The sequence below is a fragment of the Streptomyces sp. NPDC056883 genome (genome assembly GCF_042788835.1).
In the GTDB taxonomy this organism is placed as follows: domain Bacteria; phylum Actinomycetota; class Actinomycetes; order Streptomycetales; family Streptomycetaceae; genus Streptomyces; species Streptomyces stoeckheimensis.
Genome location: NZ_JBHUBS010000033.1, coordinates 1 through 57,671 on the forward strand (window position 1 = coordinate 1; position 57,671 = coordinate 57,671).

43 protein-coding genes, 9 tRNA genes and 1 pseudogene (1 of these 53 running past the window's edge) are annotated in these 57,671 nt (G+C 72.2%); 30 read left to right on the forward strand and 23 right to left on the reverse strand.

The genetic code is table 11. From position 1 onward, the window contains the following. From ACFRU2_RS40430 to ACFRU2_RS40450, 5 genes and pseudogenes are all read left to right on the forward strand, one after another. Window positions 1–717: pseudogene (locus ACFRU2_RS40430) on the forward strand (DNA polymerase III subunit gamma and tau); the annotation flags it as partial. A 60-nt stretch (window positions 718–777) separates the two neighbouring features. Continuing rightward, window positions 778–2,031 (forward strand): phosphoribosylamine--glycine ligase, encoded by a 1,254-nt coding sequence (gene purD, locus ACFRU2_RS40435; protein WP_382981325.1) that lies wholly within the window; start codon window positions 778–780, stop codon window positions 2,029–2,031. A gap of 319 nt (window positions 2,032–2,350) precedes the next feature. Further along, the gene (locus tag ACFRU2_RS40440) at window positions 2,351–3,976 is read left to right on the forward strand and encodes a hypothetical protein (RefSeq protein WP_382981326.1); all 1,626 of its coding nucleotides are present in this window, start codon (window positions 2,351–2,353) and stop codon (window positions 3,974–3,976) included. Between the two features lie 165 nt (window positions 3,977–4,141). After that, window positions 4,142–5,629, forward strand: a complete 1,488-nt coding sequence (locus ACFRU2_RS40445) for a N,N-dimethylformamidase beta subunit family domain-containing protein (RefSeq protein ID WP_382981327.1) — start codon at window positions 4,142–4,144, stop codon at window positions 5,627–5,629. 77 nt (window positions 5,630–5,706) lie between these two features. Further along, window positions 5,707–6,609: a phosphoribosylaminoimidazolesuccinocarboxamide synthase gene (locus ACFRU2_RS40450; protein ID WP_382981328.1), complete on the forward strand. Its 903-nt coding sequence runs from the start codon at window positions 5,707–5,709 to the stop codon at window positions 6,607–6,609. Window positions 6,610–6,731: 122 nt separating this feature from the next. Here ACFRU2_RS40450 and ACFRU2_RS40455 read toward each other — a convergent pair. The 6 genes from ACFRU2_RS40455 to ACFRU2_RS40480 form a co-directional block, all read right to left on the reverse strand. After that, window positions 6,732–6,804, reverse strand: a tRNA-Gly gene (locus ACFRU2_RS40455). Between the two features lie 24 nt (window positions 6,805–6,828). Continuing rightward, window positions 6,829–7,440, reverse strand: coding sequence for a response regulator (locus ACFRU2_RS40460; RefSeq protein WP_382981329.1), 612 nt, complete (start codon window positions 7,438–7,440; stop codon window positions 6,829–6,831). Beyond that, on the reverse strand, window positions 7,437–8,681 hold the full coding sequence (locus ACFRU2_RS40465; protein WP_382981330.1) for a sensor histidine kinase: 1,245 nt from the start codon (window positions 8,679–8,681) through the stop codon (window positions 7,437–7,439). The genes ACFRU2_RS40460 and ACFRU2_RS40465 overlap by 4 nt, the downstream gene beginning before the upstream one ends. Window positions 8,682–8,821: 140 nt before the next feature. After that, window positions 8,822–8,894, reverse strand: a tRNA-Gly gene (locus ACFRU2_RS40470). Between the two features lie 78 nt (window positions 8,895–8,972). Beyond that, window positions 8,973–9,044: transfer RNA gene (locus ACFRU2_RS40475), tRNA-Gly, on the reverse strand. Window positions 9,045–9,130: 86 nt separating this feature from the next. Further along, window positions 9,131–9,448 carry an Lsr2 family protein gene (locus ACFRU2_RS40480; RefSeq protein ID WP_274548396.1) on the reverse strand — a complete coding sequence of 106 codons (318 nt, stop codon included), beginning with the start codon at window positions 9,446–9,448 and terminating at the stop codon, window positions 9,131–9,133. Between the two features lie 356 nt (window positions 9,449–9,804). Here ACFRU2_RS40480 and purS point away from each other — a divergent pair, with 356 nt between their 5' ends. The 6 genes from purS (at window position 9,805) to ACFRU2_RS40510 (ending at window position 15,333) form a co-directional block, all read left to right on the forward strand. Next, window positions 9,805–10,056, forward strand: coding sequence for a phosphoribosylformylglycinamidine synthase subunit PurS (gene purS / locus ACFRU2_RS40485; protein ID WP_008740952.1), 252 nt, complete (start codon window positions 9,805–9,807; stop codon window positions 10,054–10,056). 2 nt (window positions 10,057–10,058) lie between these two features. Beyond that, window positions 10,059–10,739, forward strand: a complete 681-nt coding sequence (gene purQ, locus ACFRU2_RS40490; protein WP_250751956.1) for a phosphoribosylformylglycinamidine synthase subunit PurQ — start codon at window positions 10,059–10,061, stop codon at window positions 10,737–10,739. After that, window positions 10,736–12,985: a phosphoribosylformylglycinamidine synthase subunit PurL gene (purL, locus tag ACFRU2_RS40495; protein WP_382981331.1), complete on the forward strand. Its 2,250-nt coding sequence runs from the start codon at window positions 10,736–10,738 to the stop codon at window positions 12,983–12,985. Before purQ ends, purL begins: the two co-directional genes overlap by 4 nt. Before the next feature lie 101 nt (window positions 12,986–13,086). After that, window positions 13,087–13,641, forward strand: a complete 555-nt coding sequence (locus tag ACFRU2_RS40500) for a hypothetical protein (RefSeq protein WP_382981332.1) — start codon at window positions 13,087–13,089, stop codon at window positions 13,639–13,641. Between the two features lie 34 nt (window positions 13,642–13,675). After that, complete coding sequence (locus ACFRU2_RS40505; protein WP_382981333.1) at window positions 13,676–14,467, forward strand: sterol carrier family protein; 792 nt, start codon at window positions 13,676–13,678, stop codon at window positions 14,465–14,467. 38 nt (window positions 14,468–14,505) lie between these two features. Next, window positions 14,506–15,333, forward strand: coding sequence for an META domain-containing protein (locus tag ACFRU2_RS40510; protein ID WP_382981334.1), 828 nt, complete (start codon window positions 14,506–14,508; stop codon window positions 15,331–15,333). Window positions 15,334–15,408: 75 nt separating this feature from the next. Here ACFRU2_RS40510 and ACFRU2_RS40515 read toward each other — a convergent pair whose 3' ends face one another. After that, on the reverse strand, window positions 15,409–16,842 hold the full coding sequence (locus ACFRU2_RS40515) for a sulfatase (RefSeq protein WP_382981335.1): 1,434 nt from the start codon (window positions 16,840–16,842) through the stop codon (window positions 15,409–15,411). A gap of 139 nt (window positions 16,843–16,981) precedes the next feature. Next, window positions 16,982–17,077 carry a putative leader peptide gene (locus tag ACFRU2_RS40520; RefSeq protein ID WP_323187867.1) on the reverse strand — a complete coding sequence of 32 codons (96 nt, stop codon included), beginning with the start codon at window positions 17,075–17,077 and terminating at the stop codon, window positions 16,982–16,984. A 159-nt stretch (window positions 17,078–17,236) separates the two neighbouring features. Here ACFRU2_RS40520 and purF point away from each other — a divergent pair, with 159 nt between their 5' ends. Together purF and purM are read left to right on the forward strand one after the other, a co-directional pair. Continuing rightward, complete coding sequence (purF, locus tag ACFRU2_RS40525) at window positions 17,237–18,754, forward strand: amidophosphoribosyltransferase (RefSeq protein ID WP_382981336.1); 1,518 nt, start codon at window positions 17,237–17,239, stop codon at window positions 18,752–18,754. A 160-nt stretch (window positions 18,755–18,914) separates the two neighbouring features. After that, window positions 18,915–19,985, forward strand: coding sequence for a phosphoribosylformylglycinamidine cyclo-ligase (purM, locus tag ACFRU2_RS40530; RefSeq protein WP_382981337.1), 1,071 nt, complete (start codon window positions 18,915–18,917; stop codon window positions 19,983–19,985). Between the two features lie 199 nt (window positions 19,986–20,184). On the opposite strand, the gene ACFRU2_RS40535 is transcribed toward purM, so the two are convergent. Both ACFRU2_RS40535 and ACFRU2_RS40540 read right to left on the reverse strand, forming a co-directional pair. Then, window positions 20,185–20,451, reverse strand: a complete 267-nt coding sequence (locus ACFRU2_RS40535; RefSeq protein ID WP_243341155.1) for a DUF3073 domain-containing protein — start codon at window positions 20,449–20,451, stop codon at window positions 20,185–20,187. Between the two features lie 317 nt (window positions 20,452–20,768). Continuing rightward, window positions 20,769–21,866, reverse strand: a complete 1,098-nt coding sequence (locus ACFRU2_RS40540) for a Leu/Phe/Val dehydrogenase (protein ID WP_382981338.1) — start codon at window positions 21,864–21,866, stop codon at window positions 20,769–20,771. A gap of 197 nt (window positions 21,867–22,063) precedes the next feature. Here ACFRU2_RS40540 and ACFRU2_RS40545 point away from each other — a divergent pair, with 197 nt between their 5' ends. Together ACFRU2_RS40545 and bldC are read left to right on the forward strand one after the other, a co-directional pair. Further along, window positions 22,064–22,918: a hypothetical protein gene (locus tag ACFRU2_RS40545; protein ID WP_382981339.1), complete on the forward strand. Its 855-nt coding sequence runs from the start codon at window positions 22,064–22,066 to the stop codon at window positions 22,916–22,918. Window positions 22,919–23,506: 588 nt separating this feature from the next. Then, a complete protein-coding gene (gene bldC / locus ACFRU2_RS40550) occupies window positions 23,507–23,713 on the forward strand; it encodes a developmental transcriptional regulator BldC (RefSeq protein WP_003949541.1) in 207 nt (68 codons plus the stop codon). 748 nt (window positions 23,714–24,461) lie between these two features. Here bldC and ACFRU2_RS40555 read toward each other — a convergent pair. Both ACFRU2_RS40555 and hrpA read right to left on the reverse strand, forming a co-directional pair. Continuing rightward, a tRNA-Asp gene (locus tag ACFRU2_RS40555) sits at window positions 24,462–24,535 on the reverse strand. Window positions 24,536–24,604: 69 nt separating this feature from the next. Then, window positions 24,605–28,540: an ATP-dependent RNA helicase HrpA gene (gene hrpA, locus ACFRU2_RS40560; RefSeq protein WP_382981340.1), complete on the reverse strand. Its 3,936-nt coding sequence runs from the start codon at window positions 28,538–28,540 to the stop codon at window positions 24,605–24,607. A gap of 147 nt (window positions 28,541–28,687) precedes the next feature. Here hrpA and ACFRU2_RS40565 point away from each other — a divergent pair, with 147 nt between their 5' ends. The 3 genes from ACFRU2_RS40565 to ACFRU2_RS40575 all read left to right on the forward strand — a co-directional run bounded on the left by ACFRU2_RS40565 (window position 28,688) and on the right by ACFRU2_RS40575 (window position 30,835). Next, complete coding sequence (locus ACFRU2_RS40565; protein WP_382981341.1) at window positions 28,688–29,152, forward strand: hypothetical protein; 465 nt, start codon at window positions 28,688–28,690, stop codon at window positions 29,150–29,152. A 64-nt stretch (window positions 29,153–29,216) separates the two neighbouring features. Next, window positions 29,217–29,981 carry a DsbA family protein gene (locus ACFRU2_RS40570; RefSeq protein ID WP_382981342.1) on the forward strand — a complete coding sequence of 255 codons (765 nt, stop codon included), beginning with the start codon at window positions 29,217–29,219 and terminating at the stop codon, window positions 29,979–29,981. Beyond that, on the forward strand, window positions 29,978–30,835 hold the full coding sequence (locus ACFRU2_RS40575; protein ID WP_382981343.1) for a cytochrome c biogenesis CcdA family protein: 858 nt from the start codon (window positions 29,978–29,980) through the stop codon (window positions 30,833–30,835). The genes ACFRU2_RS40570 and ACFRU2_RS40575 overlap by 4 nt, the downstream gene beginning before the upstream one ends. Window positions 30,836–30,877: 42 nt before the next feature. Here ACFRU2_RS40575 and ACFRU2_RS40580 read toward each other — a convergent pair. From ACFRU2_RS40580 to ACFRU2_RS40595, 4 genes are all read right to left on the reverse strand, one after another. Next, a tRNA-Phe gene (locus ACFRU2_RS40580) sits at window positions 30,878–30,954 on the reverse strand. Between the two features lie 22 nt (window positions 30,955–30,976). Next, a tRNA-Asp gene (locus ACFRU2_RS40585) sits at window positions 30,977–31,050 on the reverse strand. A gap of 39 nt (window positions 31,051–31,089) precedes the next feature. Beyond that, window positions 31,090–31,162, reverse strand: a tRNA-Glu gene (locus tag ACFRU2_RS40590). Window positions 31,163–31,328: 166 nt separating this feature from the next. After that, entirely contained in the window at window positions 31,329–31,679 is a 351-nt protein-coding gene (locus ACFRU2_RS40595) for a metallopeptidase family protein (protein ID WP_382981344.1), read from the reverse strand. Between the two features lie 124 nt (window positions 31,680–31,803). On the opposite strand from ACFRU2_RS40595, the gene crcB reads away from it, so the two are divergent. The 9 genes from crcB (at window position 31,804) to ACFRU2_RS40640 (ending at window position 41,441) form a co-directional block, all read left to right on the forward strand. After that, window positions 31,804–32,319: a fluoride efflux transporter CrcB gene (crcB, locus tag ACFRU2_RS40600; RefSeq protein WP_382981345.1), complete on the forward strand. Its 516-nt coding sequence runs from the start codon at window positions 31,804–31,806 to the stop codon at window positions 32,317–32,319. Then, a complete protein-coding gene (locus ACFRU2_RS40605; protein ID WP_250751918.1) occupies window positions 32,316–32,690 on the forward strand; it encodes a CrcB family protein in 375 nt (124 codons plus the stop codon). The genes crcB and ACFRU2_RS40605 overlap by 4 nt, the downstream gene beginning before the upstream one ends. Before the next feature lie 239 nt (window positions 32,691–32,929). Further along, window positions 32,930–33,412, forward strand: coding sequence for a hypothetical protein (locus ACFRU2_RS40610; RefSeq protein WP_382981346.1), 483 nt, complete (start codon window positions 32,930–32,932; stop codon window positions 33,410–33,412). A gap of 310 nt (window positions 33,413–33,722) precedes the next feature. Beyond that, window positions 33,723–35,885 (forward strand): DEAD/DEAH box helicase, encoded by a 2,163-nt coding sequence (locus tag ACFRU2_RS40615; protein ID WP_382981347.1) that lies wholly within the window; start codon window positions 33,723–33,725, stop codon window positions 35,883–35,885. A gap of 109 nt (window positions 35,886–35,994) precedes the next feature. Next, window positions 35,995–38,265 carry a hypothetical protein gene (locus ACFRU2_RS40620; protein ID WP_382981348.1) on the forward strand — a complete coding sequence of 757 codons (2,271 nt, stop codon included), beginning with the start codon at window positions 35,995–35,997 and terminating at the stop codon, window positions 38,263–38,265. Window positions 38,266–38,358: 93 nt separating this feature from the next. Further along, window positions 38,359–38,431 (forward strand) — tRNA-Lys (locus tag ACFRU2_RS40625). Window positions 38,432–38,667: 236 nt separating this feature from the next. Continuing rightward, a tRNA-Met gene (locus ACFRU2_RS40630) sits at window positions 38,668–38,741 on the forward strand. A 192-nt stretch (window positions 38,742–38,933) separates the two neighbouring features. Next, a complete protein-coding gene (locus tag ACFRU2_RS40635) occupies window positions 38,934–40,115 on the forward strand; it encodes a PP2C family protein-serine/threonine phosphatase (RefSeq protein ID WP_382981349.1) in 1,182 nt (393 codons plus the stop codon). A 282-nt stretch (window positions 40,116–40,397) separates the two neighbouring features. After that, entirely contained in the window at window positions 40,398–41,441 is a 1,044-nt protein-coding gene (locus tag ACFRU2_RS40640; protein ID WP_382981350.1) for a M23 family metallopeptidase, read from the forward strand. Here the strand turns inward: ACFRU2_RS40640 and ACFRU2_RS40645 are convergent. From ACFRU2_RS40645 to ACFRU2_RS40660, 4 genes are all read right to left on the reverse strand, one after another. Next, entirely contained in the window at window positions 41,392–42,738 is a 1,347-nt protein-coding gene (locus ACFRU2_RS40645; protein ID WP_382981351.1) for a PrsW family intramembrane metalloprotease, read from the reverse strand. The two genes, ACFRU2_RS40640 and ACFRU2_RS40645, sit on opposite strands and share 50 nt — an antisense overlap. A 43-nt stretch (window positions 42,739–42,781) precedes the next feature. Next, the gene (gene trmB, locus ACFRU2_RS40650; RefSeq protein ID WP_382981352.1) at window positions 42,782–43,603 is read right to left on the reverse strand and encodes a tRNA (guanosine(46)-N7)-methyltransferase TrmB; all 822 of its coding nucleotides are present in this window, start codon (window positions 43,601–43,603) and stop codon (window positions 42,782–42,784) included. 223 nt (window positions 43,604–43,826) lie between these two features. After that, the gene (gene lhgO / locus ACFRU2_RS40655) at window positions 43,827–45,026 is read right to left on the reverse strand and encodes an L-2-hydroxyglutarate oxidase (protein WP_382981360.1); all 1,200 of its coding nucleotides are present in this window, start codon (window positions 45,024–45,026) and stop codon (window positions 43,827–43,829) included. An 81-nt stretch (window positions 45,027–45,107) separates the two neighbouring features. Next, complete coding sequence (locus ACFRU2_RS40660; protein WP_382981353.1) at window positions 45,108–46,646, reverse strand: sporulation protein; 1,539 nt, start codon at window positions 46,644–46,646, stop codon at window positions 45,108–45,110. A gap of 705 nt (window positions 46,647–47,351) precedes the next feature. Here ACFRU2_RS40660 and ACFRU2_RS40665 point away from each other — a divergent pair. After that, a complete protein-coding gene (locus ACFRU2_RS40665; protein WP_382981354.1) occupies window positions 47,352–49,676 on the forward strand; it encodes an asparagine synthase-related protein in 2,325 nt (774 codons plus the stop codon). A gap of 36 nt (window positions 49,677–49,712) precedes the next feature. Here ACFRU2_RS40665 and ACFRU2_RS40670 read toward each other — a convergent pair whose 3' ends face one another. Both ACFRU2_RS40670 and ACFRU2_RS40675 read right to left on the reverse strand, forming a co-directional pair. Next, window positions 49,713–51,707: a sigma-70 family RNA polymerase sigma factor gene (locus ACFRU2_RS40670; RefSeq protein WP_382981355.1), complete on the reverse strand. Its 1,995-nt coding sequence runs from the start codon at window positions 51,705–51,707 to the stop codon at window positions 49,713–49,715. Window positions 51,708–51,975: 268 nt separating this feature from the next. Beyond that, window positions 51,976–52,776 (reverse strand): TetR/AcrR family transcriptional regulator, encoded by an 801-nt coding sequence (locus ACFRU2_RS40675; protein WP_375952955.1) that lies wholly within the window; start codon window positions 52,774–52,776, stop codon window positions 51,976–51,978. Window positions 52,777–53,121: 345 nt separating this feature from the next. Between ACFRU2_RS40675 and ACFRU2_RS40680 the strand changes: the two genes are divergently transcribed. Then, the gene (locus ACFRU2_RS40680; RefSeq protein WP_382981356.1) at window positions 53,122–54,513 is read left to right on the forward strand and encodes an NAD(P)/FAD-dependent oxidoreductase; all 1,392 of its coding nucleotides are present in this window, start codon (window positions 53,122–53,124) and stop codon (window positions 54,511–54,513) included. A 147-nt stretch (window positions 54,514–54,660) separates the two neighbouring features. Next, the gene (locus ACFRU2_RS40685) at window positions 54,661–56,529 is read left to right on the forward strand and encodes a SpoIIE family protein phosphatase (RefSeq protein WP_382981357.1); all 1,869 of its coding nucleotides are present in this window, start codon (window positions 54,661–54,663) and stop codon (window positions 56,527–56,529) included. A gap of 66 nt (window positions 56,530–56,595) precedes the next feature. On the opposite strand, the gene ACFRU2_RS40690 is transcribed toward ACFRU2_RS40685, so the two are convergent. Then, window positions 56,596–57,671, reverse strand: partial view of an MFS transporter gene (locus ACFRU2_RS40690; RefSeq protein ID WP_382981358.1) — the 3' portion only. The gene runs 211 nt beyond the window's last position; 1,076 of the gene's 1,287 nt are visible here — the last part of the coding sequence; its start codon lies off the right edge, out of view; it ends in the stop codon at window positions 56,596–56,598.

The following is a 57,671-nucleotide window of genomic DNA, read 5'->3' on the forward strand; positions in this document are numbered from 1 at the left end:
CCCGCAGCCGCCCCGGCGGCAGCTGCCCAGGCCCCCGCGGCCCCGCCCGCCGCCGCGCCCGCCGCCCCGGCCCCCGGCATGGCCGCCGGCGCCGGGCAGATCCAGGCCATGTGGCCGGCCGTGCTGGACGCCGTGAAGAACCGCCGCCGCTTCACCTGGATCCTGCTCAGCCAGAACGCCCAGGTGGCCGGCTTCGACGGCACCACCCTCCAACTCGGCTTCCCCAACGCCGGAGCCCGCGACAACTTCGCGAGCAGCGGCAGCGAGGACGTGCTCAAGGCGGTGCTCGCCGAGCAGTTCCAGGTCACCTGGAAGATCGAGGCCGTGGTCGGCGGGGGAGCCCAGCCCTTGGCCCCCGTGTCCGGGTCCTCGTACGGCGCTCCGGCCGCGCCCGCCTACAACCAGCCGCCGGCCCAGCAGGCCCCGCAGCAGAACCAGCAGGCGTACCAGCAGCCCCAACAGGCGCAGCAGCCCCCGCAGAACCAGCAGGCGTACCAGCAGCAGCCGCAACAGTCCCAGCAGCCTCAGCAGCAGTCGTACCAGCAGCAGCAGTCCCAGCAGCACCAGCCGACCCACCAGGCGCCCCCGCCGGTCGCCCCCGAGGACGACATCGCGGAGGCCGACGACCCGGACCTCGTCGACACCGCACTGAGCGGACACGACCTGATCGTGCGCGAGCTCGGAGCCACCGTTGTAGAGGAATATACGAACGAATAGGGGGTCCGGCTTGGGTGCCCGCACGAAGGGCACCCGGGAACGCGGGCTAGTCTTCATGGCGTGAAGGTCCTCGTCATCGGCGGCGGCGCCCGCGAACATGCCCTGTGCCGCTCTCTGTCCCTCGATTCCGACGTCAACGCGCTGTACTGCGCTCCCGGCAACGCCGGCATCGCCGAGGTGGCCGAGCTCCGCCCCGTCGACCCGCTCGACGGCGAAGCCGTCGCCCGCCTCGCCACCGAGCTCCGCGCCGACCTGGTCGTCGTCGGCCCGGAGGCCCCGCTCGTCGCCGGAGTCGCCGACGCCGTGCGCGCGGTGGGCATCCCCGTCTTCGGCCCGTCCGGCGAAGCCGCGCAGCTGGAGGGTTCCAAGGCCTTCGCCAAGGACGTGATGGCGGCCGCCGGAGTCCCGACGGCCCGCAGCTACGTGTGCACCACCCCCGAAGAGGTGGACGAGGCCCTCGACGCCTTCGGCGCCCCGTACGTGGTCAAGGACGACGGCCTCGCCGCCGGCAAGGGCGTCGTGGTCACCGACGACCGGGCCGCCGCCCGCGCCCACGCGCTGGGCTGCGACCGCGTGGTCATCGAGGAGTTCCTCGACGGTCCCGAGGTCTCCCTCTTCGCCATCACCGACGGCGTCACCGTGCTGCCGCTCCAGCCCGCGCAGGACTTCAAGCGCGCGCTCGACGGCGACGCGGGCCCCAACACCGGCGGCATGGGCGCGTACTCGCCCCTCCCCTGGGCCGACCCGAAGCTCGTCGACGAGGTCATGGCCTCCGTCCTGCAGCCGACCGTGGACGAGCTGCGCCACCGCGGCACCCCCTTCTCCGGGCTGCTCTACGCGGGCCTCGCGATCACCTCGCGCGGCGTGCGGGTCATCGAGTTCAACGCCCGCTTCGGCGACCCCGAGACCCAGGTGGTCCTGGCCCGGCTGCGCACCCCGCTCGCGAGCGTGCTGCTGGGCTCCGCCAACGGCACCCTGGACACCCTGCCCCCGCTCAGCTGGCGCGAGGACGCGGCCGTCACCGTGGTCATCGCCTCGCACAACTACCCGGAGACCCCGCGCACCGGGGACCCCATCACGGGCCTGGCCGAGGTGGCCGAGCTGGACGCCCCGTACGCGTACGTCCTGCACGCCGGGACCCGTACCGAGGGCGACGCCGTCGTCAGCGCGGGTGGACGCGTGCTGTCGGTGACGGCGACCGGTTCCGATCTGGCGGAGGCCCGCGACAGGGCGTATAAGGCGGTCGCGCGGATCGGGCTCGACGGTTCGCAGTACCGCACGGACATCGCGGCGAAGGCCGCAGAACAGCGCTGAACAGCCCTGAAGGTCGCTGATCAGCGGGATTTCACGGAAGCGGGCCCGGTGCGCACTCGGTGCGGCCGGGCCCGCGTGCATGCTCGCGTGCGAGTGCATCCGGCCGCGTTCGAACGCACCCAGCTTTACCCAAAGCCATTCCATCGGGTGATCGTCACCCGGTCTGCCTGACGGCCGCCCGTGTCCCAACTATGGTGCGGCGCAAGCATTCCGGCTCTCATTCCGGCACATGGCCCACCGGCATTGCGATGTCAGTGGGCGGTGTCACAGTGGGGGAGTGAGCAACGCCGCCGCATGGCAGAGGGGGTGAGGTCCGGCCGTGTCCGGAACCGGTTCGATCGCTGAAGTGGGTACGCCGTCCGCGCGTTCCCGTGCCTTGGCCGTGCTGCGTGTGCGCAGCAGGGCGCTGGCCGTCGGGCTGCTGCCCGCCGCCGTGGCCGTGGTGCTGGTGAGCGCCCGTACGACGGGCCGGCTCGCCGGTGACCCCTGGCCCGCCGTGACCCTCGCCGTGTGCGCCGTCGCCGCCTTCGTCCTGCTCGTCGGCGGGATCTTCGCCGCCGTCGTGCTGCGGGCGAGCCCCGCCATGACCCCGACCGTGCCGCTGTCGGAGTCCGCCGCCCCCGATCTCTACCGGCTCGTACGGGACCTGGCGGACCGGATGGACGTTCCGGCGCCCTCCGCGATAGCCCTGACCCCCGACTGCGACAGCTGGCTGGAGGACCGCACGCACGCGGCGCACCGCCGTGCCCGCGGCCGCACGGCCATATCCGGTGGGGCCGCCGGAGCCGGTGGCCCGGAGTCCGAGCCCGGCGCCGCCCCGGTGCTGGTGATCGGCTCGCCGTTCCTGTGGTGGATGAGGGTCGCCGAGCTCCGGGCCGTCCTCGCGCCCGTCGTCGCCGGTACCGGCCCCTCCGCGCACCCGGACATAGCCGACGCACGTGGATTCGTACGGGGCCTGGACGCCGCCGTGGACGTGGGCGGCCGGCGCTTCCTCGGCTGGATCGCCGCCCCCGCCCGGCTGCTGCTGCGGCTGTGCCGGGTGGACGCCGCCGAGATGGAGCGCGGGGTCGCCGCCGCCGCATCGGACCGTGCACAGGGTGTGGACTACGCACTGCGCATCGTCGCCCAGGAACAGGTCGGGCTGGCGTACGCCGGCTGGGACCGCCTGCTGACCCGCGTCGCCCTGCCCGCCTGGCGGATGGGCCGCTGGCCGGCGCACCTGGACGCGGGCGTCGTCTCCGCACTGACCGAGCTGTCCCGGCGCGACCGGCTGGCCGACGGGTTCACCTCGCGCCTGGGCGAGCGCCCGGCGTGCGATCTGCTGGACCAGCCGGGTGCGGTGGACGAGGCCGCCTCGCTGCTGGCCGCGCGGCTGTTCCACGGCGGACCGGCCGAAGCCGGTCCGGACTGGTCGCCGGTGGACTGGGCGGCCTATCCGGAGGAGGTCGTCGACCGCAAGTGGCGCACGGAGGCGGCCCGCCTGCTGGCCGCCCTGGACGCGCTGTCGGCCCCGTCGGTGCCCGCCGCCTCCACGGTGGAGCGGGTGCTGACCTATCTCGCTGCCGGCGCCGATGCCGACGCCGATGCCCTGGCGGGCCGGCTGAGCGGTGATCTGGCGCGAGAGGCCGTCCCCGCCGTGGCGGCCGCCGCCGCGGGCCGCGGGGCCGACGCGCTGCCGCTGTTCCCGCTGGAGGCTCCGCGCAGCGGGCGGGACCTGCTGGCGGACCACGTCGTGGCGCTGGTGTGCTGCGCCGCGGTCGACTCCGCGGGAGGCGAGCCCGGGCTGGACTGGCTGGACGGGCCGGTCCTGCTGGTGGCCGGGGTGCGGCGGGCCGATCTCGCCGGACCGGTGCTGTCGCTCGTGGAGGACCGGGACCCCGGCCCGCTCCGGGACTGGCTCGCGGAGGTCGGCGTACGTCCGGAGAAGCCGGTCCGCCTGGTCTAGCCCCGCGGGCCTCGCTGGGCCCCCTGGCCCCTCCGGCCCCGGGGCCGGGCTCCGTCGGGATCCCCGGTGAAGTTTTCGCGACGAACGGTGACGGAGTGCGTGCGTTATGTGATGTGCTGGGGACCGGTCGCGGCGTTCGGGGGAGCGAGGGAGGGGAGCAGCGGTATGGGTGCGGAGCAGATCAGGCGTTGGGAGTCGGGTGCGCTCGCGCACGCGGTGACCGATCCCTTCGGCCAGGGCCCCCTGCCGTGGTTCCGGGGGAGCGAGCTCTACTACGACGACAACGGGCAGGTCGTGCCCTGGTACGTGGACCCGGCCGTGGCCGCCGGTCCGGGGCAGCAGATCCCCCGCGCCCGTGGCGCGGGCGGCCCCCGCACCGCCGACGACGTGCACCGGCAGATCAAGGGGTTCGCCTCCACCGGAGCCGTCACGCCCGGTGAGGCCATCGATTTCCACATCACCGTGGACCCGCCCCAGCAGTTCTCCGTGGACGTCTACCGCATCGGGCACTACGGCGGCGACGGCGCCTCCAAGATCACCACCAGTCCCCGGCTCTCCGGCATCGTCCAGCCCGCACCCCTGACCGCCGACCGCACCGTCTCCTGCCACCACTGGTGGCTGTCCTGGCGGCTCCAGGTCCCCTCGTACTGGAGCATCGGCGCCTACGTGGCGGTCCTGACGACCGCCGACGGATACCGCTCGCACATCCCCTTCACGGTGCGCGACGACCACCCGGCCGATCTGCTGCTCCTGCTGCCCGACATCACCTGGCAGGCCTACAACCTCTACCCGGAGGACGGCAGAACGGGCGCGAGCCTCTACCACGCCTGGGACGAGGAGGGGCGGCTGCTCGGCGAGCGCGATGCCGCCATCACCGTCTCCTTCGACCGCCCCTACGCCGGCGCGGGCCTGCCCCTGCACGTGGGCCACGCCTACGACTTCATCCGCTGGGCCGAGCGCTACGGCTACGACCTGGCCTACGCCGACGCCCGCGACCTGCACGCCGGCCGCGTGGACCCCACCCGCTACCGGGGCCTGGTCTTCCCCGGTCACGACGAGTACTGGTCCGGTCCCATGCGCCGCACGGTCGAGCGCGCCCGCGACCACGGGACCTCGCTCGTCTTCCTCTCGGCCAACACCATGTACTGGCAGGTCGAGCTCTCCCCCTCGCCCTCCGGAGTCGACGACCGGCTCCTCACCTGTCGAAAACGCCGCGGTCCGGGCCGCCCCACCCTCTGGCGCGAGGTGGACCGCCCGGAGCAGCAACTGCTCGGCATCCAGTACGCGGGACGGGTCCCCGAGCCCGCTCCGCTCATCGTGCGCAATGCCACGCACTGGCTCTGGGACTCCACCGGAGCCGCCGAGAACGACGAACTGCCCGGCCTGGTCGCGGGCGAGGCCGACCGGTACTTCCCGCGCACGCAGCTCCCCGAGCACCAGAGCCGGATCCTGCTCGCGCACTCCCCGTACGAGGACGGCGACGGCCACCGCCGCCACCAGGAGACCTCCCTCTACCGGGCCCCCAGCGGCGCGCTGGTCTTCGCGTCCGGCACCTTCGCCTGGTCCCCGGCCCTCGACCGCCCCGGGCACGTGGACGAGCGGGTCCAGCGGGCGACCGCCAATCTCCTCGACCGGATCTGCAAGAGGGACTGACCGGACCCGTTGTCCGCGGTCGTGGTCAGGTGCGGGAGAATGGGCCGCGCGCTCGTACAGAACCACAGGGAGACTCCGTGCCCGGATTCGTCGAAAAGCCCGAGCCGGTCCAGGTGCCCGGCCTCGTCCACCTCCACACCGGCAAGGTCCGCGACCTCTACCGCGACGAGGACGGCCATCTCGTCATGGTCGCCAGCGACCGCATCTCCGCCGCCGACTGGGTGCTGCCCACCGAGATCCCGGACAAGGGCCGGATCCTGACCCAGCTCTCCCTGTGGTGGTTCGACCAGCTCGCGGACCTCGTCCCGAACCACGTCATCAGCACCGAGCTGCCCGCCGGCGCCCCCGCCGACTGGGCCGGCCGCGCCCTGGTCTGCCAGAACCTCGACATGGTCCCCGTCGAGTGCGTGGCCCGCGGCTACCTGACCGGCTCGGGCCTCGCCGAGTACGTGAAGACCTGTACGGTCTGCGGACTGGCCCTGCCCGAGGGCCTGGTCGACGGCTCCGAGCTGCCCGCCCCGATCTTCACCCCGGCCGCCAAGGCCGAGGTTGGCGAGCACGACGAGAACGTCTCCTACGAGGAGGTCGCGCGGACCCAGGGCGCCGAGACGGCCGCCCTGCTGCGCCAGACCACCCTCGCCGTGTACGGCCGGGCCCGGGACATCGCCCGTGACCGCGGGATCATCCTGGCGGACACCAAGTTCGAGTTCGGCTTCGACAAGGACGGCAACCTGGTCGCCGCCGACGAGGTGCTGACCCCGGACTCCTCGCGCTTCTGGCCGGCCGACCTGTGGGAGCCGGGCCACGCCCAGCCGTCCTTCGACAAGCAGTACGTCCGCGACTGGCTGTCCTCCCCGGCCTCCGGCTGGGACTCCAAGGGCGAACTCCCGCCGCCCGCCCTCCCGCAGGAGGTCGTGGAGCAGACCCGCTCCCGCTACGTCGAGGCCTACGAGCGCCTCACCGGCCAGACCTGGGCCTGAGGCGAGAACGGTGAAGGGGCCCCGGAAACGGGGCCCCTTCATCATGCGGCCAGGTCCGGAAACGAAACGGGTCCGGAAACGAAAGAAGCCCCGGTCCGAGGACCGGGGCTTCTTCACTACTGAGCGGACAACGCGACTCGAACGCGCGACATCCACCTTGGCAAGGTGGTGCTCTACCAACTGAGCTATGTCCGCAGGTGCGCCGTAGCGCGAGAACTACTATACCCAACCCCGGGCCCGTGCGAGACGCACTGCCGTGTGCCGGTTCTCGGCGCCCAGCTTGGTGGCCGCCGAGGACAGGTAGTTCCGTACCGTCCCCGGGGACAGCGAGGCCCGCTCCGCGATCTCCGCGATCGGCGCCCCGTCCCCCGCCAGTTCCAGTACCTCGGCCTCGCGGGCGGTCAGCGGGGAGTCGCCCGCGCTGATCGCGTCGGCCGCCAACTCCGGGTCCACGTAACGGCCTCCGGCGTGCACGGTACGGATCAGCTCGGCCAGCCGCTGCGCCGAAACGGTCTTCGGCGCGAAGGCCCGTACGCCCGCCTCGAGGGCCCGCTTCAGGTGTCCGGGCCGCCCGTGGCTGGTCACGATCATGGTCTTGCAGTCGGGGAGTTCGGCCCGCAGGGATGTGGCCACGCTCACACCGTCGGCCCCCGGCATCTGCAGGTCCAGCACCGCCACGTCGGGCCGGTGGGCCCGCGCCATTGCGAGGGCCTCCGGCCCCGAGGCGGCCTCGGCGACGACCAGCAGATCGTCCTCCAGCCCCAGCAGCGCGGCCAGCGCGCCCCGGATCAGATGCTCGTCGTCGGCCAGCAGTACGCGTACGGGGCTCATGCCCGCGCCTCCAGTTCTCGGATCGGACCGGCCGCCTGGCCGGGGATCTGCGCCCGCAGCCGGAACCGGCCGCCGTCCACCGGACCGGCCTCCAGCGTGCCGTCCAGCACCGCGAGCCGTTCCCGCAGGCCCGCGAGCCCCGAGCCCGGCGGCCCGGCCGGGGCCTTGGGGGCCCCGTCGTTCTCCACGACCAGCGTGAGCGCGCCCGAGGGGGCGGCCGTCAGCCGGATCACGCAGCTGCGGGCGTCGCCGTGCCGCAGTACGTTCGTCGTCGCCTCGCGCACCACCCAGCCGAGCGCCGACTGGGCCTCGGCGGGCAGCTCGCGGCCCTGTTCGTACTCGACGAGGCAGTCCATCCCGGCCGCGTGCAGGACCCCGCGCGCGCCTTCCAGCTCGACCGCGAGATTGGCCTCGCGGTAGCCGCGGACCACGTCGCGGACCTCCTTCTGGGACTCCCGGGCGATCCGTTGCACCTCGATCATCTGGTCGATGGCCTCGGGGCGTTCGCGCCGCGCGAGCTGCACGGCCAGCTCGCTCTTGAGGGCGATCACCGCCAGGTTGCGGCCCATCACGTCGTGCAGGTCCCGGCCGAACCGCAGCCGCTCCTCCGCCACCGCGAGCTGCGCCTGGACCTCGCGGGCCCGGTCCAGCTCGTACACGGCGTCGAGCAGCCAGCCGGAGAACCCGCAGGCCGCGCAGATCAGGGCGCTGGTCAGCAGCACCCCGACGGCCAGCCCCGCGGACTCGGCGGCCGGGACCCCGAAGGCGAGGTACGCCAGGCCGGCGAAGGCGGCCGCGGCCGGGGCCACGTAGCGCATCTGCCGGACCTTGCGCAGGCACAGGACGAGCGTGCCGGCGGCGAAGCAGGTCATGCCGGCGACGAGGGCCGGGGCCGCCGCCGGGTCGCCGGTGAGGCCGGCCGCGCGCAGGCCGAGCACCCCCAGGGCGGTGACGGCGGTCAGGGAGGTGACGACGACCGCGAGCCGTACCGGGCGCTCGCGCCGGCCCAGGATCCAGTCGAGCGACCGGGAGGAGAGGAAGCCGACGAGCACGGAGTGCGCGATCACCGTCAGGAAGAGGAGGACCGGCACCCACGCCGAGCCCTCTCCGGTCCCCGACCCGAGCGCGGCCAGTCCGATCGACAGGATCTCGAGGACCACGAAGAAGTGGAACGACCAGCGCGTGTACAGCTCGACCTTCCCCGCGCTGCTGCGGTTCTTCCACCAGCCGCTGAGTTTCATGGGCCCAGTCTCGCGGGCTCCGGGCCGGCGAGGCCATGACACCTGTCATGGATCCCGGAGCTGTGACATCGGAGCCGTCACATGAGATAACCGGGCATACGACAAAGGCCCCGGTCATTGACCGGGGCCTTCATACGCTGAGCGGACGACGCGACTCGAACGCGCGACATCCACCTTGGCAAGGTGGTGCTCTACCAACTGAGCTACGTCCGCATGCTTCTCACGACAAACTGCCGTGCGATGCGTGCATCACTCTACCTGATCCACAACCGTGGTCGGTAAAGCGAGCAGAGCGGGTGACAGGGATCGCACACTGCGCCTTCCTCCTGGAAGGAGGATGTTCTGCTACTGAACTACACCCGCACGACTTCGGGGTCCGGCCTGCGGCCGCGCCCCTTGGCGTGATCCACACACTAGCGGACCGCAGGGGGTGGATGGCAAATCGGCTCTCAGTGAGCGGCGTTGTACTCCTCGTAGACCTTCTTGGGGATCCGCCCGCGCGGCGGGACGTCGAGCTGGTTGGAGCGGGCCCAGGCCCGGACGACCGCCGGGTCGGGGGCGATGGAGGTGTGCTTGAAGGCCTTCCCGGAGCGGGCCTGCCGGCGGCCCGCGGCCACGAAGGGGGCGAGGCTCTTCCGCAGTTTCTTTGCGTTGGCCACATTGAGGTCGATCTCGTACGACTTACCGTCCAGCCCGAAGACGACCGTTTCCGATGCATCTCCGCCATCGATGTCGTCGGAGATCGTGACTACTACGCGCTGCGCCACGGATATCGGTCCCTTCGTGCGACGCCGCTCCCGCTTGACGTGCGCGGACGGAGCGGTGATGTCGCCTGTGTGGATGTTTCGGAGGAATGCATCTTTCTGGCATCGCCGTGCACCGAAAAATGCCGGGGCAACGGAGGAATCCTTTGTACCCCGATTCTCATTGCATTGCGAAGCCCAGTTAATTATCTCCGCGTGTCCCGCCGCAATGCCGGGCGCGTGGTTTTCCGGGGGATTTTGCGAAGCGTTGGTGAAGCCGAAACGGCGTGGAGGATCATACAAGAGAGATATCTACCCGCGTAGAAATTTCCTCCAGGTACGCTGAGGGAACCGCCTTCGCACCAACCACCTCATCGGGAGTGCCAGTGGCACGCGTCGTAGTCGACGTCATGCTCAAGCCGGAGATCCTCGACCCCCAGGGCCAGGCGGTGCAGCGTGCACTGCCGCGCCTGGGCTTCGAAGGGATCGCCGACGTCCGCCAGGGGAAGCGCTTCGAACTGGAGGTGGAGGGACCGGTCGACCAGGCCGCCCTCGACCGCATCCACAAGATGGCCGAAACCTTCCTCGCCAACACCGTCATCGAAGACTTCACCGTGAAGGTCGAGGCCTGACGGTGACCACTCGCATCGGAGTCGTCACGTTCCCCGGAACGCTCGACGACCGTGACTCGCTGCGCGCCGTGCGCCTCGCGGGAGCCGAGCCCGTATCGCTCTGGCACCGCGACAAGGACCTCCACCAGGTCGACGCGGTCGTCCTCGCGGGCGGCTTCTCCTACGGGGACTACCTGCGCGCCGGAGCCATCTCCCGCTTCTCGCCGGTGATGGAGAGCATCATCGAGCAGGCCAAGGGCGGCATGCCCGTCCTCGGCATCTGCAACGGCTTCCAGATCCTCACCGAGGCCCACCTGCTGCCGGGGGCGATGCTCCGCAACAACCACCTGCACTTCATCTGCCGCGACCAGAAGCTGCGGGTGGAGAACGCGGAGACCGCCTGGACCGGTGACTACACCGCCGGCGAGGAGATCTCCGTACCGCTCAAGAACATGGACGGCCGCTACGTGGCCGACGAGCGGGTGCTGGACGAACTGGAGGCCGAAGGCCGCGTGGCCTTCCGGTACGTGGACGTCAACCCGAACGGGTCGCTGCGCGACATCGCCGGCATCACCAACGCCGCGGGCAACGTCGTCGGCCTCATGCCGCACCCCGAGCACGCGGTCGAGCCGCTGATCGGGACGGGCCGCACCGACGGCCTCCCGTTCTTCACCTCGGTCCTGAAGAAGCTGGTCAGCGCATGAGCCTCGACACCGTCAAGAACGCCACCGAGACCCCGGACGCCTCCCAGCCCTGGAAGGAACTCGGCCTCAAGGAGGACGAGTACGCCCGGATCCGCGAGATCCTCGACCGCCGTCCCACCGGCGCCGAGCTCGCCATGTACTCCGTCATGTGGTCCGAGCACTGCTCGTACAAGAGCAGCAAGGTCCACCTGAAGCAGTTCGGCGAGAAGGTCCCGCAGAACGACGCCATGCTCGTCGGCATCGGCGAGAACGCCGGAGTCGTCGACGTCGGCCAGGGTTACGCGGTCACCTTCAAGGTCGAGTCGCACAACCACCCCTCGTACATCGAGCCCTACCAGGGCGCGGCCACCGGCATCGGCGGCATCGTCCGCGACATCCTGGCCATGGGCGCCCGCCCGATCGCGGTCGTCGACCCGCTCCGCTTCGGCGCGGCCGACCACCCCGACACCAAGCGCGTCCTGCCGGGCGTCGTCGCGGGCATCGGCGGCTACGGCAACTGCCTCGGCCTGCCGAACATCGGCGGCGAGGTCGTCTTCGACGCCTGCTACCAGGGCAACCCCCTCGTCAACGCCGGCTGCATCGGCGTCATGAAGCACGAGGACATCCACCTCGCCAAGGCCTCCGGCCCGGGCAACAAGGTCATCCTCTACGGCGCCCGCACGGGCGGCGACGGCATCGGCGGCGTGTCCGTCCTCGCCTCGGAGACCTTCGACGACACGAAGCCGACCAAGCGTCCGGCGGTCCAGGTCGGCGACCCCTTCCAGGAGAAGCTCCTCATCGAGTGCACCCTGGAGATCTTCAAGGAGAAGCTGGTCGCGGGCATCCAGGACCTCGGCGGCGCCGGGCTCTCCTGCGCCACGAGCGAGCTGGCCTCCGCCGGCACCGGCGGCATGCGCGTCGACCTCGACACCGTTCCGCTGCGCGACGCGACGCTCTCGCCCGAGGAAATCCTCATGAGCGAGTCGCAGGAGCGCATGTGCGCGATCGTCGAACCGCAGTACGTGGACCGCTTCATGGAGATCTGCGAGAAGTGGGACGTCATCGCCACCGTCATCGGTGAGGTGACCGAGGGCGACCACCTGGAGATCTTCTGGCACGGCGAGCTCATCGTGGACGTGCCCCCGGGCACCGTCGCCCACGAGGGCCCGACCTACCACCGCCCGTACGCGCGCCCCTCCTGGCAGGACGCGCTGCAGGCCGACGACGCGGGCAAGCTGCCCCGCCCGCAGACCGGCGAGGAACTGCGCGCGCAGGTCCTGGCCCTGGTCTCGTCGCCGAACCAGGCGTCGAAGTCCTGGATCACCGACCAGTACGACCGCTTCGTCCAGGGCAACACGGTGCTCTCGCAGCCCGAGGACGCCGGCATGGTCCGCATCGACGAGGAGACCAACCTCGGCGTGGCCATGTCCACGGACGGCAACGGCCGCTACGCGAAGCTCGACCCCTACACGGGTGCGCAGCTGGCGCTGGCCGAGTCCTACCGCAACGTGGCCGCGACCGGCGCCAAGCCCCTCGCGATCTCCGACTGCCTGAACTTCGGCTCCCCCGAGGACCCGGACGTCATGTGGCAGTTCGCCGAGGCCACCCGCGGTCTCGCGGACGGCTGCCTGGAGCTGGGCACCCCGGTGACCGGCGGCAACGTCTCCCTCTACAACCAGACGGGCGACATCGCGATCCACCCGACCCCGGTCGTGGCGGTCCTCGGTGTGATCGACGACGTCAACCGCCGTACGCCGATGGCGTTCTCGGAGGCCGGCCAGCTGCTGTACCTGCTCGGCGACACCGCCGAGGAGTTCGGCGGCTCGGCCTGGTCCGAGGTGGTCCACCAGCACCTCGGCGGCATGCCGCCCAAGGTGGACCTGGGCCGCGAGAAGCTCCTCGCGGAGATCCTGATCTCGGCCTCGCGCGACGGCATGATCGACGCCGCGCACGACCTGTCCGACGGCGGCGTGATCCAGGCGCTCACCGAGTCCTGCCTGCGCGGCGGCAACGGTGCGCGGATCGTGGTGCCCGAGGCACTGGACGCCTTCACCTTCCTGTTCTCCGAGTCCGCGGGCCGGGCCATCGTGGCCGTCCCGCGCAGCGAGGAGCTCCGCTTCACCGACATGTGCGGTGCGCGGGGCCTGCCGGCGACCCGGATCGGTGTCGTGGACGGCGAGGAGATCGAGGTCCAGGGCGAGTTCACCCTCCCCCTGGCCGAGCTCCGCACCGCCCACGAAGGCACGATCCCGGCGCTGCTCGCCTGAGCCGGCGTTTCCCGAGCCCCCGTCCGGAACCTTTCCCGGGCGGGGGCTCGTCCGTTCCGGCAGGACGTCCGCACGGGCGGCGGCCGCGGGAAGGGGGACGGATGTCCGGGAACAGGGGCTGGAGGCTCGGTACGGGCGGCCGGGTCGGGCTGGCCGTGTGCGTGGCGGCTCTGGCGGTGGGCGGCTGGTTCGTCCACGGCGCGTACGTGATCCGCCAGGACAGCCGGGCGGAGATCACCGAGGCCTGCGGGGGGCTGGTGGACGCGGACGCGGTGATGCGGTTCGGCGGCGGCGGGCGGAAGGTGGATGCCACGGGCACGGCGGGCCACGGGTGCACGCTGAGCCGGGAGGTGACCTTCGAGGGGCAGAAGGGGATGGCGGACTACTTCTCGCTGGTGGTGGTCTCCTCCAAGGAGGCCGAGCCGGGCGGGAGCCGGTTCGAACTCGGGGTCCGCAGCGTCGAGGTGACCGCGAAGTGCGCCGACCCGGCCGCGTCCGCCGGGGTGACCTTCCTGCGGGTGACCGCCGTGCGTGAGGGCGACCGCGCACACCGAGGGGAGCCCGGGGCCCTGGCGGCGCTGGCCCGCGAAGCGGCCCTGCGCGCGGCGTCGAAGGCGGGCTGCGAGACCACCCTGCCGGCGGCTCCGACGGTCTGACGGCACGCGGCCCGGTCCGCGTAGGGTCGGCCCCATGCCGCCTGCCAAGAAGAAGCCGCGCACCTACGACCACGCCAGGACCCGTACGGCCGTCCTCGCGCAGTTCGGGCATGTACGGGACGCCGTACGGGAGTTGGACGCCGAGCAGCTCGCCCGCCCCAGCGGGGTCGGGGACTGGTCCGTCGCGGAGCTCGCCGCGCACATCGCGTGGATCGCCGACTCGCTGGCCGGCGGCCTCGCCCGGCCGCCCGCGGCCGTCGCCGAACTGTCGGCCGCCGAGTGGCCGTTCGCGACGGCCTCGCTCGCCGGGAAGATCGCGGAAGCCGCCAAGGAGACCCTGGAGGGCGCCCCGCTCGCCGAGCTCTACGACCGGGCCGGAGCCCGCCTGGCCGAGGCGCTCGACGCGAACCGGGGCAGCCGCGTGCTGGACCTGTGGATCGGGGCGATGACCCTGGCCGACTTCCTGGTCACCCGCACCGTCGAGCTCGTCGTGCACACCGACGACCTGCGCCGCGCCACCGGACTGGACATCCCCGTGGACCGCCAGGCCCTGGCCGCGTGCACCCGGCTGCTCGCCGACGCCCTCGCGCTCAAGGCTCCGGGCGGGGCGGTGGAGTTCCGGGTCCCGCCGTTCGCGGTGGTGCAGTGCGTCGAGGGGCCCCGGCACACCAGGGGCACCCCGCCGAACGTGGTGGAGACCGATCCACTGACCTGGATCCGGCTCGCCACCGGCCGTACGAGCTGGGCCGAAGCGCTGGACGGGGCCCAGGTCCGGGCCAGCGGCGAGCGCGCCGACCTCTCGGCGCTGCTCCCCCTGATGGGCTGATCCGGGAACCGGTTCGCGGCCGGCCGCGTCCCATCGGCATGCGTACGCTGCCGCTCCTTCCCGCCGCCCTGGTCGCCGTACTCGCGCTGTCCGCCACCGCCACCGCCTGTGGTGACGGCGGCGGGACGCCGGGGACGTCTCCCGGCCGCGGGTTCTCCGGATCCTGGTCGGTCGAGAGCCTGACCGTCGACGGCAAGGTGCTGCCGGCCCCGGCGGCAGCCCGGCTGTCGGTGGAACCCGGCAAGGGCCACGAGGCCGAGGCCACCGGCAACTACGGCTGCAACGGCTTCACCGCCGCGGTGGTCTTCGACTCGGCAGCCACCATGACCGTCTCGCCCGGCGCCCACACCGACATGGCCTGCCCCGACCTGCCGTTCGAGACGGCCTTCGCCAAGCTGTTCCGGGGCCCGCTGACCGTGGAACGGAGCCTGGAGAAGATCACGTTGAAGGCCCCGGACGGGAACGTGATCGCCCTGAGCTCGAAGCCCCCGGCGCCCGCCGCCCCGCTCCTCGCCACGCAGTGGACCGTCGACTCCCTGATCAAGGGCGAGACCGCCTCCTCGGTCCCGGCCGACGCCGAGGGCCGGGCCCGCTTCACCCTGGCCGCGGACGGGACGGTGAGCGGCAGCCTCGGCTGCAACCGCTTCAACGCGCCGGCCGCCGTCGAGGGCAACCGGCTCACCGTCGGCCCCCTCACCACCACCCGGATGGCCTGCGAGGGCGGCCCCGGCGAGCTCGAACGCACCCTCACCGCCCTCTTCGCCTCCGGCCCCCTCGACTGGAAGATCCAGGGCGACACCCTCACCCTCACGGCGACCGCTTCGGGCACCGCAATCACCGCGAAGGCGGCCTCGGCCGTCGAGTGAGCCGCCCCCATGCCGTCCACAGGCTGTGGATCCCGCCGGGGGACGACCTCGCCGGGAGCGCGGTACGGGCGGTGATCAGCCCGGGTACGGCAGCAGGCCCGCGTCCGTCTTCTCCCAGGCCGCGCGGAGTTCGGCCAGGCGGGCCGGGTCCAGGGCCGCCTTGTCGGCCTGCTCGCGGATGTCGCCGGCCAGGTTGAAGAGCTGGTCGCGGCCCGTCTTGCCGCGGTAGTACTTCCAGTCGCCGCGGCGCAGCGCCCGCTCCCCGCGGACCCGCCAGAACAGGTTGCGCTCGGCGGGCTTCTCGCCGCGCAGCAGGTAGCCGGCCAGGCTGACCCCGTCCAGCGGGTACGCCGGGTTCGCGCGGGTGCCCGCCAGTTCCAGCAGGGTGGCCGTCCAGTCGGGGGTGAAGACCGGCACGTGGCTGACCTGGCCGCCGTCGAGCCGGGCGGGCCAGCGGACGATGTTCGGGACGCGGATGCCGCCCTCCTGGAGGGAGGCCTTGTTGCCCGAGAGCGGCCAGTTGTGGGAGAAGCGCTCGCCGCCGTTGTCGCTGGAGAAGAAGACCAGGGTGTCCTCCTCCTGCCCGGAACGCTTCAGCGCCTTGAGCACCTCGCCGACCGAGCGGTCGAGGTCCTCCACCATCTGCTTGTACTTCTCGATCGAGCCGCCGTCCTGGTGCCACAGGGCCCGCCCGTCACCGGCCTTGATCCGGCGCGTGACCTCGGCGCTCGCCTCGGTGTCCCCGTCGGCGATCCACGGCCAGTGCGGGGTGGTGAAGTTGAGGTTCAGCAGCCACGGCTTGTCTCCGTGGTCGCGGGAGACGTACGTAGCTGCGCGCTCGGTCAGGATCCGCGTGTAGTAGCGCAGGTCCTTGTACTCGGCGTCGCCCTCGTAGAGGTCGTACTCCCCGCCCAGGCCCAGCTTGGAGTAGTACTCCAGGGCTCCGCCGAAGTTGCCGAAGAACTCGCCCCAGCCGGACTTGGTCGGGCTGTAGTCGGGCAGGTAGCCGCAGTGCCACTTGCCTATCAGCGCCGTCGCATAGCCGGAGTCGCGCAGCAGCGAGGCGAGCGTCGGGTGGGTCGGCTCCAGGCCCACCGTCTTGTCCGCGATGGGTTCGGCGAGCCCGCCCTTGGCGCGGCCCGGGTAGCGGCCGGTGTACAGGCTGAAGCGGGTCGGGGAGCAGGTCGCGGAGCCCGAATAGGCGTCGGTGAAGCGGACGCCCTGGCGGGCGAGCCGGTCCAGGTTCGGGGTCTTGATGTTCGGGGAGCCGTAGGAGGACAGGTCGGCCCAGCCGAGGTCGTCCCCGAGGATGAACAGGATGTTCGGGCGGCGGGAGCGGCGTCCCCGGTCGGCGCGGAACTCCCGTTCCTGCGGGCCGGCGTGCTGCGCTTCGGCGGGTGCCGCGTGGGCCGGGGCGGCGGCGCCCAGCCCCACCGCGGCGGCGGCCGCGGTCGCGCCGACCGCGCCGCCGAAGGCGCGCCGGGACAGGTTGGGTTCGTACGAGGTCACGGGTACTCCAGAGCAGGGCCCGCCGGCCGTCGGCGCGGTCCGGCTCCGGGCGGCGCGGGACGGCGCAGGGCACGGCGGAGCGGATGCGGACGGAAAGCGGCGGGGAAAGGCGAAAAAGAAAAGGAAAAGCGGCGTGTGACTACGCAGAACAGCGACAGATGGCGCTGGCGACACGGACGAGGTCCACGTGTCGGCGCGCGACGAGGGTGACGGTGCGGTCACCGAGAGGCTGCATGGGCCGGAGCTTGTACGAAACGACAGGCGGCTGTCAACCAGGGCAATCCGGATATTGAGACGACCGGCTTCCGAACAGGTTTCGTCACCCTGCGTGCTGTGACATTTCCCGGGCATCCCCAATTCGGACCAGTGGTCGATCTCGCCTACACTCGGGGGCGTGCCTCGTGGTGATGGACGACTCAACCACGACCTGCTCCCCGGCGAAAAGGGCCCCCAGGACGCTTGTGGCGTCTTCGGTGTCTGGGCTCCGGGTGAAGAGGTCGCCAAGCTCACCTACTTCGGACTGTATGCATTGCAGCACCGCGGACAAGAGTCCGCGGGCATCGCTGTGAGCAACGGTTCCCAGATCCTCGTCTTCAAGGACATGGGCCTCGTTTCCCAAGTCTTCGACGAAACCTCTCTCGGCTCGCTCCAGGGTCATATCGCGGTCGGTCACGCCCGCTACTCGACCACTGGTGCCTCCGTCTGGGAGAACGCTCAGCCGACCTTCCGTGCGACCGCCCACGGCTCCATTGCCCTGGGTCACAACGGCAACCTGGTGAACACCGCCGAGTTGGCCGAGATGGTCGCCGACCTCCCCCGTCAGGACGGCCGTGCCACCCAGGTGGCGGCCACCAACGACACCGACCTGGTCACCGCCCTGCTGGCCGGCCAGACGGACGACGACGGCAAGCCCCTGACCATCGAGGAGTCGGCCACCAAGGTCCTCCCGAAGGTGAAGGGCGCCTTCTCGCTCGTCTTCATGGACGAGGGCACGCTCTACACCGCCCGTGACCCGCAGGGCATCCGCCCGCTGGTCCTCGGCCGCCTGGAGCGCGGCTGGGTGGTGGCGAGCGAGACCGCCGCCCTGGACATCTGCGGCGCCAGCTTCGTCCGTGAGGTCGAGCCGGGCGAGCTGATCGCGATCGACGAGAACGGTCTCCGGACCTCTCGCTTCGCGGAAGCAAAGCCCAAGGGCTGTGTCTTCGAGTACGTCTACCTGGCGCGCCCGGACACCGACATCGCCGGCCGGAACGTCTACCTCTCGCGTGTCGAGATGGGACGGCGCCTGGCCAAGGAAGCCCCGGCCGAGGCCGACCTGGTGATATCGACGCCGGAGTCCGGGACGCCCGCCGCCGTCGGATACGCCGAAGCCAGCGGGATCCCGTACGGCGTCGGCCTGGTCAAGAACGCCTACGTGGGCCGGACCTTCATCCAGCCCTCGCAGACGATCCGCCAGCTCGGCATCCGCCTCAAGCTCAACCCCCTCAAGGAAGTCATCCGGGGCAAGCGCCTGGTGGTCGTCGACGACTCGATCGTCCGCGGCAACACCCAGCGCGCCCTGGTCAAGATGCTCCGCGAGGCCGGCGCGGCGGAGGTCCACATCCGGATCTCCTCGCCGCCGGTGAAGTGGCCGTGCTTCTTCGGCATCGACTTCGCCACCCGGGCCGAGCTGATCGCCAACGGCATGACGGTCGACGAGATCGCCACGTCGCTGGGCGCGGACTCGCTCTCGTACATCTCGCTCGACTCGATGATCGAGGCGACGACCATCCAGAAGCCCAACCTCTGCCGTGCCTGCTTCGACGGCGAGTACCCCATGGAGCTGCCCGACCCGCAGCTCCTGGGCAAGCAGCTCCTGGAGACGGAGCTGGCCGGCGGCACCGACGCCGCCGACGCCCTCCGGCGCCCGTAGGGCCCGAGGCAACGCCGCGGTACGCGGGCTCGCACGAGCCCGCGCACCGCGGCCCCTCCCCTCCCCCCTCATCCTGCTCAACCTGCGCGGGGCCTTCTCTTTCAGGCTTTTCCAGGGCCTCGCACCACACGCAGCAACGACACGAAAGCTCTCTCCTGTCATGACAGAGAAGACCACCGGTGCCAGCTACGCAGCCGCGGGCGTGGACATCGACGCGGGAGACCGCGCCGTCGAGCTGATGAAGGAGTGGGTGAAGAAGACGCAGCGCCCCGAGGTCCTCGGCGGCCTCGGCGGCTTCGCCGGCCTCTTCGACGCCTCCGCCCTCAAGCGCTACGAGCGCCCCCTGCTCGCCTCCGCCACCGACGGCGTCGGCACCAAGGTGGACATCGCCCGCCGCATGGGCGTGTACGACACCATCGGCCACGACCTCGTCGCGATGGTCATGGACGACATCGTCGTGTGCGGCGCCGAGCCGCTCTTCATGACCGACTACATCTGCGTCGGCAAGGTCCACCCCGAGCGCGTCGCGGCCATCGTCAAGGGCATCGCCGAGGGCTGCGTCCTGGCCGGCTGCGCCCTGGTCGGCGGCGAGACCGCCGAGCACCCCGGCCTGCTGGGTCCGGACGACTTCGACGTGGCGGGCGCCGGCACCGGCGTCGTCGAGTACGACCGCCTGCTGGGCGCGGACCGTATCCGTACGGGCGACGCCGTCATCGCGATGGCGTCCTCCGGTCTTCACTCGAACGGGTACTCGCTGGTCCGCCACGTCCTCTTCGACCGGGCCGGAATGTCCCTGGAGGGCCACGTCGAGGAGCTCGGCCGGACCCTCGGCGAGGAGCTGCTGGAGCCCACCAAGATCTACTCGCTGGACTGCATGGCCCTCACCCGGACGGCCGAGGTGCACGCCTACTCCCACATCACGGGCGGCGGCCTCGCGGCCAACCTCGCCCGGGTGATCCCGGACCACCTGCACGCCACGGTCGACCGCTCGACCTGGACCCCGGGCGCGATCTTCGACCTGGTCGGCAAGGCCGGTCAGGTGGAGCGCCTGGAGCTGGAGAAGACCCTGAACATGGGCGTCGGCATGATGGCCGTGGTCCCGCAGGAGTCGGTGGACGTGGCCCTGACCGCCCTGGCCGACCGGGGCGTCGACGCCTGGGTCGCGGGCGAGATCCTGGACCGCGGCGACCACACCGAGGGCGCGACGATGACCGGCGACTACGCGAGCTGACCGGTTCGGGGGAGCCGGCCACCACCGGCTCCCACCTGCGCGAACAGCATGAGTGCGTACAGGTTCGTGCGAACAGGATGTGTGCGGACAGCACGGAAACCCGGCCCGGGGCGATGCCCTGGACCGGGTTTCCGTGCATGTGAAGCTGTGTGCCGCTGCTGAGGATCAGCGCACCGCGAGTTCGACGCCGATGGGCGCGTCAAGCACCGCGACGGTAGACGGACGGACCGGACTCTTCGTCCTCGTCCTCGTCATCGCTGTTGTAGCGCTCCGCGTACTTGGCGTACGGGTCGTCCTCGTCATCATCATCAAGCTCGTCATCGACGACCGGCTCGCTGACAGGCAGCGGTTCCGTGTGCGATGCGCCCAGCTCATTGGCCAGACGCGACAAGTCAGTCCCGCCGCTGCTGTACTTCAGCTGGCGGGCGACCTTCGTCTGCTTGGCCTTTGCCCGGCCGCGCCCCATGGCTCGACCCCCTCGGTGACGGGGCTCGACGGCCCCAGAGTCTGACACGCGTTCATGGTTCGGAGCGGGCTCTCCGTGGAGAGACCGTCCGTAGGGGTTTAACGGTACCTGCTTCCGCGGCCATACGGTACGCCGCCCGCATGACGCGCCCCGGTGCAGTACCAGCAAGGCGCCCCGTCCTCGCTGGTCAGCTGCGATTTTAGCCGTTTCCTGACGGGCGACCCGCCGAAGCGCAGTGAGTTCCGTCTCGCTGCGCCCCGGCGGGCCGCCCAGAAGCCCCGATCAGGGCCCCGTGAGGGTCGTGCGGGTCGTGCGGGTCAGACGGTGCGCGCCGCGCTGCGGGCGTCCGCCATCCGCTGCTCGGCGATGCGGTCGGCGGCCGCGGCCGGCGGAATGCCGTCCGACTTCGCACGCGCAAAGATCTCCAGGGTGGTGTCGAAGATCTTCGCGGCCTTGGCCTTGCACCGGTCGAAGTCGAAGCCGCGCAGCTCGTCGGCGACCTGGATGACCCCGCCCGCGTTGACCACGTAGTCCGGGGCGTAGAGGATCCCGCGGTCCGCGAGGTCCTTCTCGATGCCCGGGTGGGCGAGCTGGTTGTTCGCCGCGCCGCAGACGATCTTGGCGGTGAGCGCGGGCACGGAGTCGTCGTTCAGGGCCCCGCCGAGCGCGCAGGGGGCGTAGATGTCCAGGCCCTCCACGCGGATCAGCGCCTCGGTGTCGGCGACGGCGGTCACCTTGCCGGGGTGCTTGTCGAGGATCTTCTGCACGGACTCGGTGCGGACGTCCGTGATGACGACCTCGGCGCCGTCCTCCAGCAGGTGCTCGACCAGGTGGTGGCCGACCTTGCCGACGCCCGCGATGCCGACCTTGCGGCCGCGCAGGGTCGGGTCGCCCCACAGGTGCTGGGCGCTGGCGCGCATGCCCTGGAAGACGCCGAAGGCGGTGAGGACGGAGGAGTCGCCGGCGCCGCCGTTCTCGGGGGAGCGGCCGGTCGCCCAGCGGGTCTCGCGGGCCACGACGTCCATGTCGGCCACGTAGGTGCCGACGTCGCAGGCGGTCACGTAGCGGCCGCCGAGGGACTCCACGAACCGGCCGTAGGCCAGCAGCAGTTCCTCGGACTTCAGGACGTCCGGGTCGCCGATGATGACGGCCTTGCCGCCGCCCAGGTCGAGCCCGGCGAGCGCGTTCTTGTACGACATGCCGCGCGAGAGGTTCAGCGCGTCGAGGACGGCCTCCTCGTCCGAGGCGTACGCGTGGAATCGCGTACCGCCGAGGGCCGGGCCCAGGGCGGTGGAGTGGATCGCGATGACGGCCTTCAGGCCGGAGGCTCGGTCCTGGCACAGCACGACTTGCTCGTGGCCGCCCTGTTCGCTGCGGAACAGGGTGTGCAGGACGCCGTCGGTCATTTCGGTCACGGTGGTGACTCCCATGGAAGAGATGCGGCGGGTAAGACGCCCGCCCTGCGGGTGGGGGAGGGCGTGCTGGGAGCAGCGTAAGACCTCGGGGGCCCCGCGATCCCCCCTGTCCGGAGATCGGGACGCTGAGGGGTGAGAGGGGATGCGGGGGCGTGTCCGCCGGAGTAGCGCCGGGCGGGGCGGGGGAGTACGAGAGCGTGAGCGAATCCCCCGATCCCCGGCTGCCGTCCGCCCGCTCGGCCCCGACCGTCCCGTACGCCTCCTACCTGCGCGTCTACGAGCCGCTGGCGGCCTTCCCGGAGCCCGAGCGCACCCACTGGGCCGACTACGCCCGGCGCGGGGCCACCCCGACCGCCCAGGACGAACTGCGACGGTCGCTGGTGGACTTGGTGCGGGTGCCCGTGGTCGGTGTCCCGGCGCACGAGAGCGCGGACGCCTTCACCGCCGAACTCGACGGGGTCCTGCTGGTCTGCCCCTGGCGGACGCGGCTGCGGGGCTGGCTCGCCCTCCAGGAACTCCAGGCCGAGTTCCCGCTGCCGGTGCTCGACGCCGCCCTGCCCGCGGCCGCCCGCCGCCGCGCGACCGAGGACTACGAGCTCTGGCGCGGACGCAATCCCGATGCGCGCCCGTGGATCCGTACGGGGGTCTGGCAGGTGCCGCTGCGCTGGTTCGTGCTGGTGGCCGACGAGGAGCGGGAGTACGTGCCGGGCGAGGGGCTGCGCTACCGGACGCCGATGGTGCAGGCCCGGCGCCGGCTCGCGCGGGGGCTGCGGACCCTGCGGGAGGCCGAGGGGTACGGGATGCTCGCCGAGGGGCTGGTGGAGGTCGGGAGCTGGCTGGAGGAGTTCCACCCCCGGTCGATGGTGGAGCTGGACTACGGCGGGCTGCTGCACGCCCTGCCGGCGGACCGGCTCGACGCCGACCACTCGGCGGCGGACCTGGCGGCGGGGCTCGCCGCCCTGAGGACCGGGGACCGGGACGGGGCGGCGCGCACGTACGGGGCCCTGGCGGAGCGGTGGCGGGCGGTCCGGGAGAGACTCTTCGCTAATTGAGTGGTTCGGTTCCGGTTCCGGCCCGAGTGACCTGTGCGACCCGGGTAGCGACTCGGGAGGCGCTTGTCCATCCGCCGATCGGCCGAGCACGAAAGAGAACGGCCAGCTCAAGGCCGTGATGCCCTCTTTTGGGTCTTTGTTCCGGGACCTTCGTCCCGATACGGGCCATTGGCCCAAGCGTGACGGACCGCACTTTCTACACCCTTGCGCCCTTCCCCTACCCTCGTGCCAAAATAGGACAAGGAGTCCGGGGAGGGTTCCTTCCGTCCAACTAAGGGCGGAATGCTCGGTATTGCACTCTACGGGGGGTCTGACGACTCCTGATCGCTCTGTGACTGATCGTCACAGTGGGGTGACTGTCCGTTATGGGACGGTCCATCGGCTTCCGCCGCTGATGAACACCTCGGAGGGCAATTCCATCGGTTTGGCCGTCGAGGCTGGACGGATGGTGTAGTTGTAGTGCCGAGGACAAGCCGTTCGTCCTATAACCGACTCGGCCCGCGTATGTCCATTTCGGGCAACGTGGGCCAAGGTGCAGAATTTAGAGGAAAGAACCGAGATGGTTCGGTTCTCCCGAGGAGGCCGCTCATGACCGCTCGCACCCCTGATGCCGAGCCGCTGCTGACCCCGGCTGAGGTTGCCACGATGTTCCGCGTGGACCCGAAGACGGTCACCCGTTGGGCCAAGGCTGGCAAGCTCACGTCCATCCGCACCCTGGGTGGACACCGCCGCTACCGCGAGGCTGAGGTCCGCGCACTGCTTGCGGGAATTCCGCAGCAGCGCAGCGAGGCCTGAGGTTCCGCAGCACTACTTATTGCCGGGCGTTTATCGGGTCCCCCAATCCGATGAGCCCCACAGAGCTTCAAACGACCGGACCTGCCCCAACAGGTTCATCAGTCGTTCGATCGCGCTGGACTCCGCCGGGTCCAGCGCGATCTTTTTTATGCCCTGGTCAGGGCGTTATCGAGCTGATGTGCGGAGCCGGCGGGGGTGGGTGCAATGGCACATATAAAATCGAGCGGGCGTATGGGTCCCATAAAAGGGTGCGTCTCAAAAACACATGGGGTGACTCCCGTCACAGATGATCACTCTTGTGGATCAGGCAATGCACCCCGTAAAGGGACGTGTCACGCAGAGCGCATCATCCGGACGGGCGATGTCGCGGGCGCGATGGCGTGATGGGGCGACGGGGTCGGAGGTGGGGCGGTCCGAGGTGGCCCGTGCGCCCCGTCGGCTTCCCCGTCGGCTTTCCCCGTCGGCCCCGCGCGGGGCTCCAGGCGGCCCTCAGCGGGCCGTGGAGCGCCTGGTGGGGGTTCTGGGGCGGGCTGGGCCCAATCGGGCCCGTGAGGCGGCCTGGTGGGCCGTCCGGCCCAACGGGCCCGTGCGGCGGTCGGTACGCCGACCTGCGCCTCGGGCCGTACGCCGCCCCGCACTTCGGTGCCGTCGTACCCCTCGGGGAGCCGCCGCGGCCCTTTCGGGGGCCACCGCGCCCCGGAAACGCGTCAGGGCCCGCATCCAGAGGATGCGGGCCCTGACGATCTTGCGAACCTGACGGGACTTGAACCCGCGACCTCCACCTTGACAGGGTGGCGAGCTAACCAACTGCTCCACAGGTCCTTGATTTGCGGCCGCTGGGCGGCTGCGAATCAGACTGTACCGCAGCTCAGGGGGTGCAGTCGAACCCGATCACCGAGCAGGCCCCGGGGCCGCCGCGTCCACCGCCTTCACGATGCGCTTGTCGGAGATCGGATAGGCCGTTCCGAGGGCGTGCGCGAAGTAGCTGACCCGCAGTTCCTCGATCATCCAGCGGATCTCGGTGACCTCCGCCGGGACCGGCCTGCCCCGGGGCAACTGCTCCAGCAGCCACAGGTACTCGTCCCGCATCTCGTGGACCTTCTCCATGCGCGTGGTGTCGCGCTGGACGCCCGTGGGCATCTGCTGGAGCCGCCGGTCGACGGCCACCAGGTAGCGCATCAGGTCCGGCAGCCGGCGCAGCCCGGTCAGCGTGACGAACCCGGCCGGCACGAGGGCCGCGAGCTGCGTCTTGGCGTCCTGGACGTTGGCCACCAGGGCGAGGCTGGCCGTGGTCTTCAGGCGGCGTTCACAGGCCTGCCAGGCGGCCAGCACCTGCTGCACCTGCGTGATCGTCCGTACGGTCGTGTCCACCAGGTCGGTCCGCACGGCCTCGTAGAGCTTGCGGAAGCCCGCCTCGTCCCACGCCGGCCCGCCGTGCCGCGCGATCAGGTGGTCGGCCGCCGCGGTCGCGCAGTCGTCGAACAGCGCCTGGATGGAGCCGTGCGGATTGCGCGACAGCGCCAGCTTCTGCTGGTTGCTCAGGTGGTCCGAGGCGAACTTCGCCGGGTTCACCGTGATGTTGAGCAGGATCAGCCGCCGGGTGCCGAGCCGCATCGCCTGCTGCTGTTCGGCCTCGGTGTCGAAGAGGCGTACGGAGACGCTCGTACCGGCGTCCACGAGCGCCGGGTACGCCTTCACCGGCTGGCCGGCCCGGCGGGTCTCGAAGACCTGGGTCAGCGTCCCGATGGTCCAGTCCGTCAGCCCGGTCTTCTCCACCGACTCCCCGCCCTCCCGCTCGGCGCTGGCCGCGGCGGCCTGCGAGAGCGCCTGGCGGGCCTTGGGCTTGAGCCGCAGCCGCAGGGCCTCCAGGTCCTTGGCCTCGGCGAGGTTCTTGCGGCGCTCGTCGACGATCCGGAAGGTGATCTTCAGGTGGTCGGGGATGCGGGTCAGGTCGAAGTCCTCGGCGCTGACCGGCACCCCGACCATCCGCTGGAGCTCCCGGGCCAGCGTCACGTGCAGGGGCTCCTGCAGCGGGTGCGAGGTGGCCAGGAAGCGGGTCGCGTAGTTCGGCGCGGGCACGTAGTGCCGGCGGATCGGCTTCGGGAGGGACCGGATCAGCTCCGTGACCACCTCCTCGCGCAGACCAGGGATCTGCCAGTCGAAGCCCTCGTCCGTGACCTGGTTCAGCACCTGGAGCGGGATGTGGACGGTCACGCCGTCCGCGTCCGCGCCCGGCTCGAACTGGTAGGTCACCCGGAACTTCAGCCGGCCCTGCATCCAGGAGTCCGGATAGTCGGCCTTGGTGACCCCGGCCGCCTTCTCCGTCAGGAGCATCTCGCGCTCGAAGTCGAGCAGCTCGGGCTCGTCGCGCTTCTTGTGCTTCCACCAGGAGTCGAAGTGCGCCCCCGAGACCACGTGTTCGGGGATCCGCTGGTCGTAGAAGTCGAAGAGCGTCTCGTCGTCGACCACGATGTCGCGGCGCCGGGCCCGGTTCTCCAGCTCCTCCACCTCGGTGAGGAGCTTGCGGTTGTCGGCGTAGAACTTGTGGTGGGTCCGCCAGTCGCCCTCGACCAGGGCGTTGCGAATGAACAGATCGCGCGAGACCTCGGCGTCGATCCGGCCGTAGTTGATCTTGCGCTGCGCGACGATCGGCACGCCGTACAGCGTGACCTTCTCGAAGGCCATCACGGCCGCCTGGTCCTTCTCCCAGTGCGGCTCGCTGTACGTGCGCTTGATCAGGTGCTGGGCGAGCGGCTCCACCCACTCCGGCTCGACCTTGGCGTTCACCCGGGCCCACAGCCGCGAGGTCTCCACCAGCTCGGCCGACATCAGGAACTTGGGCTGCTTCTTGAACAGCGAGGAACCCGGGAAGATCGCGAACTTGGCGGACCGGGCCCCCAGGTACTCGTTCTTGTCCGTGTCCTTGAGCCCGATGTGCGACAGCAGGCCGGCCAGCAGCGAGATGTGCACGCTCGTCTCGGGGGCGTCGGCCTCGTTGACGTGGATGCCCATGGACTTGGCGACCGTACGCAGCTGCGAATAGATGTCCTGCCATTCGCGGATCCGCAGGAAGTTCAGGTACTCCTGCTTGCACATCCGGCGGAAGGAGGACGAGCCACGTTCCTTCTGCTGCTCGCGGATGTAGCGCCACATGTTCAGGAACGAGAGGAAGTCGCTCGTCTCGTCCTTGAACCGGGCGTGGTTCTGGTCCGCCTGCGTCTGCTTGTCCGAGGGCCGCTCGCGCGGGTCCTGGATGGACAGGGCCGCCGCGATGACCATGACCTCGCGGACGCAGTTGTTCTTGTCCGCCTCCACCACCATGCGGGCGAGGCGCGGGTCCACGGGGAGCTGGGAGAGCTGGCGGCCCATCGGGGTGAGCCGCTTCTTGTGGTCCTTCTCCGCCGGGTCCAGCGCGCCGAGCTCCTGGAGCAGCTGCACGCCGTCGCGGATGTTGCGGTGGTCCGGCGGGTCGATGAAGGGGAACTTCTCGATCTCGCCGAGGCCGGCCGCGGTCATCTGGAGGATGACGGAGGCGAGGTTGGTGCGCAGGATCTCGGCGTCCGTGAACTCCGGACGGGTCGTGAAGTCGTCCTCGGAATAGAGGCGGATGCAGATGCCGTCGCTGGTACGGCCGCAGCGGCCCTTGCGCTGGTTGGCGCTGGCCTGCGAGATCCGCTCGATGGGCAGCCGCTGGACCTTGGTTCGGTGGCTGTAGCGGGAGATGCGCGCGGTGCCCGGGTCGATCACGTACTTGATGCCCGGGACGGTGAGGGAGGTCTCGGCGACGTTCGTCGCGAGGACGATCCGGCGGCCGGTGTGCTGCTGGAAGACCCGGTGCTGCTCGGCGTGCGAGAGGCGTGCGTAGAGGGGGAGGACCTCCGTCAGGCGGAGCTTGCGCTTCTCCAGCGCGTCCGCGGTGTCGCGGATCTCGCGCTCGCCGGAGAGGAAGACCAGGATGTCGCCCGGCCCCTCCGCCTGGAGCTCCTCGACGGCCTCGCAGATCGCGGTGATCTGGTCGCGGTCGGAGTCCTCGGAATCGTCCTCGAGGAGCGGGCGGTAGCGGACCTCCACGGGATACGTCCGGCCGCTGACCTCGACGATCGGGGCCTCGCCGAAGTGCCGGGAGAAGCGCTCGGGGTCGATGGTCGCCGAGGTGATGATCACCTTGAGGTCGGGGCGCTTGGGCAGCAGCGTGGCGAGGTAGCCGAGCAGGAAGTCGATGTTCAGCGACCGCTCGTGGGCCTCGTCGATGATGATCGTGTCGTACGCGCGCAGCTCGCGGTCCGTCTGGATCTCGGCGAGCAGGATGCCGTCCGTCATCAGCTTCACGAAGGTCGCGTCCTGGTCCACCTGGTCGGTGAACCGGACCTTCCAGCCGACGGTCTGGCCGATCTCGGACTTCAGCTCCTCCGCGATGCGCTCCGCGACCGTGCGGGCCGCGATCCGGCGGGGCTGGGTGTGCCCGATCATGCCGCGGACCCCGCGCCCCAGCTCCATGCAGATCTTGGGGATCTGCGTGGTCTTGCCGGAGCCGGTCTCGCCCGCGACGATCACGACCTGGTGGTCGCGTATCGCCTCGGCGATCTCGTCCTTCTTCTGGCTGACGGGAAGGTTCTCGGGATACGTGACCTCGGGCTTCCGCGAGGCGCGGCCGGCCAGTCGCGCGGCGGCCTGCTCGGCCTCCGCGGCGATCTCGTCGAGCACGGCCTGCTTGGCCTCGGGCTTGCGGATACGGCGGGCGCCTTCGAGGCGGCGGCCGAGGCGGTGCGCGTCACGGAGGGAGATCTCACCGAGAAGCGTCTGCAGGGCGGCGAAGGAAGTAGACATACCTGGTCGAGGATCTCACCCGTAGGTGCCGGGTGGCGAACGCATTTGTGGGGCTGACCCGTACCATTTCGGGACGAGTCCCCCGAGCGTTACCCCGACGTGTCCCCAGCGACGCCCCGACGATGTCCCAGCGAGAGGCCGCCCACGATGTCCCGCAGCCACCGCCTCCGGTGCGTGTTCGCGGTACTGCTGGGCTGGGCCCTCCTGGCCGGAACCTTCCAGGCGGCGGCCCCGGCGGCCGCCCGGGGCGCGGGGGTCGCGGCGGTGCCGGTGGCCCCGGTGGCCCTGCCCGTCGCGGATGTCCCGACCGTCTCGGTGGCTCCGGCGGCCCCCGCGGCCCCGGCAGAGCCGGGCTCCTCTTCCGTCGCGGCCTTCGCCTCCGGCTCCGCCCGTCCGGCCGGGCCCGCCTGTGCCCCGGGGGCCCCCGGCCGGGACGGCGTACCCGCCCTGCCGGGGCGGGCCGGGGCCGACCAGGCGCAGGCTCAGGCCCCGCCCGCGGGGCCCGGGCCCGAGGTGGCGGTCCCGGTACGGGTGATACCCGTACGGGTCCTCGTACGCGGGCCCGGACCGTCGGCGCCGTCCCTGCTGGAGCTGTCCGTGATGCGGGTCTAGGAGGACCGGCCGCATCGGCCGCCCGGTCCGTCCCCTCCCGTCCGCACAGCTCTGGAGCACCCGCATGCCCGCGTCCCCTTCCTCCTCCTCTTCCTCCCGCAAGCCCCTGCTGATCTCCGCCGGGGTCGCCCTCGCCGCCGTCACCCTCGGGCTCGTCTCCTGGCAGGCCACCAAGCCGGATGACGGCACCGGCAGCAGCTCCCGGTCGTCCGCGGCCTCCTCCCCGGAGGCTCCGGCGACCGGATCCGCCACGGATCCCGCCGCGCAGCTCAAGGCCCTGGCCCGCCGGGAGTCCGGCGACAAGCTCGCCGCCGGCCGGGCCGACGCCCCCGTCGTGCTGATCGAGTACTCCGACTTCAAGTGCGGCTACTGCGGAAAGTTCGCCCGCGACACCGAGCCCGAGCTCGTGAAGAAGTACGTGGAGGACGGCACCCTGCGCATCGAGTGGCGCAACTTCCCGATCTTCGGCGCCGACTCCGAGGCCGCCGCCAAGGCCGCCTGGGCGGCGGGCCAGCAGGACCGCTTCGCGCAGTTCCACGCGGCCGCGTACGCCGAGGGCGCCAAGGAGAAGGGCTTCGGCGCGGAGCGGCTGACCGAACTGGCGCGGGAGGCCGGGGTCCCGGACCTGGAGCGCTTCGAGAAGGACAGGGCGGGGGAGCAGGCCGCCGCCGCTCTGGCGAAGGACCAGGAGGAGGGCTACCGCATCGGCGTGACCTCCACCCCGTCCTTCCTGATCAACGGGCAGCCCATCGCGGGAGCCCAGCCCCCGGCGGCCTTCGACGCCGCCATCGCGAAGGCCAAGGCACAGGCGCAGGCGGCCGCGAAGTGACCGACGCCGGATACCTGGCCGCCCTGCTCGGCGGCCTCCTCGCGTTGCTCAGCCCGTGCAGCGCGCTGCTCCTGCCCGCCTTCTTCGCGTATTCCATCGACTCCACGTCCCGGCTGCTGGCGCGCACCGGGATCTTCTACGCGGGCCTCGCGAGCACCCTCGTACCGCTGGGGGCGGCGGGTTCGTACGCCGGGCGGTTCTTCCACGGCAACCGCGAGGCCCTGGTGCTGGCCGGCGGCTGGCTGATCATCGGGCTCGGCCTCGCCCAGATCCTGGGTCTGGGCTTCGCCCCGAAGCGGATCTCGGAGCTGTCGGGGAAGATCCGGCCGACCACCGCCCTGTCGGTGTACGCGCTGGGCGCCGTCTACGGGCTGGCCGGCTTCTGCGCCGGGCCCATCCTCGGCAGCATCCTGACGGTGGCGGCGGTCAGCGGCAGTCCGGTCTACGGAGGCCTGCTGCTGGCGGTGTACGCCCTGGGCATGGCCGTGCCGCTGTTCGTACTGGCCCTGCTCTGGGAGCGCTTCGACCTGGGCCGCCGGCGCTGGCTGCGCGGCCGCGCCTTCTCGGTCGGCCGCTTCGAACTGCACACGACCTCGCTCGCCTCGGGCCTGTTCTTCGTGCTGCTCGGCACGCTGTTCCTGGTCTACGACGGGGCGAGCGCCCTGCCGGGGCTGCTGGACGTGGACGATTCCTTCGCGGTGGAGCAGCGCGTGCAGGCGGTGGCGGACGCGGTCCCGGACTGGGCGCTGCTCGGGCTGGTGGCCGTGGCGGCGGCGGGTGCGGGCCTGGTGCAGTGGCGCCGGCGGGCCCGGGCGGCGGAGGCGAGCGCGAGCGCCGGAGCGGAAAGGGAATGACGAAGAAGGCCCCGTCCGATGGACGGGGCCTTCTCGATTCTCTGGTGGCTGGGGCCGGGGTCGAACCGGCGACCTATCGCTTTTCAGGCGATCGCTCGTACCAACTGAGCTACCCAGCCACGAAACCGTTTCCGGCTTCAGCGAACCTGACGGGACTTGAACCCGCGACCTCCACCTTGACAGGGTGGCGAGCTAACCAACTGCTCCACAGGTCCTTGCAATGTGCGAGCACAAGTCTCGCACACGGTAATGCGTACCCCCAACGGGATTCGAACCCGTGCTACCGCCTTGAAAGGGCGGCGTCCTGGGCCACTAGACGATGAGGGCTAAAGGCCCGCCGGGCACTTTCCAGCGCGTCGGGGACGTGAGAAGCATATGGGATCCCGGCGGCGATCGCCAAAACGGTTTCCGCGGGCGGGTCAGCGGCGGGTCGGAGGCAGGTCGGCGGCGAGCCGGCAGCGGCCCGGAGGCGGCCCGGAGAAGACCCGGGAGGTCAGCCCCAGCCGAGCTCGTGGAGCCGCTCGTCGTCGATGCCGAAGTGGTGGGCGATCTCGTGCACCACCGTCACGGCGACCTCGTGGACCACCTCGTCCGTGCTCCCGCACATCCGCAGGGTCGGCCCCATGTAGATCGAGATCCGGTCGGGCAGGACCCCGGCGTACCACTCCCCGCGCTCCGTGAGCGGGGTCCCTTCGTAGAGGCCGAGGAGTTCAGGGTCGTCGGAGGCGGGCTCGTCCTCCACGAAGACGGCCACGTTGTCCATGACCCGGGTCAGCTCCTCGGGGATCGAGTCCAGCGCTTCGGCCACCAGCTCTTCGAACGCGTCACGCGTCATCTCCAGCACGGGCCCATTCTCCCGTGCCGCGCTCCGATTGCGGCGGCTCGTTTCCGGCGGGCCGGGACCCGGCGCGCGAGAATGGCCCGGTGGCGACCTGTGAACCCGTGGCGACCTGTGAAGCGGAGTGCGGATGACCCGGCCTGCGGAAGGGGCCGAGGCCATCGACCCGGACGTCGACCTGCACGTGCCGGCGCAGCGCGCCGAACCCCAGCGCCGGGTCCTCGCGGCCGTGGCGGCGGGCGGTGCCGTGGGCGCCACGGCGCGGTACGGGGTCGGGCTGCTGTGGCCGGCCGCGCCCGGGGCCTTCCCGTGGGGCACCTTCTGGATCAATGTTTCGGGCTGCGCGCTCATCGGCGTCCTCATGGTGCTGATCAGCGAGGGCGGCCGGTCCGCGCATCCCCTCGTACGGCCCTTCCTCGGGGTGGGGGTGCTCGGCGGGTTCACCACCTTCTCCACCTACGCCGCGGACTTCGCGCGGCTCCTCGACGCCGATGAGGCCGGTACCGCGCTGGCCTACGCCGCGCTCACGGTGGCCGCGGCGCTGGCCGCGGTGTGGGCGGCGGCCGTGGTCACCCGGCGCGCGGTCGGCGACGGTCCGGGGCGAGTGGCGGGGCGAGGAGCGGGGCAGGGGGCGGCGCAGGGATGAACTGGCTGATCGTCATGGTGGGCGCGGCCGTCGGGGCGCCCCTGCGGTACCTGACCGACCGCGCGGTGCAGGCGCGGCACGACTCGGTGTTCCCCTGGGGCACCTTCGTGGTGAACGCGGCCGCCTCCCTGGTGCTGGGGGCGCTGACCGGGGCGGTGCTGGACGGGGCCGCCTCCTCGCGGCTGAACCTGCTGCTCGGTACCGGGCTGTGCGGGGCGCTGAGCACCTACTCGACGTTCTCCTACGAGACGCTGCGCCTGGCCGAGCGGGGCTGGAAGTTCCTGGCGGCGGCGAACGTGACGGCCTCGGTGCTGGTCGGGCTGGGCGGGGTCACGCTCGGCCACCAGGTGGCGGGACAGCTGTTCGCCTGACGGTGCGCCGCCCGCCTCCCTCGAGGCGCGCTGGGGCGTGTCCCTGACGGGGCAGAGGGAGTTGGGCACATTGACCCGCTCATCGCGGACCCTTGCCAGCGTTCCGGAGGTGCCCCGTGCGCCAGTTGTCCGCTTCCCTCGGTTCCCCCCGATCCTCCCGGTCCACCCGGTCCCCCCGGTCCTCCCGGTCGCTCCGCCTCGCCGTCGCCGCGCTCGCGGTGGCCGCGACGGCGGGATGCATGAGTGTCGGGGAGGACGCCGCTAAGCCCGGGCCCTCCGCGTCGACGGGCGTCCAGGGCGGCAAGTCCGGTGGAGGCTCCTCCTCCGGGAAGGGCGCCGGAACCCAGGGCGGCGGCCACGGCTCGAAGGGCGGTACGGGGAACCAGGACGGCAAGGCCGGCGGGCCCGGGACCACCTCCGGCGCGGTCGGGGCCTCCCCCAGCCCGGGCGCCCCGGCCGGCCCGCCCGGAGCCCCCTCGCCGTCGGCCGGACCGGGCGGCGGAGCGGGCGGCCAGGGCCCCCAGCAGCCCCCGACGGGCGGTTCCGGCTCCGGGTCGGGCTCCGGCGGAGGCAGCGCCTCCGGGGGCGGCCAGCCCGCCTCCCCGAGCCCGGAACCGCCGAGCCCCGCCCCGCCGGTCTCCCCGCCGCCCGTGACGGAACCCACACCGAGTCCGGAGCCCCCGAAGCCGGAGCCGACGGGCGAGCCGGGCGGGCAGCCGTAGGCCCGGTACCGGCGCGGCCGCGGTGCGATCCGCCTGCCAGGGTCTGGCGGGTGGATGCCATTTCCGCAGGTCAGGGCCTTCTTTGGGGGAGCGATTTGCCAGACCCCGGGGAGGGTGCGTATGGTTATAGATCGTTTGATCCCATTGCCCGGCGCCGACTCCGAAGAGCGCCGCGTGGCGCGTACTCTCCCCAGCCGTGGCTGACCGCATTGAGGCGGTCGATTTGCGAATTCACGGAGTTTGGGCGCGTGCCGAGACTCCGGAAGGTTTCGCATTTCGCATGTCCATTTCCAGTTCTGACCGTTCCGTCATGCCCGAGAACGACTCCAACGAGATCGTCGACGCCGAGACCCTTGCGGTCACCGAGGCCATCGAGGCCGTAGTCGCCGACGAGATCATCGAGGCCCTCGAGGCCGACGTGGCGAACCACGAGTCCGACGACTCCTTCGAGGACTCCACCGAAGACTTCAACGACGCCGAGGCCGACGACGCCGACGCCGAGCCCACCCTGACCTTCGGCGACCTCGGTCTGCCGGACGGCATCGTGCGCAAGCTCGCGCAGAACGGCGTCACCGCGCCCTTCCCGATCCAGGCCGCGACCATCCCGGACGCCCTGGCCGGCAAGGACATCCTCGGCCGCGGCCGCACCGGCTCCGGCAAGACCCTCTCCTTCGGTCTGCCGACCCTGGCCCGCCTGGCCGGTGGCTTCACCGAGAAGAAGAAGCCCCGCGCGATCATCCTGACGCCGACGCGTGAGCTCGCGATGCAGGTCGCCGACGCTCTCCAGCCCTACGGCGACGTGCTCGGCCTCAAGATGAAGGTCGTCTGCGGCGGTACCTCCATGAGCAACCAGATCTTCGCTCTGGAGCGCGGTGTCGACGTCCTCGTCGCCACCCCGGGCCGTCTGCGCGACATCATCAACCGCGGCGCCTGCTCCCTGGCGAACGTCGAGGTCGCCGTCCTCGACGAGGCCGACCAGATGGCCGACCTGGGCTTCCTGCCCGAGGTCACCGAGCTGCTCGACCAGGTCCCGGCCGGCGGTCAGCGCATGCTCTTCTCCGCCACCATGGAGAACGAGATCGGCACCCTGGTCAAGCGCTACCTGACCAACCCCGTCACGCACGAGGTCGACAGCGCGCAGGGCAACGTCACGACCATGACGCACCACGTCCTCGTCGTGAAGCCGAAGGACAAGGCGCCGGTCACGGCCGCCATCGCCGCCCGCAAGGGCCGCACCATCATCTTCGTCCGCACCCAGCTGGGCGCCGACCGCATCGCCGAGCAGCTCATCGAGTCCGGCGTGAAGGCCGACGCGCTGCACGGCGGCATGACGCAGGGTGCCCGTACCCGCGTCCTCGCCGACTTCAAGGACGGCTACGTCAACGCGCTCGTCGCCACCGACGTCGCCGCCCGCGGCATCCACGTCGACGGCATCGACCTGGTCCTGAACGTGGACCCGGCCGGCGACCACAAGGACTACCTGCACCGCTCGGGCCGTACCGCCCGCGCCGGCAAGTCGGGCGTGGTCGTCTCCCTCGCCCTGCCGCACCAGCGCCGCCAGATCTTCCGCCTGATGGAGGACGCGGGCGTCGATGCCTCGCGCCACATCGTCCAGGGCGTCGGCGCCTTCGACCCCGAGGTCGCCGAGATCACCGGTGCCCGTTCGCTGACCCAGGTCCAGGCCGACTCCGCGAACAACGCCGCGAAGCAGGCCGAGCGCGAGGTCGCCGACCTCACCAAGCAGCTGGAGCGCCTGTCGCGCCGTGCCGTCGAGCTGCGCGAGGAGGCCGACCGCCTGGTCGCCCGCTCCGCGCGTGAGCGCGGCGAGGACCCGGAGGCCGCTGTCGCCGAGGTGGCCGAGGCCGCCGAGGCCGAGGTCGCGGCCGCCGTGGCCGAGCCGGTCGCGGAGGAGCGCCCCGCGTTCCAGAGCCGTGACGACCGTGGCAACTACGAGCGCCGTGACAACCGTCGCGACGACCGTGGCGGCGACCGTGGCGGCTTCCGCCGTGACGACCGCGGCGACCGCGGTGGCGACCGTGGTGGCTTCCGCTCCGGCGGCGACCGTCCGTCCGGTGGCTTCCGTCGCGATGACCGTCCGTCGGGCGGCTTCAACCGTGACGACCGCGGTGGCGACCGTGGTGGCTTCCGCTCCGGCGGCGACCGTCCGTCCGGTGGCTTCCGTTCCGGTGGCGACCGCCCCACCGGTGGTGGCTTCCGCTCCGGCGGCGACCGTCCCGCCGGTGGTGGCTTCCGTCGCGACGACCGCCCCTCGGGTGGCTTCAACCGTGACGACCGCGGTGGCGACCGTGGCGGCTTCCGCCGCGACGACCGTCCGTCCGGTGGCTTCCGCTCCGGTGGCGACCGTCCGGCCGGCGGCGGCTTCCGCTCCGGCGGCGACCGCCCGTCCGGCTCGACCGGCGGCTCCTCCTTCGGCCGCCGCGACGACAAGCCCCGCTGGAAGCGCAACGACTAATCGCAGCCGATGAGCTGACTGCCTGACAGGGCCCCCACGACACCCGTCGTGGGGGCCCTGCGGCGTTGTTGCTAGGCTCCGCAGACTTTGCACCGGGGGACGGCAACACATGAGACGAACACGCGCGCTTACCGCGCTCGCGCTGACCGTGGCCATGGCCGCGCTGGGCGCCGTACCGGCGACGGGGGCGGGGACGGCACCGCCGGGGGGCGAGGCGATTCTGGTGGCGCCCCCGAGCAATACGCCGGCGAGGTCGTCCGTCTACTCGGCCGGAACCGGCCTGCTGATGTACGACGCGCGTGTTGAGGGCGCTGTCTGGAGCAGCATGAAGGACGGCAGCGAGAAGGTGTGGAGAGGGTGCGACCAGAGCTTCTCGTGGGACTTCTCCGGCGACTCGCGCGCGTGTCAGGTCAATGAACGGACCGATACCGCCGACTGGGGCCCCCTGCTGATCCACGACTACGCGTCGGGCACGAACGAGACGGTGCCCGGCAAGGCGGGCAGGTCGTGGGTCGGCCCGTTCACGTCGACCCGGGTGCTCGCGACCGAGCCGCGCCCGGACGGGGGGCTGACGCTTCACCTGATCGGCCGGGAGACCGAGCCGCGCAAGGACGTCGTCGTCAAGACGACCGAGCAGGTGCATCCTTTGAGCGGCCCCACGGTCAGCTCCATGGTGTCGGACGACCAGGGTGCGGTGATCTGGTACCGGGACGGGGCGGGCTCTCAACGGATCGGGCTGGTCGACTACGCCACGGCGACCATGCGCCCGCTCCCGCTTCCCGAGGGAGTCAAAGGGCCGTGGGAGATGGACTGGCCTACGCTGAGCCCGACCCGGGTCCTCCTGTCGTCGTCCAAGGGCAGGGCGACCCTGCTCTCCAGAGCCGACCTCCGCAAGGTCCCGGCCTTCGCAGGGGCACGTGAGGGACACTTCCTGGGCGACTGGCTCATCCGGTGGGGCGAGGCCATCCCGCTCAAGGGGGGAGCGGTACGCACCCTGCTGCCCCCGACCGCGAGCAAGGGCGTCAAGGGTTCCGACGGCAATCTGTATGTGGTCGGCGGCTCCGATGCGGCCCACTGGGGCGTCCATCGGATCGCCCTCGATGCCCAGGGCATCCCCCGGGCCACGAAGGTCCGGGACATACCGCCGGGACCGGCGATCCGGTCCGGCCTCGCCTTCGCCCAGGGACACCTTGCCGTTCGCCAGGACAACGGCGACGGCAGGAGCCTCCTGGTCTTCAAGTCGTCCGTCTCAGGGCCTGTTTCGGTGTCCCGGAAGCCCGTCTGGACCTGTGACGAGGGCAGTACCCCGTCACCGGAGTGTTCCGGGCCGGGATGGGCGACCGGTGACGGGCGCATCGTGTCCTTCGCCACCAGCAACTACCCCCACAACCGCCTGTTCATACGGGACGTCCGCCCCGCAGGCACCGTCCGGGAGGTGCGCCTCGACGGCACCGAATGGGATGGTCACCGCATCGTGACCGCCTCGGGCCGCTACCTCCTCTTCGAAGCCTCCCGCGGCACCGCGAGGCGGCTCTACGTGGCCGACATCGACGCGGGCAAGCTCCTGCCCACTCCGGCGCCCAATACCGCCACCGCCCTGTGGGGTTCCATGCTGTGGCAGCCCGAGGGTGACAAGGGCGTCATCGCAGGGACGGACCTGCGCACCGGGAAGGTGACCCGCCGGGTGAACCTGGGTACGGGCTGCCGTCCACACCAGCTCCAGGCGACGGCCGAGTGGTTCTACTCGGCCTGCTCGGCAGCGGGTGCCTCCGCGTCCGGCTATCACGTGCCGACCAAGAAGCGGGTCGCGCTGCCCGACGCCACGACGGACATCGCCGTGCAGCTCGGAGACGGGTTCGTCGTGCGCGACTACGGCGAGATCTACAACCTGCGTTCCGGCAAGGCCGTACGGGAGTTCGCCCCCGCGGAGCGGGTGTACGGCGACATGTACACCGTCGACCGCTTCGGCGGAGACTTCGCCTACATCGGCCCGGACCAGGCCGTCCACATCGTCGGCGTCACCGGCAAGGCCTCCGCCCTGACCGCGATCGACCGGAACATCCCGGCCTCCGGCGCCTGGTCCGCGCTGTCACCGAACCGCTGGGCGCCGCAGGTGTGGCTGTCGAAGCCGGCTGCCTCCTGGACGATGGCCGTGACGAACAAGGCCACCGGCAAGGTGGTCCGCACCCTCACCGGCGGCGAAGTGCGCGGACTGCTGCAGCCCATGAAGGACGGCCGGGAGACCTCCGGCGGGTTCAACCTGCCCGACGGGGCGTACACCTGGGCGCTCAAGGTGAAGCCGGCCGACGGGCAGGGCGCCGAACTCGCGCTCTCCGGCCCGCTCACCGTGACCGGCGGCTCGGTGCTCGGCGGTCCGTGACCTCGGGCCCGCACCGACATCCCCGGGCCGGACAGCCGATTTACGATCGGCTGTCCGGCGCTCTGCGGCTATGCTCTGGGGTGAGCACGCCGAGGGCCATTAGCTCAATTGGCAGAGCAGCGGACTTTTAATCCGTTGGTTGTCGGTTCGAGTCCGACATGGCCTACAGCTCACAGCGCCCCACCCGGTCCGCCGGGTGGGGCGTTTTCGTGTGCTGAGGGAGAGTCAGAGGGGCTCGGAGGCGGAGTCGGGGAGTGCCGACCGGGCCGGATCCGAGGGGGCAGAGCGCCGACGGGCGGCCGGTTTTGGGGCTCTGACCTGCGGTTATGGGTCATACCTCGGTGGTGCGGACGTTAATTGGCGGGGGGCTCCCCCCGGATGGCGTAGAGTTGTGTTTACCGACGCGGGGTGGAGCAGCTCGGTAGCTCGCTGGGCTCATAACCCAGAGGTCGTAGGTTCAAATCCTGCCCCCGCTACTCAGTACGAAGGCCCGGTCCCCTTTGGGGGGCCGGGCCTTCGTCGTATCCGTGTGTTCATGCATCCGTGGATCCGTGGATCCACGGGCGGGCGTGCGGGCCGTCACTCGAACGGTCGCGCCCGGGTCGCCTTACGGGCCCTCCTGCCCCCAGCCTTGGGGGGCGAGGCGGACCGGGCGGCAGGAGAGCAGCGTGGTGGGGCTGGGCCGGCAGGGCAGGGGCGAACGCGTCTTCGGCGCGGTCGCGGGCAGCGCCGTGGTCCGCCGGATCGTCAAGTTGCTCCCGTGCACCCTGATCGTCCTCGGCTTCCTCTTCGACGTGCTGACCCCGCCCAGCTTCACCGGCTCCCCCTTCTTCTCCGCCGCCCCGCTCATCGCGGCCCCGCTGTTCACGCTCCGGGCCACCGTCCTCACGGGGATCCTGGCCACCTTCGCCGTGGTCGTGCTGCACATCTACAACGGCACCAGCTTCAAGGTGGAGGCCGTGACCGAGCTGGTCACCGTCCTGACCGTCTCCGGGCTGGCCACGCTGATCAACATCGTCGTGCGGCGCGGCACCGAGCAGCTCGCCTCCGCGCGCGGGATCGCCGAGGCGGCCCAGCGCGCCGTCCTGCCGATTCCCGCCGAGCGGATCGCGGGCCTCCAGGTCGCCGCCTCGTACGAGGCCGCGCAGGCGGACGCGTTCATCGGCGGCGACCTCTACGCCGTCCAGGACACCCCGTACGGGGTGCGCCTCGCGGTGGGCGACGTACGGGGGAAGGGGCTCGGGGCGGTCGAGGCGGTGGCCGTGGTCCTCGGGGCGTTCCGGGAGGCGGCCGAGGACGAGCCCACCCTGGAGGGTGTGGCGCGGCGGCTGGAGCGGGCGCTCTCCCGGGAGGGGAACCGGCGCGACAGCCTGGACGCGGTGGAGGGTTTCACCACGTGCGTGCTCGGCGAGATCCCGTCGGGCGCGGGCCTGCTCCGGCTCGTCAACCGCGGCCACCCCGAACCGCTGCTCCTGTACGCGAACGGCGGCCTCGCGGAGCTGCCCCCCTTCGAGCCGGCGCTGCCGCTGGGCATGGGGGAGCTGGGCGGCTGGCCGGACCGGGTGCAGGAGTGGCCCTTCCCGGAGGGTGCGACGCTGCTCCTGTACACGGACGGGCTGACCGAGGCCCGCGACGGGGCGGGGGCCTTCTACGATCCGGCGGCCCGGCTGCGCGGGCGGGTCTTCCCCGGACCCGACGAGCTGCTGAGCGCGCTCGCCACCGATGTGCGCCGGCACACGGGCGGGGCGGCCACGGACGACATGGCCCTGCTGGCGGTGGCCAGACCGGGGGCGGGGCAGCCGAACCGGCGGCGGACGGTGCGGGTGGTCCCGAAGGGGGACGGAGCGTGACCGAAGAGGCGCGCTCGGCAAGCAAACTGACGGGCCGTCAATGTGAAGATGTGGCGTAAGAGGCGAGGGGGAGGGTTGAATTTTGCCCGAGTTGACCCCCGAGTGTGGCGATAAGTCCTGGCCAGGGCTGTGCAGGCGGTGGCTGATTGTCATTAACGATCAATCGCAACTGCTTGGAATCACTCCCCTTTCTCTATTACCGTTCGATAACGCAGAGCGGTCGTCCCAGCCGTCGCAAGAGACGGCACCGTGCGCGTGCTCGCCCATGAGGAGTGTGCCCCGGTGGCCTCCAACTCGCCTGCCCCTGAAGGCATCGACGTCCAGGAGCAGCCCACCGCCGGTGCCTGGGGCGAGTGGAACCCCACCGAGGACTCGGCCCGCCCGCCCCGCGGCAAGCACCGCGTGCTCAAGCAGCGCGGGGGACTGGCCCGTTCCTCCACCGTCCTCGGCGTCGGCGTGATCGCCGCGGTCGGCGCGGGAGGCATCGCCACCGCGCAGGACCGGCCCCAGGTCGCCATATCCCTGCCCTCGCTCCCGGCCCTGCCCGACCTCCCGGAGGCCCTGGGCGGCGCGGACCAGTCCGATGGGGGCGCCGGCTCCGCGCGGACCGCCGAGCCGGTCCGGTCGGGGATCATCCCGCAGCAGGCCGACCGCCGCTCCGACGCGGGCGAGCTGCTGCGCAGCCGCATCCTCCAGCAGGCCGAGTCCCAGCACGAGGCGGCCGCGGCCCAGGAGCGGGCCGAAGCCGAGCGGGTGGCGCAGGAGGCCGCGGCCCAGCAGGCCCGCGATGCGCAGGCGGCCAAGGAAGCGGCCGAGAAGGCGGCGGCGGAGGCGGCCGAGAAGGCCGCCGCCGAGGAAGCGCGCCGGGCTCAGGAGGCGAAGGAGGCCGCCGAGGCCAAGGCGAAGGCGGAGAGCGCCGCCCGCACGGCCGGAGCCTTCTTCCTGCCCACCTCGGCCTACACCCTCACCTCGCACTACGGCGACTCCGGTTCGATGTGGTCCTCCGGCCACCACACCGGCCTCGACTTCGCCGCTCCGACCGGCACCCCCGTCAAGGCGGTCGGCTCCGGGAAGATCATTTCGGCCGGCTGGTCCGGGGCGTACGGCTACCGCATCGTGCTGGAACTCCCCGACGGCACCGAGGTCTGGTACTGCCACCTGTCCTCGATGTCGGTGACCGGCGGCTCCGTCGCCGGGGGCGACACCATCGGCCGGGTCGGCGCGACCGGCAACGTCACCGGCCCCCACCTCCACCTCGAAGTCCGCAAGGGCGGCGTCACGGTGGACCCGCTGTCATGGCTGACGGCACGGGGCCTGAACGTCTAGGACCCGGTACGAGGCCCAGCGCGGGCCCGCTGAACGGCCGGTCGAGCCGCCCGTCCGGCGAGCCGAGCGGACCGGTCGGGCCCAGGGGGTCGAAGCAGGGCGGGAGGAGCTCCTCCAGCACCGCGGCCCGGGACAGCGCCGGGCCCGCCGTCGCGCGGCGCAGCCACAGCCGGCGCAGCAGCTCCCGCTCCCGCCCCGCGAAGTCCGGCTCCCGGTCCGGGCCGCCGCTGCGCGCCCGGTGACGTAGCAGAGCCAGCGCCGCGGCATCGGCCTCGTACAGGGCGACCGCCCGTCCGGCGGGCCGGCCCCCGGTGCTCCGGGCCAGCGCGCGGGCCAGGGAGCGCGCGGGCATCGACACCAGCGCGGGCACCTCGGCCGGGCCCAGCCAGCCGGCGGCCGCGTACACGGCGAGCTCCCCCGCGACGGCCCGCAGTCGGCGGCGCCGTATCCACACGGCCAGCCAGACCAGCAGCCCGAACACCGGGACCATCACGCAGCCGTAGACCACGTAGAACCCGGACTCGCCCAGCTCCGAGGAGCTGTTCCACAGCGCGTGCAGCCCCATGGCCGAGGCGAGGCCGAGCAGCGGCAGGCCGATCCTGCGCGTCCGGCGCACGGCGAGCGCGGCGGCGCCGAAACCGAGGCCGGTGGCCACGGTGAACAGCGGATGGGCGAAGGGGGACATGATGCCCCGGACGAAGAACGTCGCCGCCGTCACGGAGTTCAGCACCCCAGTGCCGTTCTCGACGTCCTCGTCGAAGGCGTTGCCGAGGTAGAGGATGTTCTCGGTGAAGGCGAAGCCGGTGGCGGTGAAACCGGCCATCACGAAACCGTCGGAGGGACCGCTGAACCGGCGTCTCCCGAACAGGAACACCAGCAACAGGGCGGCCGCCTTGGCGCTCTCCTCGACCACCGGGGCGATCGCCACCGAGCCGAGCTGGTCGCCGTAGGAAGGATCCGCGGTGGCCGCGGCTATCCACTGGGTCGCAAAACTGTTGGCCAGTATGGCGATCAGCGCCGCGGCGCACGCTCCCCAGCCGAAGCAGAACGCCACCTGCGCCCACGGGTGGGGCGCGGCCCGCCCGACCCAGCGGAACGCCGCCACGAGCGGTGCCACCGGCAGCAGGGCCAGGCCCAGACCGACGAAGAACCCGGGCGTACCGGTCTGTTCGCGTACGAGTTCCAGGATCGCGATGCCACAGACGCCGAGCAGCACGACGAGTGCGTACGTGCGCACGGCGCCGGCGGTACGCGGCACGCGGTGCAGCAGCCTGGGCGGCCGGGTCGCTCGGGGCACGTGATGACTCTACCGAGCGGACCCGACACGCGGAGTGATGTCCTCAGTTCTGGGCGTTACCCGTGCGCCGGAACAGCAGATCGTGTACGACGTGTCCCTTGTCGAGGCCCTGCCCCTCGAAGCGGGTGAGCGGCCGGAAGTCGGGGCGCGGTGCGTAACCGCCGTCGGCCTGGGTGTTCTCGAACTCCGGCTGGGCCGTCAGCACTTCGAGCATCTGCTCGGCGTACGGCTCCCAGTCGGTCGCGCAGTGCAGGATCGCCCCGGGCGCCATGCGGGTGGCGGCCAGCGCGAGGAACTCGGGCTGGATCAGGCGCCGCTTGTGGTGGCGGGCCTTGGGCCAGGGGTCCGGGAAGTACACGCGGAGCCCGGCGAGGGAGTCCGGGGGCAGCATCTCGCGGAGCAGGATGATGGCGTCCCCGTTCGCGACGCGGACGTTGGTCATCCCGCCGCGCTCGGCGAGGGCGAGGAGGTTGCCCTGGCCGGGGGTGTGCACGTCGGCGGCCAGGATCCCGGTGCCCGGGTCGGCGGCGGCCATCTGCGCGGTGGCCTCGCCCATGCCGAAGCCGATCTCCAGGACGACGGGGAGCCCGTCGAACATCTTCTTGAGATCGATCACCTCGTGCCCGGTGATGTCGAGCCCCCAGGTCCCCCAGAGCCGCTTCAGGGCCTCGCCCTGCCCGGTGGTCACCCGGCTGCGACGGGGCTGGAAGCTCCGGATCCGCCGCTCGTGGTGCGAACCCGCCGGATCGGGCGCGGGCCCGTCGGGGAACCGCGGCTCGGTACGCCACTTCGGGGGCACGTAGGTGGAGGTCGCCTCCGGCGCGGGCTCGGCGGCGGGATTCTGGGGACTCAGAGACTCAGACACAATCCCCGGATCCTACTTCTTTCCAGCCGTCCGGCGTTTGAGGACCGGGGTCTGGGGCGGAGCCCCAGGAGGGGTCCGGGCGCAGCCCGGGGAACGGGCGAAGGGCGGGTAGGGGACTCCGCCCCGCGCAGCGGCACACCCGCAGCCACGCTCCGGGGCAGGGGCCGGTCCCGCGCAGCGGCGATCGGGCCACGACCACGACCTGGAGCCAAGCCCCGCAGGGCTACGCGCTGCGCAGGGACTTGAGCGCCCGCCCGGCAATCTCCCGCCCGATCGGCAGCGAAGCGGTGGCCGCGGGCGAAGGCGCATTCAGCACGTGCACCGTCCGCTCCCCCTCCCGGATCAGGAAGTCGTCCACCAGCGCCCCGTCCCGCAGCACGGCCTGCGCCCGCACCCCCGCCGCCGCGGGCACCAGATCCTCCGCACGCACCGCCGGCAGCAGTCTCCGTACCGCCTCGACGAACGCCGCCTTCGACAGCGACCGCCGCACCTCACCCGCTCCGTACCGCCAGTGCCGCGCGGCCATCCGCCAGGATCCCGGCCAGGCCAGCTCGTCCGCGAGGTCCCGCGGCCGGACCACGCCCCAGCCGTACCCCTCGCGCGCCAGCGCCGGCACCGCGTTCGGCCCGACGTGGACCCCGCCGCCGATGCCCCGGGTCAGGTGGACGCCGAGGAAGGGGAACGCCGGGTCCGGCACCGGATAGACCAGCCCGCGCACCAGATCGGGCCGGGCCAGGTCGTAGTACTCGCCCCGGAAGGGCAGGATCCGCATCTGCGGGTCGTCCCCGGCCAGCCGCGCGATCCGGTCGCACTGCAGTCCGGCGCAGTTCACCAGCACCCGCGCGCGCACCACCACGCCACTGCTCGTCCGCACCGCCACGCCCGACGCCCGGCGCGAGATCAGATCCACGGCCCCGCCGTAGACGATCTCCGCCCCCGAGGACTCCGCGAGCTGCTGCGCGACCCGCCCGTAGTCCACGATCCCGGTGGTTCCCACGTGGATCGCCGCGAGCCCGCGCACTTCGGGCTCGTACTCCGAGATCTGCGTCGGCCCCAGCTCCCGCACCGGGATGCCGTTCTCCCGGCCCCGCTGCACGAGTGCGTGCAGCCGCGGCAGCTCGTCCCGCTCGGTGGCGACGATGAGCTTGCCCGTCACCTCGTGCGGGATGCCGTGCTCCGTGCAGAACTTGACCATCTCGGCCGCGCCCCGCACCGCGAAGCGCGCCTTGAGGGAGCCCGGCTTGTAGTAGATCCCGCTGTGGATCACGCCGCTGTTGCGGCCCGTCTGGTGCCGGGCGGGGCCGTCCTCCTTCTCCAGGACGACCACCCGGGTCCCCGGAGCGAGCCCCGCGAGGGCATGCGCCGTCGACAGGCCGACGATTCCGCCGCCGATCACCAGCACATCGCAGTCCAGTCTGCCCATGCCGCCCACGCCGCCGCCCACACTGACACCTCCCACCCCTGCATAGTGCACCCCACCACTGACAACGGGGCCACGCGGGGCCTATGCCGGGGTTACCAGCAGAGGCCTGGCCCGCTCGCGCAGTTCGGCGACGCGCGGTTCGTCCCCGTACGGTTCCAGCCGGTGCAGGAGGTCCCGTACGTACTCCGTCGTCCGGGCCGACGAGATCCGCCCCGCGACCTCCACCGCCCGGGTCCCCGCCGCGCACGCCGCGTCGAGGTTCCCGGACTCCAGCTCGGCCACCGCGCTCACGACGAGCCGCAGCCCGTGTGATCGTACGTACTCCTCCGTCGGCCGGGACAGTGCCTGTTCCGTGAAACGCCTTACCTGGCGCGGGAGTTTGAGATCGCGGTAGCACTCGGCCGCGTCCGCCGCGAAGCGGTCGTACGAGTAGAAACCCAGCCAGGTCGGATCGGCGTCGCCGTCCCGGGCCCGTTCCAGCCAGCCCTCGGAGGCCCGCAGCGCGGCCCCGGCGGCGGCCGAATCGCCCGCCTTCGCGTGCGCCCGGGCCTCGACGAGGCGGAAGAAGCTCATCGTCCGCGCGGTGGCCAGGCCCCGGTTGCGCTCGACGGCGGCCTGCGCGAGGTCCACGCCCTCGTCCGGGAAGTCCCGGTAGGTGGCCTGCAGGGACATCGACGCCAGCACGTACCCGCCGAGCGGTACGTCGGCGGCGGCGCGGGCCAGGCGCAGCGCCTGGATGTAGTACCGCTGGGCCGCTTCCTGCTGGCCGGTGTCGAAGGCCATCCAGCCGGCCAGCCGGGTCAGTTCGGCGGTGGCGCCGAAGAGCGCGCGGCCCACCTCGTCGGTGTAGGAGCCGAGCAGCAGCGGCGCCGCGTCCACCCGCAGGCATTCGGGGACCATCGAGGAACGCCAGTCGCCGCCCCCGTACTTGGAGTCCCAGCGGCGGGCGTCCTCGGCGGCCTCGCGCAGCTTGGTCACATCGCTGTGGCCCACGCGCTGCGGGCTCCCGGCGTCGGGTGCGGCCGGAGCGGGCGGCGGTGGCGTTTCGCGCGGAGGCTGGGCGGGCACACCCCCGACGTGGGCGCCGGGCGGTGCCGGAAGGCCTTCCGGCGGGGCCGCGCCCGGTACCGGTTCGCGGCCCGCCGGTTCGCGCGCCACCGAGCTGTCGGCGGGAGATATCAGCCACCGCGAGGCCGGCGTCGCGTATGCCGACACGGAGAAGGAACCGGCGAGCGACTGCCAGATCCCGCCTCCGCCGCGCCGGCCGGCGAGGTCGAGACGGTAGAGGTCGGTGGCCGAGCGCACGGCCGCCCCGACGTCGCGCGGGAAGGCCAGCCCCACCTCGGGTGCCGGATCCGCGTCCGCGAGGCCGATCTCGTGCAGGGGCACGGGCCGGCCGAGCTTCGCGCCGATGGCGGCCGCGATCAGGTGCGGGGCGGCGCCCTGCGGCACCATCCCCTTGGACACCCACCGGGCCACCGAGGTCTTGTCGTAGCGGAGGGTCAGACCGCGCTGAGCGCCGAGGTCGTTGACCCGCCGGGCCAGCCCGGCGTTGCTGATGCCCGCGAGGGCGAGGACGGCGCCGAGCTTCTCATTGGGCTCGCGGAGCTCCCTGGACATGCGCCACCCCTCGTCACACGCGGAACGCATACATCGCCAACGCATCCGGGGCATAGGCGCCCGGCATTTCGTAAACCCAGCGTAGTTCCCCGCCTCCCAAGCGTTAAGGCCCCCTGTTCCGTATGGCGGGATTGTTGTCCGTATGCACAGTCGGGCCGGGGTCCGGGGGCGGGGCGCACGTGTCGGCGCGTGCTCCACCCGTGTGGCCGTGCGCCCGGCCGTGCGCTCTGGCCGCTGTGGGGGCCCGGCGATTCGATGTGCGGTGCGTGGGTCGGGCCGCCGCGTGGACCGGGCGGACCGGGGGATGCCGCTGCCTCAATCCCCGCGGGTGGCGGAACGGTCCGGGGGGTGGATCCCGCCCCCCGGGCCGCGCTCCGCCGGGCGGGCCCGGGCGGCGGACCCGCGGGGGCTGCGCGCAGGGCTCCTCGGCGGGCTCCGCGCGGGACTCCGGGCAGGGCTCCGCGCAGTGCTCTCAGTACGGCCGAAGAATGGCCGAAACCGACCTATGGGGCGGTCGGAACGGAACGCCAAATACCGCATGGCCGGGGCGTGTTCGTTTATACGTGCGCCCCCCTTACCCACTCCCGCACGCCTGTCTCGTGGCAGCATGGACCCCGAGCCACCCGGGGTCCCTCCGGCCGCGCGCTGAGCGCCGGCCGCGCGGTTCGCACCCCGGTCAGGTGCCCACGGGCTGGGGAGGCGGCGGTGCGCTGGTTGGTGGGTTGGAGCAGTATCGCCGCGAGCTTCGGCACGGCCGGACGGGTCGCGGGGCACGGCGCTGCGCACGCCTCCGACCAGGGCACATACGGCGCGGGCTACGGATCCGGCTCGGGCTACGGCTCGGCCTCGGGCTCCGGGAACGGCTACGGCCACGGCTCAGGGAACGGCTACGGCTCCGCCCCGGGCCCCGACGGATGGGGCGACGGCCCGGTCCGCGGCGGGCTCGCCGACGCCGGCCACCCCGACGAACCGGGCGCCGCCGAGGCCGACCGCACCGTCGTCCCCGTCGGAGCCCAGCTCCTCTGGGGCGACCCCGACCCCCTCTGGGCCGTCGGGGACTGGCGCCCGGACGAGATCCGCACCCTCACCGCCGATCCCGCGGACCCCTTCACCCGCCTCGCCGTCCTCGGCTGCTGCGGAGCCAGCGACGAGGAACTGCGCCGCGCGCTCTACGCCGCCCGCGGCGGCGCCCTGCGCCACCTCACCCAGTGGCCCGGCAGCTACACCGCCGTCGTGCAGGCCGGCCGCCGCATCACGGTCGTCGGCGACCTGGCCGGCGCCCGGCCCGTCTTCTACACGCCCTGGGCGAGCGGGACCGCGTACGCCACCGCCGCCCTCCCGCTCGCCGACCTGATCGAGGCGCAGCTCGACATCGGCCATCTCGCCGCCCTGCTGGCCTGCCCCGACAGCCCGGAGGCGCTGGGCGACGGCACACCGTACGTCGGCGTACGCCGGATCCCGCCCGGGCACGCGCTGATCCTGCGCGAGGGCTCGCGGGAGATCACCGGCTACGAGCCGGTGGCCTCCCTCGCGGTGGCCGCCCCCGCGGCCGATCCCGCGCTCGCGGTGGAGGGCGTACGGGAAGCTTTGGTCGACGCGGTGCGCGCCCGGCTCACGGCTCCGCGGCATGCTCCCGAGACGGTGCCCTACGACCCCGGGCCCGTGCCCGGAATGGGCCCGGCCGACCGCCGGGCCGCACGCGGCGCCCCCGCGCCCGTCCCCGGAGTCGGCGCCGACCTCTCCGGAGGCAGCGCCTCCGCGACCCTCGCCCTGCTCGCCGCCGGCCTCCCCGGAGCACCGGGCGCCCTCCGCGGCCGCACCGGGGAACGCCTCCTCGCCGTCACCTTCAACGACCTGGCCACCCCCCAGGGCCGCGAACCCGAACTGGAACGCGCCCACGCCATCGCGTCCGACCCGCGTCTGCACCACGTGGTCGTGGCCGCCGCCGAGGAAGCCCTCCCGTACGCCGACCTCGACGGGCCGCTGACCGACGAACCGGGCCCCTCCCTCGTCTTCGCCGCCCGCGAGCGGCGCCGCCTCGCGGCCGGCTCGGCGGACCACTTCACCGGCCACGGAGCCCGCCAGGTCCTCGACGCCCACCCCGCCCGGCTCGCCGACCTGCTGCTCGACCGGCGCCGGCGCCACCTGCTGCGCCCCACCCTGGCCCTCGCCCGCTCCTCCCCGTCGGAGGGCGACTCCCCGCTCGGGCCCCTCCTCCCCTTCCTGGTCCCGCTCACCGTCTACGCGGCGGCCCGCCGCCTGGCCCGTACGCCGTACCGCGCCGGCATGGAGGCGGCGGCGGCCCGCCTGCGCGACGGGGTCCCGGCCGCGGGTCCCTGCTCCCCGGTGGACGCCTCGCTCGCGGCCCTGACCTGGTCCCGGCCGGGCCCGGCGGCGGCCTGGCTGACGGGCGAGGCACTGGCCGAGGTATCGATCCGCCTCACCGCAGCCGCGGGGCGCCCTCCCCTCTCGCTGCGCCCCGGGGAGGCCCGGGCCCGCGCGGTCCTGGCCCGGCACGCCGCCGACCACCGGGTCTTCGAGCAGGCCGTGGAGGTCCGCAGCCAGCGGCTGCACGCCCCGTTCCTGGACAACCAGGTCGTACGGGCCGCCCGGGCCCTGCCCGAATCCCTGCGCGTCCAACCCGGCGCCCGGGCGGCGGTCCTGCGCGGGGTCCTGTCCTCCGCCGGGGTCCGGGACCTCCCCCCGGGGTGGGGCGCGACGGCCCACGCCCCGAACGAATCGGCGACCCGCCTGGGACTGCGCGCGGCCCTCCCGGACCTGCTGACCCTCTTCACGTCACCGCTGCTGGCGGACGCGGGCCTGATCGAAGCCCGGGTCGTCCGCCAGGCCCTGCTGGACGCGGCGGACGGCCGCCCGGTCCCGCTCGACGGCATCGCCGAACTCGTCTCGATGGAACTGTGGCTGGGCCGCCTCCTGGCCCGCCGGGGCACCTGCTGGACGGGCACCTCCACCCCCCGCCGCAGGGCCGTCCCCACCGGAGTCCCCCTCCGCCGCCCGGCCCTGTCCTGAAGCCCTAGGCCGTACGGGCCTTCGCGGCCGCCGCGCTCAGCGGCAGCTGATGACGGAGTCGGCCCAGCTCGCCAGCGTCGGCAGGCGGCCGCCCCCGGCGCGCTCCACGACCAGGCGCAGCGTCTTGTGCCCGGAGAGGGAGACGGACACGCTCGCCGCCGGGTCCTCGTAGCCCAGGGCCCGGGACTGCCACAGCCGCTGCCCGTCCGCGTACACGGAGAAGCGGACCGTGCCGTTCGTGAGCAGCGACATGCCGTCCACACCGGCCCGCGCCGAGAAGCTGACGCAGCTCCGGTTGAGGGTGATCTCCACGGAGGAGCGGGAGTTGACGGTGATCCCGTGCGAGAAGCGCTGTCCGCCGATCATCGGCGCCCAGCGCTGCCACACCCAGCTGCTCCGCCAGGTCTCGATCTCGGGGTTGTCGTGGTCCCCGTAGGCGGAATGGCCCAGGGAGGAGAGCCGGAACCCCTGCGGTGCCTGCGGCGGCTTGGGAGGCGTCGGCCTGGGGGGCGGTACCGGACTCGGCGTGGGGCTCGGCTTCGGACTCGGGACCCGGCTCGGGCTCGGCGCGGGCGAGGACCGCTCGGGGCTCCGCGAAGGCTCCGGCACGGCCGGTGCGGGGGCCGGCGGCGGCGCGGGCGACTGCTTCTTCGGGGGCGGTACGGATCCCCGCGCCTGCGAAGGCTGCGCCCGCGACGGGCCGGGCTCCGGCACGGCGGGAGCCGGACTCCGCGGCACCGGCACGGCCACGCCCGGAGCGGGGTTCGCGCGCACGGCCGGAGCGGTGTCGTCACCGGCCAGCGCGAACACCACGCCGGCGGCCGCGGCCACCACGACCCCGGCGGCGATGGCCGCCTTGGCCGGCAACCCCAGCCCCTCCGAAGCCATGGCTCCGCCGACGCCGCCGGCCCCGCTTCCACCGGCGGCCCCACCCGCGGCCCCGGCCCCGGCAGCTCCGGCCCCCGCAGCCCCGGCTCCGGCCCCCGCCCCGGCCGTCGACCCGCCCACGGCTGCGGCAGCGGCCCCGGCGCCACCCGCGGCGACGGCACCGCCGGCCACCACTCCGGCCGCCTTGGCCGCGTACCCGGCGGCGAACCACCCGATGACGGCGACCGGCAGCAGCGCGGGAATACCCGCGTTGACGTCCTTGAGCTCGCCCGCGGCGAGCCGGCACCGGGCGCACTCCTCGAGGTGCTTGCGCAGTCCCCGCTCGGCCCGCATCCGCAAGCCCCCGCGGGCATACGCCCCCAGCCGGTCGGCGTACCGGGCGCAGTCCCCGCCGGAACTCAGCGCGGTGCTCACATGGGCCTGGAGGTAGGCCTGCTTGAGTCCCTCGCGGGCCCGGCTGGCCAGGACCGCGGTGGCGTTCGCGCTCAGCCCGAAGAGCGGGGCGATCGCACTCGGCGAGGCCTCCTCGACGGTGGTGTGCCACAGCACGGCCTGCCACCGCTCGGGCAGGCTCCGGAAGGCCTGCATCGCGAGGGTCTGCTCGGCCTCGTGCATGGCCCGTACATCCGCGCCGAGTTCGAGGGTGTCGTCCCCGGCTCGAACGGGCAGCCCGACCGAGCTGTCGCCGGAACCGGCGGCCTGCTCCGCGAACAGCGCGAAGTCCTCGACCAGATGCTCGCGCTTCGCCGTTTTCGCCCAGGCTGCGGCGACCCGGCGCACGGTGGTCAGCAGGTAGGCGCGCACCGACTGGTCCGGACCCGCCCCGCCCCGTACGGCCTGGAGCGTCCGCGCGAACACTTCGGCGGTCAGATCGTCGGCGGTGTGCCCGTCACGGCAGCAGGTACGGGCATAGCGGCGCACGGCATCGGAGTGGCGCCGGAACAGTTCCTCGTAGGCCCCGTCGTCGCCTCCGCGCATCCGCGCGATCAGGTCCCCGTCGGAAGGCGGAAGTTCCCCGCTCGCCCCGGCGGCGTGCCGGCCACCCGGTTCGCGCTGCGCCGGGACCTGTCGTGCGGGCAGGCTGCCCGCGTCGACCTCGCCACCGGCGCCACCGTGTGGCTCTTCCCGCCCGTCAACGCTCATCGCGGAGACCCTCGCACGACACACTCAACCGGTACACCGATCCAGCGTGTCACACGGCGGACACGCGCCGAACCCGTCTCCACACCTTCCACTCATCCGGGCAAGCCCCGACGAATCGCCGTACGGATCCTCACCCGTTCGAGCGAGAGCCCCCGGAAAGGAGCCGGTTGACGCCCGGCCGAGCCACCCGGTCCGCGAACCTCACGTCCCGGGCGCCCCGGCCGAACGAACCGAATCAAACCGAACCGATCCGAACCGTCCCCCGGAGTTACGCCGTCCGGGACCGCAGCCCTTCGAGCAGGATGTCGAGCAGCCGGGCGGAAGCCGCCGCCTGCTGCGCCGCATCGGGCAGCGCCGGCGCGGCCGTGGCGATCACCAGCAGCACGTCGGCCACCGTGACATCGGCACGCAGCGCACCGGCCTCACGGGCCCGGTCGACGAGGCGGCCGACGACCTCGAGCAGCTCGCCCGCGCCCGCGTCCTCGGAGGGCTCGTCCTCCAGGCCGGTCCGCGCAGCGCCGACGACCCGCAGGTCGGGCGCCCCGCCGACCGCGACGGCCTGACGCTGGTGCGGAACCCGCGCGGCCTCCTCGTCCACCCCGTCGGCCCCGTCCTCGCCGGGTCCGCCGACCCGCAGCACCTGCGGAGGCAGCAGCCGCCCGGCGCCCGAGGCCACGGAGGTGCGCAGGAAGCACGACAGGGCCTGCCAGGGCTCCTCCTCCTGGCCGAGAGCCGTGCGGGCCTGCTCGGTCAGTCGCGAGGTCTCCTCCTCGGCTATCCGCCGGACGAGGACGTCCTTGCTGGGAAAACGCCGGTACACGGTGCCGACACCGACCCGTGCGCGCCGTGCGACGTCCTCCATCGGAGCCCCGTAGCCGAGCTCGCCGAAGACCTCGCGGGCCGCGCGAAGTACGTGTTCGAGATTGCGCTGTGCGTCGACGCGCAGCGGCGTGGAGCGACCCACGCCGTGTGTGGTGGCGCCGCCGGCCATCAGCCGCCCGTGGCTGTCGGTCGCCGAAGCGGCCGACGACAGAGCGGTGGCAGAAGCATGGAAATCGGAAATGTGCATATGTATCCCCCGGTAATCATTTGTCTCCCCCCGGAGACACTCCCCGCCTTCATGTCGAGGGGGGCCACGGTCATGAGGGCCCTGGTCCTACTCCTCGACGAGTTACGAACATAGTTGAGCCAGAGTCAATTCAGAAGAGGCAGCCCCGGACGGACCACCGCCCGATCGGAGCATTCACCCTCAATTTTCCGTTCGAAGCCCCCGGAATCACTCATTCCGTACCGCCTGACCTGCGCACCTTCCACTCCACCCGCACCCCCTGACAACCTCGCCCCGCCGTCCCCTCCGGTCACACAATTTGTCGGGCCTGTGGACAAACTCCCGGCCACGTTGCGTCATGGGACGGTGAAGGCTGCTAACTCCCGGGGCACGGCCCCCGGTACCCCGCCCCGTACGCGGATCCTCATCGTCGGCGGCGGCTACGTAGGCATGTACACGGCACTCAGGCTCCAGCGAAAGCTGAGAACCGACGAGGCCGAGGTCACGGTGGTCTCTCCCGAGCCCTACATGACGTACCAGCCCTTCCTCCCCGAAGCGGCCGCCGGCTCCATTTCCCCGCGCCACGTCGTGGTCCCGCTGCGCCGCGTCCTGCCGAAATGCCGCATCGTCATCGGCGAGGCCCGGCACATCGACCACGCCGCCCGGACCGCGACCGTCACCACCCTCGCCACCGACGAGGAGGGCGAAGGCCCCGTGGAGATCGAGTACGACGAACTGGTCCTGGCCCCCGGCTCCGTCTCCCGCACGCTCCCCATTCCGGGACTCGCCGAATACGCCATCGGATTCAAGACCGTGGAAGAGGCCATCGGCCTGCGCAATCACGTCATCGAGCAGATGGACATCGCCTCCTCCACCCGCGATCCCGCCCTGCGCGACGCCGCCCTCACCTTCGTCTTCGTCGGCGGCGGCTACGCCGGCGTCGAGGCGCTCGGCGAGCTGGAGGACATGGCCCGCTACGCCGCCCGCTACTACCACAACGTCAAGCCCGAGGACATGAAGTGGGTGCTGGTCGAGGCCAGCGACCGGATCCTCCCCGAGGTCGGCCCCGAAATGGGCACGTACACGATCCGCGAACTGCGCCGCCGCGGCATCGACCTGCGCCTGGAGACCCGGCTCGAGTCCTGCGAGAACCGGGTCGCCGTCCTCAGCGACGGCGCCCGCTTCCCCACCCGCACCGTCGTATGGACCGCCGGCGTCAAACCGCACCCGATCCTCGCCGCCAGCGACCTGCCCAAGACCGAGCGCGGCCGCCTCGCCTGCACCTCCTTCCTCACCGTCGAAGGCGTCGAGCACGCCTGGGCCGCCGGGGACGCCGCCTCCGTCCCCGACATCACCGCCCCGGAGAAGGGCGTCGCCTGCGCCCCCAACGCCCAGCACGCCGTCCGCCAGGCCAAGGTCCTCGCCGACAACCTCGTCTCGTCCCTGCGCGGCGGACTGCTCACCGAGTACGCCCACAAATACGTGGGTTCCGTGGCCTCCCTCGGACTCCACAAGGGCGTCGCCCACATCTACGGCCGCAAGCTCAAGGGCTACCCGGCCTGGCTCATGCACCGCGCCTACCACCTCAGCCGCGTCCCGACCCTGAACCGCAAGACGCGCGTGCTCGCCGAGTGGACGCTCTCCGGGCTCTTCAAACGCGAGATCGTCTCGCTGGGATCCCTCGAACACCCCAGAGCAGAATTCGAACTCGCGGCGGGCGGAGGCCCCAAGGACCCTCCGAAGAAGACCGAAGACTGATGCTGTCAGTCCCGTCGGCCACACTGGACGTGTGACCATAGGTGGGCTCACACCTGCACAGAGTGACATCAGCGTGACATCCGAGTGCCACCCGATTGCCACCGAGTGACACAGCGACCACGAGCGACACCACGAGGCTTGAAAGCAGTGAACTTCACGCGCTGGAGCGCCCGGTTTCCCGGAACGCAGCGCCGCGCCGCGGCCCGGTCCGAACACGCAGCCGCCCAGGCCAAACGGGGCGAGGGCTCGGTCCCGGCCGCCCGCGGCGCGGTCGGCCACCCCGCGGCCGGCCCGGACGGCTGCCCCGCCGACCCCACGGTCCGCGGCACCGGTTCCACCCCCGGTACCGGTTCCGCCGCAGCCGTCGCGGACGGTACGGGAATCCCCGCACCCTCCCTCGACGAGCTCTCCGTACGCGACGTCCTCGACCGCCTCCCGGCCCTCGTCGCCCTCGTGCACGGCCCCGAGCACCGCGTCGCCTACGTCAACGACGCCTACACCGCCGGCTTCGGCGCCCGCGCCCCCGGCGCCCCCGCGCACCTGGCCCTCCCCGAGCTCGGCGAGCTCGGCCTGCTCCCGCTCCTCGACCAGGTCCAGCGCAGCGGCAAGCCCCGTACCGCCAAGAACCGCACCGCGCCCGGCGGCACCAGCTCGTACACGGTCACCTGCACCCCGATCGAGTTCCCCAAGACCAAGGCCGACGCCGACGGGTCCACCGCCCACGCGCACGCCGACGCCGGCAGCGGCACGGGCTCCGGCTCCAGCTCCGGCTCCGCCTCGGGATCGGGCAGCGAGAACGAACCGGAAGCCCATACCGGCACCGGCGTCCTGATCCACCTCGCCGACGTCACCGACCACGCCGAGGCCGTCGAGCGGCTGCGCGCCAGCGAGCGCCGCCAGCGCGAAGCCGCCGTCACCCTCCAGCGCTCCCTCCTCCCCCAGGAGCTCGAACAGCCCGACGACCTGCGCGTCGCCGCCACCTACCAGCCCGGCGGCACCGAAGCCGCCGTCGGCGGGGACTGGTACGACGTCATCACCCTCGGCGCCGGCCGCACGGCCCTCGTCATCGGCGACGTCATGGGCCGGGGCGTCCGCGCCGCCGCCGTCATGGGCCAGCTCCGCACCGCCGTCCGCGCGTACGCCCGCCTCGACCTGCCCCCGCACGAGGTCCTGCAGCTCCTCGACGGCCTCGCCGCCGAGATCGACGCCAGCCAGATCGCCACCTGCGTCTACGCCGTCCACGACCCCAACGAGGGCCTCCTCGCGTACGCCTCCGCCGGCCACCTCCCGATCCTCGTCCGCGACGAGGACGGCACGGTCCGCCGCGCCGCCGACCCCACCGGCCCGCCGCTCGGCACCGGCGGCTGGCTGCACACCTCGGGCACCATCGCGCTGGGCCCCGGCTCCACCGCCGTCCTCTACACCGACGGCCTGGTCGAGCGCCGCGGCGAGGACATCGACGAAGGCGTCGCCGCCCTGGAACGCGCCCTCTCCGGCGCCCAGGGCACTCCCGCCGTCATCTGCGACCGCCTGATGCGCGCCCTCGGGGTCGACGCCGATCACGACGACGACGTGGCCGTGATGGTCCTCCAGCAGCCCGCCCGCACCGGCGCGGATGCCGAGCTCTTCCACAACGCGGCCCTGGAACTCCTCGGCGGCATCGAGGCCGCTCCGCGCGCCCGCGCCTTCGCCCAGGGAGTCCTGGCCTCCTGGCGCTTCCCGGTGGAGCTCTGCGACCTGGGCGTCCTCGCGGCCAGCGAACTCGTCGCGAACTCCCTCCAGCACGGCACCCCGCCCATGCGCCTGCGCCTGCGCCGCACCGACCGCCGACTGATCATCGAAGTCACCGACGGGGACGACCACCTCCCGCGCCGCCGCCGCGCCGAACCGGCCGACGAGACCGGCCGCGGCATCTCCATCGTGGCCACCATCGCCTCGGCCTGGGGCTCCCGCCGCACCCCGGGCGGCGGCAAGGCCGTCTGGTGCGAGTTCGCCCTCCCCGACAGGGCCCCGTAGCCGAACACGCAGAAGGCCCCGGTCCACCGACCGGGGCCTTCGTCGTCCCACCTGCTCACCATCTCCCTACGCGGCCACGGGCTCGGCTTCCTTCACCCGCTTCACCACGACGGTGCTCCCGGCCAGCGACGGGTTGTCCTGCACCGGCGTCAGCTGCTTGCCGAGCCGCAGCGCCAGCCCGGCGATGCCGAGCGAGACCAGGACGAAGATCCCGATGTAGAGCATCGGCACGCCCGCGGCCAGCGGCACACCGAGCGGCCCGAGCGCCAGAGCCAGCTGCTTGACCAGCGCGAAGGCCGAGTTGTACTGGCCCACGGACCCCTCGGGCGCCAGGTCGGCCACCAGCGGCGCGAGCGTCGGCGACAGCATGGCCTCCCCGATGCCGAAGAGGGCGTACGTGGTCACGAACGCGGCGGCGGCCACGACGGCGCTGCCGTGCCCCAGCCCGGAGAAGGCGGCGATGATCCACGCCACGGTCCAGAGCAGACCGACGAGCGCGATCACCCGGGACCGGCGGTGGTTCTCCACCAGCCGCAGCACGACGAACTGGGCGAGCACGATGGCACCGGTGTTGGCGGCGAGCGCGAACCCGAGCGTGGAGGGGGAGATCCCGGCGGCCTCGGTACCGAAGGCGGCGAGACCCGACTCGAACTGCCCGTAGCAAGCGAAGAACAGAACGAACCCGAGAACGCAGAACTGCACCATCGCCTTGTGCTCCAGCAGCCGCTTCCAGCCGCCGCCCGCCTGGGCCGCGTCCTTGGCCAGCGCGGTGCTGATGGCCGGCACCTGCGGCATCCGCACGGTGGCGATGACCCCGGCCAGCACCAGGAACATCACGGCCTCGATGCCGAAGAGCAGCGTGAAGCTGCCCGGACGGCTCTCGTCGACGATGAGCCCGCCGATCAGACCGCCGATGCCCAGACCCAGGTTCTGCATGAAGAACTGGAGGGCGAAGGCACGGGTCCGGGTGGAGGGGGTGGAGCAGCGCACGATCATCGTGGCCAGCGCGGGCTGCATGACGGCCTGGCCGGCACCCAGCGCGAGCGCGGACAGCAGGATCGCGACCACGCCGGTGGAGAGCCCGAGCGACAGCGCGCCGAACGAGGCGACGACCGCCGCGCCGATGACGACGGGGACCGGAC

Coding starts and splice junctions, on each gene's coding strand:
- ACFRU2_RS40445 (WP_382981327.1), top strand. CDS start 4,142: ATGGGTGCGGAGCAGATCAGGCGTTGGGAGTCGGGTGCGCTCGCGCAC.
- ACFRU2_RS40460 (WP_382981329.1), bottom strand. CDS start 7,440: ATGAGCCCCGTACGCGTACTGCTGGCCGACGACGAGCATCTGATCCGG.
- ACFRU2_RS40465 (WP_382981330.1), bottom strand. CDS start 8,681: ATGAAACTCAGCGGCTGGTGGAAGAACCGCAGCAGCGCGGGGAAGGTC.
- purL (WP_382981331.1), top strand. CDS start 10,736: ATGAGCCTCGACACCGTCAAGAACGCCACCGAGACCCCGGACGCCTCC.
- ACFRU2_RS40500 (WP_382981332.1), top strand. CDS start 13,087: ATGTCCGGGAACAGGGGCTGGAGGCTCGGTACGGGCGGCCGGGTCGGG.
- ACFRU2_RS40505 (WP_382981333.1), top strand. CDS start 13,676: ATGCCGCCTGCCAAGAAGAAGCCGCGCACCTACGACCACGCCAGGACC.
- ACFRU2_RS40510 (WP_382981334.1), top strand. CDS start 14,506: ATGCGTACGCTGCCGCTCCTTCCCGCCGCCCTGGTCGCCGTACTCGCG.
- ACFRU2_RS40520 (WP_323187867.1), bottom strand. CDS start 17,077: ATGCAGCCTCTCGGTGACCGCACCGTCACCCTCGTCGCGCGCCGACAC.
- purM (WP_382981337.1), top strand. CDS start 18,915: ATGACAGAGAAGACCACCGGTGCCAGCTACGCAGCCGCGGGCGTGGAC.
- ACFRU2_RS40535 (WP_243341155.1), bottom strand. CDS start 20,451: ATGGGGCGCGGCCGGGCAAAGGCCAAGCAGACGAAGGTCGCCCGCCAG.
- bldC (WP_003949541.1), top strand. CDS start 23,507: ATGACCGCTCGCACCCCTGATGCCGAGCCGCTGCTGACCCCGGCTGAG.
- hrpA (WP_382981340.1), bottom strand. CDS start 28,540: ATGTCTACTTCCTTCGCCGCCCTGCAGACGCTTCTCGGTGAGATCTCC.
- ACFRU2_RS40565 (WP_382981341.1), top strand. CDS start 28,688: ATGTCCCGCAGCCACCGCCTCCGGTGCGTGTTCGCGGTACTGCTGGGC.
- ACFRU2_RS40570 (WP_382981342.1), top strand. CDS start 29,217: ATGCCCGCGTCCCCTTCCTCCTCCTCTTCCTCCCGCAAGCCCCTGCTG.
- crcB (WP_382981345.1), top strand. CDS start 31,804: ATGACCCGGCCTGCGGAAGGGGCCGAGGCCATCGACCCGGACGTCGAC.
- ACFRU2_RS40605 (WP_250751918.1), top strand. CDS start 32,316: ATGAACTGGCTGATCGTCATGGTGGGCGCGGCCGTCGGGGCGCCCCTG.
- ACFRU2_RS40610 (WP_382981346.1), top strand. CDS start 32,930: ATGAGTGTCGGGGAGGACGCCGCTAAGCCCGGGCCCTCCGCGTCGACG.
- ACFRU2_RS40615 (WP_382981347.1), top strand. CDS start 33,723: ATGCCCGAGAACGACTCCAACGAGATCGTCGACGCCGAGACCCTTGCG.
- ACFRU2_RS40620 (WP_382981348.1), top strand. CDS start 35,995: ATGAGACGAACACGCGCGCTTACCGCGCTCGCGCTGACCGTGGCCATG.
- lhgO (WP_382981360.1), bottom strand. CDS start 45,026: ATGGGCAGACTGGACTGCGATGTGCTGGTGATCGGCGGCGGAATCGTC.
- ACFRU2_RS40660 (WP_382981353.1), bottom strand. CDS start 46,646: ATGTCCAGGGAGCTCCGCGAGCCCAATGAGAAGCTCGGCGCCGTCCTC.
- ACFRU2_RS40670 (WP_382981355.1), bottom strand. CDS start 51,707: ATGAGCGTTGACGGGCGGGAAGAGCCACACGGTGGCGCCGGTGGCGAG.
- ACFRU2_RS40675 (WP_375952955.1), bottom strand. CDS start 52,776: ATGCACATTTCCGATTTCCATGCTTCTGCCACCGCTCTGTCGTCGGCC.